The sequence below is a fragment of the Amycolatopsis sp. NPDC052450 genome (genome assembly GCF_044547565.1).
In the GTDB taxonomy this organism is placed as follows: domain Bacteria; phylum Actinomycetota; class Actinomycetes; order Mycobacteriales; family Pseudonocardiaceae; genus Amycolatopsis.
The window spans coordinates 103,929-161,599 of sequence record NZ_JBIUAQ010000015.1 but is presented as its reverse complement, the minus strand read 5'-3'; the positions used below and the strand labels follow the sequence as shown (position 1 = coordinate 161,599).

The following is a 57,671-nucleotide window of genomic DNA, read 5'->3' as shown; positions in this document are numbered from 1 at the left end:
CTACCAGGGTTTCGCGAAGTCGATCATCAACGGCACCCCGCGCAAACGCGAAGGCACGGTGATCCGGCGGGTGCTGCGCCTGGTTCCCGCGTACTACGCGATGTACCTCGTGGTGCTGGTCGCACTGAACCTCCAGCAGGTCGAGAACCTGTGGGACGTCCTCCGTCCGATGCTGCTGCTGCACATCTACGACTGGGACGGCTGGAGCAACGGCATGGAGATCACGTGGACCGTGCCGGACATGGCGCAGTTCTACCTCCTGCTGCCGCTGCTCGCCTGGGCCACCTTCAAGTTCGCCTCCCGCGGCAAGACCGCGCGGGCGCGGGCGTACCGGATGATGCTCCCGGTGCCGCTCCTGTTCGCGGCCGGTATCGCCTGGCTGCTGTACTCGCAGATGAACGGTCTCGGCACCCGCGCGCTGTTCTGGTACCCGATGGGCCTGATGCCCGAGGTCGCGATCGGTATGGTCATCGCGATCTGGCTGGAGCTGCAGAAGGCGTCGCCCCGGGATACGCCCAAGCTGCTCGCTTTCGCCGGCCGCCACCGCGTCCTGTTCCTGGGCATCGCGCTGACCTGCCTGCTCATCAACTGTGCCCGCCCCGGCAGTGAAATCGGCATGGACGACTATTACAGTCTCACCGCGCTCGGGATCTTCTACGGCCTGTTGGCCATTCTCTCGGCGACCTTGTTGCTTTCGATGGTCGCGCCGGGCCCCGAATCGCGCCTCATCCGCGCGGTGTTCACCAACCGCGTGATCCTGTTCATCGGCAAGATCTCCTACGGCGTTTACCTGTGGCAGTTCGCGGTGATGCATTTCTATCTGCAGAAGCCGGACGCCTATTTCAACGGGGAGCCGATGCCGTTGATGATGATCCGCGCCGGCACCGGGTTCTGGGAGCTGCAACTGGTGACCCTGGTCGGCACGATCATCCTGTCGACGATCTCGTACTACCTGTTGGAACGCCCCCTGATGAACTGGGGCGAGCGGGTCATCAAGCGCCGGGCCGCCCGCAAGGCCGCCGCGGTGCCGCCACCGCGCGGGGAATCTGTTCCGGTGTAGTCCTTTCGCCATCGGACCCTTCCGGCCTGGCGTCCGCCGCAGCGGACGCCAGGCCGTTCCCGCATTCGCTTCCCGGAGGTTCTTCGTGTCCTTTTCCGCGCCCTTGAAAGGTTTCCGGGTCCACTGTGGTGGATCCGGCCCCGCCGTCGAGACCGCGCTCGACCGGCTGCGGATGCTGGAGGCCGAAGTCGATCGAGAGCGGCCCGGCCCCCTCGGCCTGAGCGGGCCGGGCGTTTCGGTCGAGGCCGGCTTGCGCGGGCCGTTCCCGGAGAACCTCGTGCAGGCCGACTGCGGGATCATGGCACTGCACGGACGGTCCGAGGCGCAGCCGCGCCCGCTGGGTGTCGACTATGTTTCGGTGCTCACGGGAATCGCCGCCGTTCAGGGCATGCTGGCCACGACTTTGGCTCAGCTGCGCGGAAATCCCGTGTCCCGGGTCGAGCTGGGCGCGGACGGCGTCGCCCTGCTCGCGGTCGGGCAGTACATCGCCGCCGCCACCGCGGACGAGGATCCCGAGGGGCCGGAAGGAACGCCGTCGGCGGCGCGGCCGCCGTTCGTCTCCGCCGACGGCGTCGCGTTCGAGGTCGAAGCGTTCAGCGGTGAGGCCTGGCAACGGTTCTGGGCCTCGCTGGGAACGCCGGAGCGAGCGATCGGGCGGGGCTGGCGGCCATTCCTTCTCCGCTACGAACGTGCGTCGGTGTCGCTCCCGCGTGAGCTGCACGAGGCGGTCGAGTCCGTCTCGTACGAGGAGATCCGTTCGATCGCCGCGTCGACCGGGATGCACGTCTGCCCGGTGCGGACGGTGGCCGACCGGCGCGCCGATCCTGACGCGGGCTTACCGCCGTGGTCCTTCCGTGCCGGACGTGCGGCGCCGCCCGGATCCGATGCCACCGCAGGTCTGCCGCTCGCCGGGATCCACGTCGTCGAGTCGACGCGCCGGGTGCAGGGCCCGCTGGCGACGCGGCTGCTGTCGCTGCTCGGCGCGACCGTCACCCGGATCGAACCGCCGGGCGGCGACCCCTTGCGGGGTATGCCGCCGATGGCGGGTGACCGCTCGGCGAAGTTCCGCGTCCTCAACGACGGCAAGCGGGTCGCCGAGATCGACTTCAAGCAGGCGGAGGGCCGCGCCGAAGTCCTGGACCTGATCCGCGACGCCGACGTCTTCCTGCACAATTGGGCACCCGGCAAGGACCTCGAGCTCGGCCTGGACGCGACCACCCTGCACGCGGTGAACCCCGGGCTGGTCTATGCGGCGGCTTGCGGCTGGGGTGACGCGCTGGGGAAGAATCCGCCCGCCGGTACGGACTACATGGTCCAGGCCTACTCCGGGGTGGCCGACGCGCTGACGCCCGCCGGGGAACCGCCGCGGCCGACGTTGATGATCATGGTGGACGTCGCGGGCGGATTCGTTTCGGCGGAAGGGATCCTGGCCGCGCTGGTGGCGCGTCAGCGTACCGGCCGTGGTGGCGAGGTCACGACGTCGCTGCTGGCCGCGGCCGACGCCCTGCTGCGCGAGCCGTCACCCGCTGCCGTCGATGGTGTCTTCCCCGCGGCCGACGGGCTGCTCGCGATCGTGACCGACGACGTCGATGCGCTGTGTTCGCTCCTCGATATTTCCTTGCCCTTGAGCGAAGAACTGCCGGAAGCGATCACCAAGGCGCTGGGCACGAGGCCGGTGGCGGACTGGGAACGGAGGCTGGGGCCGATCGCGGTGCCCGTCCGGCGCGACCTCGGCACGCTCGTGGCACGCCATCCCGGGCGGTTCGAGCGGAACGGATGCGCGATCGCCACTTCACCGTGGGCCTTTTCTTGATCCGTGGCAGCGCAGGAGATGTCCACCTGGTGAGAACGCTGCGACCATCAGGTGCGAACAGTGGTCCGGTCGGCGGAGGAGCTTCGGGATGAGTGGGAACACACTGGGCGTGCTGGGTTCTGACGTCAAAGTGGGGTTGGCCGACGGGACGAAGATCGCCTACGCCAACCTGGACTACGCGGCGAGCGCGCCGTGCCTGCGCGAAGTGGCCGACGTGGTGGGGGAGCTGCTTCCGCTCTACGCGAGCGTGCACCGCGGTGCCGGTGCGCTTTCCCAGCTGTGCACGGAAAAGTACGAGGCCGCCCGCGAGTCCGTCACCAAGTTCCTCGGCTGCCGCCCCGACGACGCGGTGGTGTTCACCCGCAACACCACCGACGCACTGAACCTGCTCGCGCACGTCGTTCCGGCGGACACCGTCGTCCTCACGTTCGAAGGCGAACACCACGCGAACCTCTTACCCTGGTACGAAGTCGTCCGGCTCCCGGCGCCTTCGTCGCCAGGTGAAGCGGTTTCCGCCGCAACGAACGCGCTTGCGACGCAGCACGAGGGACCGGCGCTGCTGGCCGTCACCGGAGCGTCCAATGTGACCGGTGAGGTCTGGCCGCTGGCCGAACTCGCCGCCACCGCCCACCGCTTCGGCGCCCGCATCGCGGTGGACGCCGCGCAACTCGCGCCACACCGGCGCATCGACATCGCCGCGCTCGACCTCGACTATGTGGCTTTCTCCGGCCACAAGCTGTACGCCCCGTTCGGCACCGGCGTACTCGCCGGCCGCGCCGACTGGCTCGACCGCGCACGGCCGTACCTCGCGGGCGGCGGTGCCACCGCGCACGTCGGTGACGCGCCCGGCGACGTCCGCTGGGCGTCCGGTGCCGCGCGCCACGAGGCGGGCTCCCCGAACGTCATCGGCGCGGTGGCCCTCGCCGCCGCGTGCGATGCCCTCGCGGCGGCCGACCTGGACACGGTCCGAGCCGAGGAGGACGCCCTCATGACCCGGCTGCACGACGGCCTGGCGGCGATCCCCGGCGTGCGGATACTGGGCGCAGGCGGCAGCTGGCCGGACAGGCTGGGCATCGTCTCCTTCACCGTCGACGGCGTCGAGACGCGCACGGTGTCCACCCGCCTGGCCGCGGAATTCGGCATCGGCGTGCGCGACGGCCTCTTCTGCGCCCACCTCTTCACCCGGCGGCTGCTGGACGAAGCGGGCGCGACCACGCCGACCGCTGTGCGCGCGAGTATCGGCATCGGCACGACGCCCGAACACGTCGACCGGTTGATCGCCGGAATCCGGGCCATCTCCGGGACTTGAGTCGCGAGCCTATCGCCGGAACCAGCGCCGCCGCTTCTCCGTGGGCCCGGCCGGCTGTAGTCCCAGCCTTCCGGTAAGGAAGAAGGTTCCGGTCAGGATGTTGCCGCGCGCGGGTAGTTCCTTGAGGGCGGTGGTCGCGATGGCGACGTCGAGTTCGATCGCGGCGATGGTGCGGACCCGGATCCGATGGAATGCCGCACCGGTAACGGTGTTGACGGGAGTCTCGGCCTCGATGACCTCACCGGCGAACAGCGCGTGGGCGGAGGGCGTCCAGTCGGACGCGGGCTCTCCGAACGCGAAGGTGCCGGAAGGGATGAAGTGGTCGGCGGCGAATTTCGGTCCATCGTCGCCCTGCGAGGCATCGTAGGCCTCGGCGTCGGCGTGCACGGTGACGTCTTCGGCCAGCGCGGCCAGCACCAGTGACCCAGTCTCGAGCTCCCCGCCGGAGTGGGCGAGTACCGCTCGGTCTTCCAGCTCCACCGCGATGGGACAGACCAACTCGCCGTCGACACCGTCGAGGAGTTCGAGCGTCGCGGTCTCGTCGTCGACGAGGCGAACGCCGCGTACCGGCACCGCGGGCGTCGTGCCGGCCAGACACGGCAAGAGGTACTCGATCCCGCGGCCGCGGACCTGTGCGACCAGCCGGGCACCCGAAGCATCAGTCCAAACATGTTCACTGAGCTTCGCGGTGATCTGCCGGGCTTCGCCCATACCGACAAGGGAAATGACCTTCTCCCCGAACTCGTTCTGGTCGGTGAAGCCGATCCCGATCGCCTCGAAGTGGCTCGACACGCGCATTCCCCCTGGTTCGGTCGTCCGCTGGAGACTACTGGCCAGGCCGGACAAGGTCATCCAGGTTTATTTGAGGGGTTAGGCAAACGTGGCGTGTCTCGGGTGAGGCGGTGGCTGGGTGACGCGGCACCGTACTCGCGTGCTCAGACCCGGATCTCGCGTGTCACGACCAGCCGCCGAGGCCACAGCCGCCCCACCGTCACCAGGGACCACATCCGACGGTAGCGAAAGCCTCCTTCCCTACCGTCAGAGTAGGCAAAGAGGCCCTCACTACCAGGAGAACGCGTACGCAGAAGCGACACCGGCCCCACGCCATGACACGTTTGCCTTACCCCTCAATACCCGAGGTACTGGCTGAACCGCCGCCACGGGTCGTACGCGGCCCAGCCCGGGTCCCCGGTGACGGCGAACGCGACCCAGGCGCCGTGCATCCGGGCCGCGAGGCCGTCCGGGGCGGGGCCGGGACCGAGCAGGCCTGTGTCGCCGTGCAACCAAGGCTTGTCGGCGATGTCGAAGACGAAAGGCAGCTCGACGGTGTGGGCGGCACCGAGCCGTCCGTTCAGGGCCGTCGAGCGATATCCGAACGAGTAAACGTGTGTGCGACCATCCGAAATTTGCGCGTGGGCTTGCGCCATGCGGGCCGTACCGGCGCCGAACAGAGCCTCCCCGAGCACATCGGCCTCCGTGGAAGACTCCCCATTTCCTTGCGGCGCAAGGTAAAGGTTCCCCTCTTCGGTGTTGGTGCCGATCAGCAGGTCCACGTCGCGGGCCGGGCCATCCGCGAGACCGTCGACGGGCTGGACCGCGAGGACCAGGCTGAACGGGCTGAGGCCTGCCAACGGATCTGTGGCGGTGCTGGTGCGCAGGTCGAGTCCGGCCAGCGCGGGCAAGACCTTGACGAAGCGCTCGTCCGGGATCGCGGAGAAGGCGTCGGCGGTCGGTTCGACGCCCAGCGTGGCGGCCGCCGTGGTGGTGACCCGTCGCGCCTGTTCCGGGGTGAAGGCGCCGGTGCCGCTGCCGCTCTGGATGATCGCCCGCCGGAACAGCCCTTTGGCCTCCGGCGTCGCGAGTAGCCCTCCGACGAGGGTGGCGCCCGCGGACTGGCCGAAGACCGTGACGTTGTCCGGGTCGCCGCCGAACGCCGCGATCGTGGCGCGTACCCAGCCGAGCGCGGCGAGCACGTCGAGCAGTCCGCGGTTGGGCGGCGCGCCATCCAGGTCGAGGAAACCGGGGATGCCGAGGCGGTAGTTCACCGTCACGAGGACGATGCCGTCGCGGGCGAACGCGCTGCCGTCGTAGAGCGCGGCGCGGTTCGAGCCGGTGACGAATCCGCCGCCGTGCACGAAGACCAGGACGGGCCGCCTGCCACTGTCTGCGGCGGGCGTGCGGACGTCGACGGTCAGGTACTCCTCGCCCCGGACCCAGCCCGGTCCGAAGTAGGGGGTCATGTCGAGCTCGCCGAAGTCGCGGATCGGTTGGGGAGCCGTCGGCGAAGGCCGGGTGCCGTCGCGGACGCCGGACCAGCCCGGATGCGGTGCGGGCGAGGCGAAACGGCGGGCACCGATCGGTGCCGCCGCGTAGGGGATGGCACGGTAGAACTCGCCGGAGTCGTCGCGGACGCCGCGCACGGCGCCCGCCGGGGTTTCGACGACCGGGTCTGCGTACTGGGTCACGGGAAACGCTTCCTTTCCTGGAATGTCAGGAGATGCGGGAGAAGCCCGCCCACTCCTTGATCGCGAACTTCGACCCGTCGCGTTCGACCTCCGCGGCACCCTGGCCGGCGAAGTGCGCGGGGAAGACGAGCGCGTTGGTCTCGGCGGCGTGGCCGAGCAGCTTGTGCCGGGTGGCCCGGGACTCGGCCGGGTCCTCGCAGAAGCAGGAATTGGTCTCCGGCTCCACGATCTGCAGCGCGGTGTGCACCAGATCCCCGACGAACAGGGCCCGGTCGCCGCCGGACTCCAGTGCGAGCACGGACGAGCCGGGGGTGTGCCCGGGAGCGAGATCGAGGCGCAGGTTCTTGTCGATCCGGTACGACCCGTCCCACAGGTGCGTCAGCCCCGCCTCGTGGACCGGCGTGACGCTGTCCTCGAAGACGTTCTGGTTGCCGCGGCCGAGCACCGTCTCGTGCTCGTTGGCCGGGTCCCAGAACTCGAAGTCCCGCCGCGTCATCAGGTACGTCGCGTTCGGGAAGGTCGGCACCCAGGCACGGCCGTCGAGCCGGGTGTTCCAGCCGACGTGGTCGATGTGCAAGTGTGTGTTGACCACGATGTCGACGTCCTCGGGGCGCACTCCGGCGGCGGCGAGGTTGTCGAGATAGCCGGTGTCCCTGCGGCTCCACACCTGCGCGTAGGGCCGGTCCTTGTGGTTGCCGACGCCGGTGTCGACGAGGATCGTGCGCCCTTCGCTGCGCAACAGCCACGACTGGATCGCCGAGTGGCACTCGCCGGTCTCCGGGTTCCAGAAATCGGGTGCCAGCCAGCCGCGGTGCTCGTCCCATGAGCCGTCGGGGCTGTCCGGGAAGAACTGGCCCGGACTCAGCTCGACCGAGCCGTAGAACTCCTTGACGCGGGTGACGGTGACGTCGCCCAGGGTGATCTGATCCATGTGGTCCGTCCCTCGGTTCGGTGACTGAGACCGAGCCTGGACACGGGGGCGCGCACGAACCAGTCCCGCGTTGTCCTACCCCTCACAGGGGGTGGCCGGGATCGGGCCGTGCGCCGGATACTGGGGGTATGGACGGACCCGGCCCACTCGGCGACTTCTTGCAGGCCAGACGTGCGCTGCTACGACCGGACGACGTCGGCCTGCGCGACCTCGGGCCGCGACGGCGGGTGGCCGGGCTCCGACGCGAGGAACTGGCCCAGCTGGCGGGCGTCAGCGTCTCGTACTACACGAGGTTGGAGCAGGGGCTGTCCCGCGGAGCCTCGGCCGAAGTCCTCGAGGCGATCGCCCGCGCCCTGCTGCTCGACGACCACGAACGCGAGCATCTCAACCGCCTCGCCGATGCCGCCCGCCGCACTCCCCGCCCGCGCCGCCCCCGGCCCGAGAAGCTCGCCGACGAGACGCGGGACCTCCTGCGCGCCGTGGACGGCGTCCCGGCGCTGGTGCTCGGCCGGCGGACGGACGTACTGGCGTGGAACACCCTCGGACACGCCCTGCTGGCAGGCCACCTGGACTTCCACAGCCCGGACAACCCGGCGGAGCGGCCGAACATGAGCCGGATCCTGTTCCTGGACCCGCACTGCCGGGAGCTGTACACGGACTGGAAGCGCAAGGCCCGCGCGGTGGTCGGCAACCTGCGGAGCACCGTCGGCAGGCACCCGCAGGACCCACTGCTCGCGGAACTGATCGGCGAACTGACGATGAAGAGCCCGGAGTTCGTCGCACTCTGGGGCGACCACCGCGTGGCACCCTGCGACGCCGCGTCCTACGACCTGCACCATCCCGTCGTCGGCACGGTGACCATCACGCAGCAGACATTGTCGATCGCCCGCTCGCCGGACCAGATGCTGATCGTCTGCACGACCCCCGCCGGATCCCCCTCCGAAGAGGCTCTCGCGCTGCTACGACAGGCGAGCGAACGTCGGGAGTCCTATGTGGACACCTCGCTGAGCGCGAAGGCGGGCTTATCTTGATGTCGATCGAATTCGGTGAAGTTCTCGACGGCGGCGCTGACATCAATGAAGAGCATGATGGGCTTACTTTGCTGCACCATGCCATTGACGTCGAGATCGACAGTCACACGCAGACAGGCGAGCCGCTGCACGTGGACGTCACGGCTTATTTGCTGGCGCGAGGAGCGGACCCGAAGCGTCCTTCTGAAGGCGGATGTGGCGTTACTGCCGAGCAGATGGCCTTCGCAAGCCGTCATTGGCTGGCGTCGGCTCTCTTTGAGGGATGGGCCAAGGCTGCCGCGCCGCGGTGCTCGTAGACTTCGGGGCCGTTCTGCGGCAACTGACCTATCCGTGCCGCGCGCCCGGCGACCGCATTGGTGAAATACGCGGTCAGACTGTGTGCCCTCGGCAGGATTCGAACCTGCGACACCTGCCTCCGGAGGGCCGTTAAGTTCCTTAACTATGGCCTCTACCAGCGACTATAGCATCACTCGGATTCACTGAAACCTCAGAAATCCCCCTAGATGACGCGTGTTCATGTCACGAACCATGTCATGGAATCTGGGCTGAGCAGGGTATGAGAACCGCTCAAGTGGGGGAGGCGTTATGGGCTCTGCTGGGCAGCCGGAGGCCCCGGTTTTCGCGGTTGGGGCCTCGATGTCGCGTCGGGAGGTTGGAGCCTTGTGATTGGACAGGGGGATGCGTGTCCGCGACCATTAGGGCGGGCCCCTCGTCTGGTGGCGCCCATCGATCACGCACTCTCATGGCTCCCCTCTGTGTCAAGCGGACGAGGAAGTCACTGTCCTATCCTTGTGCTTGGCGGGTTCGGGAAGTGACTGTTCCGAAGTGCTGGCCACGGGGTTCAGGGCAGCCGCGCTGGAGTCAGGAGTCGCCCCCGAATGTCCTCCTGGGCCTGCCGCTGCGCGCTCTGTGTCGGCGACCATTCTGCGGTAGACGGTGTCTGACAGGCGGCGTTTCAGGCACCGTACCGCTTCCATGCTCGTCTTGCCGTCGGCCAGTCTGCGCTGGTAGTAGGCGCGGCCGGAGGTGTCGTGACGGAGCTGGACGATGGCCATTACGTGCAGCACCCGGTTGATCCTGCGGTTTCCCGCCCGTGACAGCCGGTGTCGACGGCGATCACCGGACGATGCTTCCAACGGCGCTGTGCCGTTCCAGGACGCGAACCGCCCCTTGTCTGCAAACCGGCTGATATCACCAATGTCACCGAGCAGGCGGGCAGCGCTGGATGGGCCGATCCCGAACAGTTCCAGCAGTGTGCTGCCGGTGGACGTGACCAGCTCACCCAGTTCGGCGTCTGCCATCTTGATCCGCTTGTCGATCCGACCGAGCTCGGTGACCAGGTCCGCGGCCAGCCGTCGGCGGGTCCTGCCCACTACATCACGCGGCCGCATCGAGGACAGCAGGGCGCGGGCCTGGGTGAGGGACAGGAACTTCTTCGCCCCGCCGGGAAGCAGTTCCAGCAGCAGACGGTGCAACCGGTTGACGACCTGAGTGCGAGCGTGGCCCAGTTCGTCACGATGATCGACCAGCAAGCGCAGCGCTACCGTCGCGTCATCAACCTGAACGTGCCGTAAATCCTTGGTGTGTAAGGCGACCACGGCCACCGAGTGCGCGTCGACCGGGTCGGTCTTACGGCCCTGGCCGGTGGCGAACACCCGCACCCGCGCCGAAAGTTTCGCTGGCACATCGATCACGGCCTCGCCGTCGGCGACCAGGCGCTGGGCGAGATGGCGGCCGATGCCCTGACAGCCTTCGACCGCCCACATCCGTTGCGGATGCCGGCGACCGGTGGCCAGCATGCGGTGATAGCCGTCCTGATCGGTGCCGAACCGGCCGGTGTGCAGCACGGTCTCGCGTTCGTCGATGATCTCGATGGTGGCGGACCGCTTGTGAGGGTCCACTCCGATGATCATTGGTGCCACGCTGTTCTCCTCGCCGTTCCTGGACTGGTATCAGGCGAGGTGGGCAGCGCTACTTCGAGCTGAGCAGACCCCTCTTGAGCCACACCCCGCCACGGTGCTCGACGGGGGCACGCCATGAGTGAGCCACACCCGACAACATGGTGGGCAGCCGATGAGAGAGCCACCCCTCGAACACCTCGACCAAGCCTGGCCCGGCATCAGTCGTACCGCCATTCAACAAGTAGCCGATGAGAGGACGTTGGCGGAGCTTGTACTCCGGTTCCGGGGGCGATCGAAGCACCGGTGGTTTGGCCTGAGTCGGGACTTGGTTCGCGCGGGCCTGATGTATCTCGGCTCTCGCCGTCACTCTCGTTGGTTCTTGATATGGTTGACCAGCGAGGAGGGTTTAGCGTCGGTCAGCAGTTTTTTCGCGCGTTGCTCCAAGGAGCGGGCCTCTTCGGTGAAGCCTGCATCGGACAAGGCGGCCCTGTGGCGTATCAAGACGTTCAGTTCCCCGTCGGGAACCGCGCTTACTTCGTATGCCCTTGCCGCAACCGCGAAGGCATGGGCACCAAGCTCCGTCCTGCCTAGTTTGTAGGCGAGTTCTCCCACAGATGCCACCGCCGAGCCGATGGTTCTGCCGCTAGTGCGGCTATCGACTCGCTGTAGTGCGTGGATGAGGCAGTGTGCCGCATACGAGGCGTTCTCGATGCCGAGGCTCAAGAGATTGTTCGCGATGCCGACGAGAGCGAGCGCGGCTCCTTCCGCATCTCCCAACGACTCGCACAGCTTGAAATCGGTGTGGTGATGTCGGCATGCTTCGCCTTGACGACCTTGCATGTACAGGACGAGCGCGAGGTCGTTTAGCGCGGCACCTTCGGCGATGGGAATGCCGCATGATGCAAATGCCTCTGCCGAAGCAGCCAGCGAGGCTTCAGCGTCGTCGAGTTGATTGTTTGCTTTCTGAGCGAGGCCTAGAGAGTGCAGGGACTGGGCGATTTCCGCGGTGTCACCGTGACTGCGGGCGAGTTTGAGATCTTGCACTAGGTAGGGAATCGCTTCAGATGGGCGGCCCATCTCCGTGAGAGTGAGGCCGATGTCGTGTGCGGCGGCCCTGGCGTTGTATTGGTTGTGGTGTCCTTGGGAGTGCCAGCTGCGGTGAACTTCGAGGAAGAGCTCGAGGGCTTCGTCGTATCGGCCTTGCAGGCGCAAGCTGGATGCGCTTGCTTGCTGTATCAACGTTTTCTGGAACAGTGGCGCGTTGTCGGGCACGGTAGGCATCATGCTCTTCGCGGCGTAGAGGCTGGCTGCGCGGCGGTCGTGCCGCGCGGTCGCGCTCTCGGCGACAAATGTGGTGAACATTGACTCGGCCATAGCTGCTTCTGCGGCGTCGAGGACCTCCTTCTTCCGTGCCCTCTCGGTGATGTCGAGTCCGAGTCGCGCGAACTCGTCGAGCCGCCTCCAATCGGACTGGGCAGTTGCGTAGAAGCAGAGATCGCGGCAGAGGCCGACGGCTGTGCCGTGTGCCCCGAGCTGATCCACTTCGTGCAACACAGCCACGACATTGAGAATGTTCGCGGCGAACCAGCGGCGGACCTCGCTGGGGTCCACATCGGTTGACAGGACGTCTCTACCAGCACGCAGCAGTGCGAGCGATCGTTGGGCGTGGCTGACGAGGTGCCGGCGGAGGCGGAGACTCGCGGCCGGTGACTGGTAGGCATCCAGGCCCCGGTACATGATCTCTTTGCCGAAAAGACGGACCAAGTCGTGCAGCCGGAACCGGCCCTGGGCGTCCGTCGGCTCGGCAAGGCAGCGTTCGACGAGCCTGATCATGAACAGCTCGGCATCATCATCCTCGTCGGCAGCAACGGCCACACCGGCAAGTTCGCACCCGAGTGAGGGTCCTGGAATAAGGCAAACCTCACTGAATGCTGTCTGTTCCTCGGGCGTTAGCAGGTCGTAGGAGAGTTGGAGGCTGGCTCGTACCTCGACGTCGCCAGCGCGCAGCCGGTCGAGCCTCCGTCGCTCGTCCTTGAGCTTGGCGGCGAGGCGCATGAGAGACCACGAGCTGGGCTCTGCCATCGCGCCGCTAGAGACGACGGCCAGCGCGAGTGGCAGACAGCCACAAAGGGCGGCGAGCTCATCGAGCGCGTCAGGTTCTGCGGTTGGACGTTCGTCTGTGATGCGGCTGCGCAGCATCTGGACGGCTTCATCGCTGGTCAGCACGCCTAGCTGGATCCGATGGACGGTGTTCAGGCCCTTTAGTTGATTGCGACTGGTGATGATCACTTTTGACTGTGACTCACCCAGCAGGAGCGGCCGCACTTGCTCCTCGTCTCTCGCGTTGTCGAGCACCAGCACGAACTTCGACCGTGAGGCCTCAGTTCGGTAGAGAGCTGCCAGTTCGCTAGTGGACCGCGCTCTGCTAAGTTCGGGTACACCCAGGCTGCCCAGTACCTGGGAGAGCGCGTCAGCCGGTGCGACCGCATCCGGATGAGTCCCACGCAGGTCGAGATAGAGTCGGCCATCCGGATAGTCGCTGGTTGTGTCCCCGGCGGCGTGCACAGCGAGCGTGGACTTGCCAATGCCCGGCTGCCCACAGATCACGACCAATGATGCTGGCCCGCTGGCGATGGCGAGTTCTTCCTCGCGACCTACGAACGAGGGGACTCCCGTCGGCAGTTCCGCCGGAACGGCGCGGTCCGCGGGTAGGTACCGCGCGATCTCGGTGGACAACCATTGGTGCACCTCTGGCTGAGAAGAGAGCCAGAGGTGCAGGTCGGCGCAGTCGAGTACACGAACGTCAGCCCAGACTCCTTCGGCCCGCTTCTCGGCCGCCCATTCGTGTTTCTTCTCCCAATGCCGCATCGTGACGAAGACGAGCGTCGTAGTACGTGTGTCCTCGAGTGCCTCAGTCCGCTTGCGGTATTCCCCGTTGGCCTTGATCCAGGGCTTGGCCGAGTTGCTCATCTCCCAGCGTGAACGCCCGTACGGCACCATCGGATGCGTACCGTGGAAAGTGATGGTGGCGTCTGTCCCATGTCGCGCGACCCCTGACCTCACCGGAAGGTCCAGTTCCGTCATCTGGTCCAGCAGCGGGAGCACTAGTTTCTGGACGGTTTCAGGCAAGGCTCGCCACGATGCGGACATCATCGCAAATTTCTTGAGATCGTCGACATCGGCCAGAGCAGCTTTCGGCACCACGGAAATCACAATGCCAGATGGGGCTGACAGCCTCAGTGGCCGGGGCTTACTCCAAGGCGGGATAGTTAGGGATGCCCGTCGCCGTCAAGTCTTCCGCGCCAGGACGACGTTCTCGACTCATCCGAGCACGGATGCCAAGGACATGCGAAGTGCTGCGAGAGGGTTGCCCGGCTGGCGTCACCTGCGTCCATCGCTCGTCGAGTAGCGATGGTGGGGTTGCTCTGCCAGAGGCCGAAGCGGTATCCGGCGACGATTGGGTGTGGGCGGCGGGTGCCTATGTCGGTGACCGAGGAGCTCCCTGATTGTCGATGTCTACCGCGAACAAGCGACCCTTCTTACGGTCGACGACCGTAAGCCCGGCGCGGTCGTCATCGACGAGTACTACACAGAAGGCTGCCGCGGCCGGACAGTCGTGCGGACTCAACCAACTTTCGCCCTGATCGCGGCCCTGTCCTCCCAAGGGCCGATTGGCGAACATTCTGTGGGAGGGCGGGCTGCGCGGTTCGGTCCCCTCGGCGCCGCGAACCGGATCGTGTGCTTTTCCGAAAGTCCGGTAGATCACCTGATCTGGCTACTCGGCGACCGAGCGTCCCCCCTGCGAGCGCTGTGGCCACTTACTCCACAGACTCATGCGCGCCCATTGGAATGGTGATGTCTTCTCAACGATCGGCCGAGCGAAGCCAGTCAGTTGTGGTCGTGCGTTTGACGTATCGGGTTTGAGCGAATTAGCTTCGTCAGGCGGTGCTCGGGCCCAAGTACTCGTTCGGCATCGGCGAGAGCTGATTGGTACATCGGGACCGCACGCCCTAGGTCGCCTGCCGCGCGGTAGGCGCAGGCGAGGTTCATCCGCGAGTTCAGTGAGTCCGGATGTTCGGGTCCCAGGATCCGTTCTCGATCAGCCAGTGTGGCCTCGTGCAGGAGGATCGAGGTTTCTAGATCACCTATCGAGTGGTATGCGCTAGCCAGGTTGTGTCGCGCGACCAGCGTATACCGATGGTCGGCTCCCAGCACCCGCTCGGCGGCCTCGAGCGTGGCCGTGAAAAGCGGTATCGCGCGTTCCAGATCGCCAATCGACCGGTAAGCGTAGGCCAGGTTGTTGCATGCGGTCACCGTGTGGGGGTGGTCGGCTCCAAGCGCTCGTAGACAGGCGGTCAGTGTTTGCTCGTACAGCGGGATCGCACGCCCCAGATCGCCGGCCGACTCGTAGGCTCCGGCGAGGTTGCTTCTAAAAGCCAGCGTGTTCTGATGGTCGGTTCCGAGCACGCGTACAGAGTCGGCCAATGTCGCCTCGTGCAGCGGGATCGCACTGCTCAGATCACCGACTGATTCGTAGACGTATGCCAGGTTGTTGCGCGAGGCCAGGGTGTTTGGGTGGTCGCGGCCGTAGAGCCGTTCAGAGCTGTTCATGGCGCGGGTGGCCAGTGCCATCGCTGCAGCAGTATCGCCCTGGCATAGAGCGTGGAGGCTGAAACGGTTGGCAAGGGCGCAATGTGATGTCGTATCGGCGTCGAGCTCGTCGGAGTGGTCGAGTAGTGCCATCGCGTGAGGCAGATTCGCCTGGAAGATGGGCCAGTCCGCAGGCGCGTCATGGTGCGCATCGGCGACGGCCTTGGCGAGGCGGTCGGCGGCTGTGGCGCGCGCGTGGGCAACATCCTCAGGCTGACGATGAGGATCGGCCCTGTCGGGAGTGCGGGTCACGGCTTGCACGAGGCGGTGCACGCGGATCGTGTCAGTATTGAGGGTGATCATGCTGTAGGCAGCTAGTCTGCCGAGCGCCTTGCGGAGCAGGGGCTCTTCGGCGAGCCCGGATAGAAGGTCGGCGGGAATGTCGTCGGGGGCATACCAGGCCAGCGTCCGCAGCAACCGGCCAGCCAGCGGTGTATCGGCGAGGTTGTCCAGTGTGAGACGCCAGATCCGGGCCACCGTGCGTTGTGTATCGCCGTTCTCGGCGATCTCGTCGTACATGGTGGCCGGATACCGGTCCAGCAAGTTCATGTATTCGAGCGGACTGGTGGATGTCTCGGCCATGTAGGCGCCAGCTTGCTCGATCGCTAGCGGCAGGCCGCCTAGCAGGCGGCACAACTCTGCTGCCTGCTCCAGGTGCGCCTGAGAATTGTGTGCTCGCAGGATCTTGGTCACCAGTTCGACCGCGTGCTCTTCGGCCAGGACGTCGAGGTTGACGGTGGTGGCGATAGCGTGCCACCCGGTGGCCTGGCGGCTGGTCATGAGCACGGTGCCGGTCCGCACGCGCTCCAGCAGTGCAGCGGTGTGTTTGGCGGAGGCTATGTTGTCCAGTATCAGCAACCAACCATCGTGAGTGGCCAGCCACCGTGTCGCCAGCTCGCTGCGCTGCTCGGCGGGCAGGCCCGCGGTGTCGGGAACGAGTGAGATGGCCAGCTCGGCCAGGCCGGCGCTGATGGCGACAGGCGAGTCCGCAGTGATCCACCAACGGACCCCGAACTTGTGGGCGTTGAGGTGAGCGAAGTGGGCCGCCAGTGTGCTCTTGCCGACGCCACCCAGCCCATGCACAGTGACGACCGCCGCCCGCCCAGAGCCGTGCAGCACGCGCTCGAGCTGCGCCAGCTCGTCAGAACGGCCAACGAACATGGCCGTATCGCCTGGTATTCGCGATAGCTCTGGCAACGCCGCGACCGCCTCCATCGCTGGCAGCGGGGCGGCCGAATCTGCCGCATTCGATTCAAGCCAACGGATCACCGACGCACTGGCGTGGATGACCATGATCAACCTGTGGACGGCCGCTCGGTGGCGGTGGACGATCCGCGCCATTCCGATCGGACCAACACGTCAAGATTCGGGAGCGCTCCGCCCCAACGCCCAAGGCTCTGCGTCGGTCGGTGTAGTTGTCGAGCAGCTCCAGCTGACGGTGCAAATCACAGGTGTGCCCGGCAGCGCCACACCAGGTGGTGTTGCGGCCGGTTATCGGCCACCGCCACTCCAGGAATATTGCGTCGACCTCGGGCGGGCCGATGTCTCAGGTGTAATGCGCGGAGAGGCCCAGGCCGACCTTGGCGTGGTCGCGGTCAGGTTGCAGGAAAACCAGCTGGTGCTCGCGGGAGCGCAGGCCGTCGACCAGCGTGCGGCGATGGCTGCGTCCGCCGTCGGGGTGTCGAGGATTCCGGAGACAAGGAAGCCCCAGAAGCTGTATCCGATCTTCACTTCGTGATCCACCAGCCCTCCATCATCAGGCCGTCGCCGCACACTGGCCCTGGACCGGCTTGATCACCACCGCACTGGCCCGCCTGCACCCCAGCTGACCACCGATCACGCGCTCCAGGATATTGTGGAAAACAAGCTCCTTAACTGCCTGAATTTCGAAAATGGGAGGCATCATGGCTAGGTTGAAGCTCGGCATCTTGTTCGGCGGTTCGGGCGAGGAGCACCCCGTCTCCGTCAAGTCGGCGCGTGAGGTAGCCAAGAGCCTCGATACGGCCAAGTACGAACCGTTCTGGATCGGCATCACCCGCGACGGCGCGTGGAAGCTCTGCGACGGCCCGGATGGGGACTGGGAAAGCGGCGACTGCCGCCCGGTCGTGGTGTCGCCGGACCGGAGCACCCGCGGCTTGCTGGTGCTGGACGAGGGTAAGTACGACTCGATCGGCCTGGATGTCGTGCTGCCCGTGCTGCATGGCAAGTTCGGTGAAGACGGCGCGATGCAAGGCCTGCTGGAACTTTCTGGCATCCCCTATGTCGGCTGCGATATCCCGAGTTCCGCAGTGTGTATGGACAAATCGCTGACCTACACCGTGGTCAGCAACGCCGGAATCGCCACCCCGAAATTCTGGATCGTCAACTCCGACGCGGATGTCGACCCCGACCAGCTCAACTACCCCGTTTTTGTGAAGCCGGCCCGGTCCGGTTCCGCCTTCGGGGTCAGCAAGGTGTCCAGCAAGGAAGAACTGTCCGCAGCGCTGACCGCTGCCCGGGAATACGACGCGAAGGTGCTGATCGAGGAAGCCGTGGTCGGCAGCGAGGTCGGTAGCTCTATCCTGGGTAATGGTTCGGAGTTGCTGATCGGCGAGCTGGACCGGGTGGTGCTCACGCACGGATTCTTCAAGATTCACCAGGAAGCCTCGCCGGAAACCGGGTCCGAGAACTCCTCGTTCATTTGCCCCGCCGATATCTCCGACGAGTCGCGCGATCTGGTGAAGGAAACCGCGAAGGCCATTTACCGCGCGTTGGGCTGCCGCGGTCTGGCTCGGGTGGACCTGTTCGTTAAGGAAGACGGCAGTGTAGTGCTCAACGAGGTGAACACCCTGCCGGGGTTGACCTCCTACAGCCGTTACCCGCGGATGATGAAGGCCGCTGGCTTCTCGCTGACCGAGGTGATCGATCGGCTGGTGTCGTTGGCGCTGGCCGACAAGTGACCATGCACGAGAATTTCACCTTCGTTGACGAGCTGGTCACGGGAATTCGCTGGGACGCTCAGTACGCCACATAGCCGTCCACCAGCAAGCTGGTGGACGGCTATGTGGTCGGCCAACCGGATTGTCGGCACGAAAGCGCTGTGCGCGGCCCTGAACAAGGCGCAGGAACACGCTGTCGAGCTCGGTTCTGGTCGCCGGATTTCGACTCGGACTTGGCCAACCGATGTTTCGCCGCGGAGGAATACCTGGATTGCGGCTGTGCAGAGGTCGATCTTGAGTTCGAGGTGGAGCTGCGATCGGCACCGACGCTGGGGCTACCCACGCCCGTTGTGCAGGCAATCGCGCGATCACTGCGTTCGACGCTCCCCACGGCTCAACCCCCTCACGGGCATCGCGATCACTGAACGCGCAAGCTCCGCTTCGTCGCAGTCGCCAGCAAGCGTCGGTGGCCCGAGCAGTGCGGCCCTTCGGCGTAACCGCTGACGTCGGGAGCACCGAGCATCGGCAACGCGGCGGTCATGGCTGTTGTGCTTCTTGGTGGACTACGCGGTATCGCAGGTGCGTGACGTCGCGGCCTTCGAGCCGCCGGACGGGCTCCAGTTCGATGCGGCCGAGTCCGGTCGCCTCGAACAACCGCCTTCCGTCGCCGAGCAACACGGGGACGAGGTGCAGTTCGAGTTCGTCGAGCTGGCCTGCCGCCAGCAGAGCCCGCGCCGCACCCGCACCGTGGACCAGCACGGCTCGATCTCCCGCCGCTTCCCTGGCCTCGTTGGCACACGCGTTGACGTCGGTGTAGAACTTCGCGCTGCCCGGTGGCTCGTCGGCCGGATCGATGGTGTGGGTGAGCACATGGATGGGCACGCCGTCGTGGTGGTCGCCGTTCCAGCGGCCAGCCAGCTCGAACGTGCGGCGTCCGGATATCACGGCGCCGGTCGAACTGGCCTCGGCATACACCTGCCCGTTGATCCCCGCGGACATCCGGTCGTCGAGCCAGTTGAACAGCCGCCCTCCGCCGCGGCCGAGTTCCTGACCCGGCCGGTCGTCCGGCCCGGTGATGTACCCGTCGACCGACATGGACATGTACAGCCGCAGTGGTGTCCTACGCATCCTGAATACCCTTCCTCTGGCCAGTCGGCGGGGCCGTCGGTGTGACATGCGGGCCACTGGACACGTTCGATCCGTCGACCGTCCGCCGCTCTCACCCGTACGTCGATCGCGCGGCACCGGATTCGACCACAGGTCCGAGATTCCCTCCCCACAGATGGCCGGCTCTCCGGCCGCATGAAGCACGGCGACCTGCCCAGGGCTATGGCCCGATCACCGGGTGGGCTCCCCACGTCCACGTCCGCTCATGCCGCTGAGCGAACACTTGGCGGAGTCGACGATTCACGAGTGTGTCGAGACGGATGCTCGTAGTTAGAGCCACGTTGCGCGGGAGCGCGCTGTAATGTTCCTGCCGCTCACCGGCGGCACGTACGGTGTCGTCCGGGTCGACCGCGGCGAGCTGGTCAACGCGGGAGGGCGGGGCGAACGTCACCGAAGTAGGCGACCGATTCCAGCTGGAGCGGCGTTGTCCACAGACCACCGATCTGAAAGTGTCTGAGCCGGACACGATTTGGTGTAGCGAAATGACCGCCCTTCGCGATCTGTTAGCCAGGACGCGGACGTTCGTTGTCGGGTGGGGGTCGATTTGGCTAGGCGAAGTGGTCGCGCGGTGTGGCTGGTTGCCGGCGGAGTCGTGACGTGGGCGGTGATCCACTTCGGGTTGTTGAACTGGCTCGGAGACGCGCACCACCCGTGGCGCCCCATCGTGGAGGGGATGAGCTGGGTCGCTGGCATCGGTGCGCTGACCGTCGCCGTACTGGTGCTGCCGGTGTCGTCGCTGCTGGCGCAAGGTGAGTCCGATATTGCACAACGCGGTTCTCGGGCCCCGTTCAAGGGAGCGAAGATGTCGAAGGACGGTCCTTTTCTTTTGGTCAACAGAGCGTGCGGGTTCGCTCTCGACACCCCCATCGGCACTGAGCCCGGAGGTGACGTAACTGTGTGGTCACCGCACGGCCAGTCGCATCAGCTCTGGCGGCTGGAGGCGCGTGGCGAAAAAGACGAGGTGCTGATCGTGTCCGTGGCCAACGGGCTGGTTCTCGATGCCACCTTCGAGGTTTCGGGTGACATTCATCCGGTGATGTCGGAGAACACAGGGGAACCACGGCAGCGTTGGCGCTTCGAAGACAGCCCGGACGGCAACGGGTACCTCGTCCAATCCGTGCACAGCCGCCGCTACCTCACGATCGGCCACGAGGCCGTGCGGGGGTGGGGTCCGTGGTTCGAGGATCGCCATTCGCGTAGTTCACAGCAATGGATGCTGTTGCTGCCCCAAGGCCGGATGGCGGAGGCTCGGTGAGTCCTGGCATGCCTTCCTGCGCACCGGAGGGTGCGGCAAGCCTCGCCGAAGCGATGTGCCACTAGTTAATCCTAGGCCGTAGATGTCGTCGGGTGACGACTTGACGCGAACGCCCATGGCAACGCCACGGCCAACGTCCGCTCATGCCGCGAGTCGCGCCTTCGGAGAGACACGCGCAGATGCCGATGGTCGCGCGTCGGTGCACGTGGTGCATAGGGCCTGTGGTCCCTCGTTCCTCCTCGTTGGGGCGGTCTCGGACGGGTTTCGGCGCGTACCGGTCGCTCCAATATCGCCAGTTGATCTTAGATTGCTGGTAACGAGGAGTTACTTCGTGTCTTGCGCGAGGACGCGGCGTGCCTCGTCGCGGTGAGCTGGACTCCATTGCGCCAGGGCTCGGGCAGCGCGTTGCTTGATATGGGTCGGGGTGTGGGTGATTCGGATGATCTGGTGCACGGCGAACGCGCTTTCGGTCGCTGTGTCGCGGCGGAGGCAGGTCATGGTGTAGGCGGCGCGCCAGCGCGCTGTCGGCGGTTTAGTGCGGTCCAGTACGACCTGTCGCAGCGCCGCGATGGCTTCGTCGCAGTGTGGTCTGGTGAGTGAGCCGAGCACGGTTAGGGCGCGCAGGTGCTTGGCGGCGGTGGTGATTGGTGTTTTCGCGATGGCGCGGAGTGTGTCGGCGACCGCCGTCAGGTGCATGGGGTGGATTGCTACGAGCGAGTTGGCGGCCTCGATGCGCGCCGACACAGGCAGGCCGGTATCGGTCATGATCTTCTGGAGGTACGTGGTTCCCCGCTGTTCCCCGAGTCCGGCGAGTGCGGCGGCGATCTGCCATTTTGCCGCCGCCGGAGTTGTAGCGGCACCGGCGAGGTCGTCGAGGATGGCGGCCATGGTGACGCGCTCGGCTGATCGCGTCTTGGCCACGGTGACCGCCGCCAGGTGACGGGTGTACGGGGACACTAAGGGATTGCTGGCCAGTTCGCGGAGTTGGGTCGTCGCTTCGTAGGAACCCTGCCACGCCAGAGTCGTCGCAGCCCGGATTCGGTTCCAAGGGCTCACCGCTGGGTCCCGCATCATCGCCAGCAGGAGGACGTTCCCAGAGCCACCTGCACCGCCGATCGTGGTGGCGGTCATCGCCGCTTCGATGCCGCGTCCCGGGTGTTCCGTCGGATCCGAGAGGATGCGTTCCGCCAGGGTCAGCGCTCGTGTCCGGTGCCGGCCGCCTAGGCGGCCAAGCGCACGGAGTGCTCCGCCCAGTGTGGTGGCCGAAGAGCCAACGCTCTCGGCAACGTTCCCGAGAGCGTTGGCTGCTTCCTGTTTGAAGTCCGGGCCGAACCCGGACAGTAGGACATGCGCCTCGAACCGGCTGTCCAGGTCGAACTCGGGTTCGTTGATGACATCGCGCAGCGCAGCGATCTTCTCGTTGCGGAGGGCAGCGTCGGTGTAGTGGATCTGGAAGTCATACCGCCCGGTGACTCGCTCCCACACGGGCACGAGATGGTCGTTCAGGAGGTCTCGCTCGATCTCGAGCGAGGTTGTCCGCTGGGCGTAGTCGCCGCCTCTCAGCCGCCACGCGGCCTGGCTGCGGGCAGATCCGTCCGCCGTCCGGTCCTGGGCCACCGCCAGCACCAGTTCCGTCCGCGCCGCACGGTTGAGGACACCGAAATCAGCCAATCGGTCAATGACGGAAAGCCGGTCGGAGGGCTTGGTCAGTGGAGAAGTCAGCATCGCTTGCAGAACCGGAATCACCAGCTGGGCGTGGTTCTGGTCGAGCTGGATCAGATATGTCGCGGCGGTACAGCGGTCATTCGTCGGTACAGCGGGATCGGCGAGGACCTCTGAGAGAACAGCGAAGCCATCTTCGCGGTACGCGGCGTCGATCTTCATCAGTTGCCATACCGCACCCACACGACCGCGCGCGGTCACACTCGACTCTGACGCCAAGGCCCGCAGACTCCTTTCGGCGGTTCTCGGGGATCTCTACCCATTTCCGCGAGCGTGCCGGCGAGTTCGGCGCGCGTCTCGACAGGAGTCAGCTGGTCGGCCAGCGCGGCTCTCAACCCGTCGATGGCGTCGTTCAGATATTGCTCACCCTGGCGTGCCAACGTCTTCGCCGCGGCTTCCCGAATCCAGGCGGTCGCTGTCGGATCAGCGAGCACAGCCCGCAATGCGGCCAAGGCATGAGGCAAATGTCGCGAACGGCGCCGAATGAAGACGCCTGCCGCTTCCTGGCGAAAGTGAGCATCCGCATCTGGATCTGACAACATTTCACAAAGAGCACGCTCCGCGTTCTCCCAGTGTTCCCGACCGAGCACAGTCAGCGCGAGTGCTGCCGCCTGCTTCCGCTCAGGCGTGGCATCCGGTGTTATCAGAATCGCGCGCAGATCATAGGCGGCCCGGGTTCGGATTTCGATACCGAAACTCGTAAGGGATGTCGCGACCTGTTGATACAACAACCGGCTGGGTGGCGGACGATCCAGCATTGCACGTAGGCCGGCGGCAGCCTCGCCAATGTATTCTCCGCCGAGATCCGCGAGATGCCGGGCAGCGAGAGTGCGCAGCCCCCACTCACGAGTGGTGTCACGCAGAATCGAGGCCAGTGCGACCGCGCTCTCGGTCCGAGAGGCGGGCTGTAGCTGGACGAGTTTCTGGGCGGCGTTTCTTCGCGCAGCTGTGGAGGCGCCCGGATCGTGGAGGACCGTCCGCATGATCGCGATGGCCTGACCGCAAAAAGTGGTTTTGAGGCCTGCGAGTTTCGCGGCAGAAGATACCCGGTCGCCTGCATCCCCGGCCGGATCAATCGCGATCTCGTGCAGCACGGTGGACACCTCATTGTGGAACTCGGTGCCGAGCGCTACGAGTTCGTCTGCCGCCTCCAGGCGTTCGTCCGCATCGACCGTCTGGTCGGCCAGCTTTTGACGCAGCGTGGCGACAGCTTCGCCACGATAATGGGGACCGAGACTCGCCAGTTTGCCGGCCGCGCCAATGCGCTCCCACGCCATCGCCGTCGGATCCGTGGACAGGAGGGCAAGCTCTCGGGAAGCCTCCTCATGGTATTCAGCTCCCAGCCCGGCTAATGCATTCGCCGCCCACAGCTTCGTGTTGGAGTACATTCCCAGACTCGAGACGATCTGACGTAAACGCACTGCGGATTTTTCCCGATAAGCGGGGTGTGCTGTCGCCAAATCCTCGGCCACACGCCACAGCTCGTGCGCTGGGAGAAAAGGTTCGTCCAGGATCGCGTGAAGGTGACCAGCCGCTTGCCCTGCGTATTCGGGTCCGAGTTCGACCAACGCACGGGCAACCTGGCAACGTTCGAAAGCGGAGTGACTGCGGTCGGTGATCATGCCGGTCAGGAGGTCGGCGGCCTGGTCGAGGTAGATCGACCGCAGGTCACCGAGCGCTAGCGCTGCTTCGACCCGCGGGGACGTATCGAGACTGGTGTCATCGGCGATTGCGCGGAAGGTGGTAACGGCATGGGGGTGGAACTCTGCACCGATCTCGGCCAGTCCGATCGCGGCCTGTAGCTGATGCCGGGCAGAGGCTGCGGGGGCCGCGAGTGTTTCTCGCAGCATCTGAACGGCGTCGTCGTGGCAGGCGGGGTCGAGGTCCGCGAGCGCGACGGCGGCGCCGCGCAGCATGTACGGCGTCCTGCCGGGATCACCGAGCACGGCTCGCAGGCCGCGTACGGCCGCCTCACGCTGTTGCCGGCCGGCTTTGGCGAGACCTTCGGCGGCTGCCAGCCGGTCACCCAGTTCCAGCGCGACGTCGTCCATAGCTGTTCGCAGCAGCTCAGTGGCCTCGTGGACGTGGGCGCTCAGCCGGGTGCAGAGTGCGACGGCGGCCTCGATGCGGCAGTTCCATCTAGTCTCGGGATCGTGTATGAGGTCTCGGAGCCAGGCGGCGAGCCGCGGATGGTGGGTGGCGTGGGTGGCCTGGCGAAAGATCTCCGTGCCGCTGGAGATTCTCGCCCATGCCCTCGCAGTGTCGAGGAACGCGTCCAGCACCGCCGGTGTCACGGGCACGTGCTGGGACAGCAGTTCGGCCGCGATCTGCTGGAAGCCCGAGGAGTTGTCGTGCAGCCAGGAGACCAGGGCGTCGGCCTGGTCGACCCGCAGATGGGTGTAGTGCACGAGAACCATACGGACGTGCTGGGTAGACCGTCCGTGCTGTGCGGTGTGGATGGCCTGCGCCCAGTCGGGGTGCTCCGCGTCGAAGGGCACCGGTAGTTGCCGGGCTCTGGCGGTGGAGGCGAGGTGCTCGGCGAAACTGTGGTGCAGGAACTGGAGGTCGTCACCCCGAACGACCAGTGGGCCGACGTTTCGAAGCAGTGCGACCAGGTCGTTCTGCCAGGCCGCCGGACGCTGTGCGGGGGTGGTGTTGGCGAGCAGCCACGTCTGCGCTGCTGCGGTCAGGGATACGTCCGCGCGGAAGCGGGTGGTGCCCAGGTGTTCCAGTAGGGGAGACCTCAGGTCGCGAACCAACCGGGAGAACTCGCCAGTCTCGGCTGGAAGCCGACGTGCCGAGGCCAGATAGGTCAGGTACTCCTCGTAGAGGTCGTAGCGGTTGTCCGGCAGAGGCCGGTCGCCGTGCTGCTTGAAAATGATCGCGGCGATCGTCGCCAGCAGTGGCACGCGGACCAGCTCGTCCAGGTGTGCCTGCCGGATTTGGGCGAGAAACCGGCGGCTGAGGTCCTCGTTGCCGTCGAACCAGTGGTTCGCGAACCGCTTCAGGGTCTCGGCGTCGAACGGCTGCAGCTCGTAGCGGGCCGCATCACGGTGCAGCGGTGCGAGCCCGCCGCTCTCCAGCGGCCGGCTGGTCACTAGCAGGCGGTAGGGCTGCCCGGGTGATTCGGACGCCCACCCGGAGAGGCTGCGGACGAAGCGGGCGCGTACTTCCGGGTCGGCGATTTCGTCCACGGCGTCGATGAGCAGCAGCCACCGGCAGCCTGCGACGCGCTCGGCGAACACCGCAGAGCCGATGGCGACGGTCAGCATCGAGCCGTACTCCGCGGAGAGGGCGGCCGCCAGCGCCTCGGGCAGCGGCAGGTCGGTGCGACCGGCGAGTACGCGGGCCGGGATCCGTACCGGCACGACTACCTCGGTCAGCGGAGGATCACCTTCGGTCACCGTCTCGGCGGTCGTGTCCTGGCCGACCCATGTCTGAGCGATGTCCGCGGCCAGACGTTGTATCAACGTGGATTTGCCGTAGCCAGGCCCGGCGGTGACCAGCACGTGGTCGTTGGCGTCCAGAGCCTCCCGGACCGGTCGGGAGGGCGCACGCACTGCCAGCCGCGGTGCGGCCGGTCTGCCTGTCGTTCCCGGACCGGCGTCAGCCCGGCCGAACCGGTTGTCGGCGTACGGGTCGTCGGGCATCGGCGGCGCGACCTGAGTCTGCCTGGCGGGTTTGAAGTCCTCCGGCTCACTGCCCAGCTCCTGCCGCACGAACACCGTCGACAGGGACGGCGGCCGCGCGCCTGGCAACTGGTACGGCAGCTCCTCGGCCATACGCACCTGTGCCCTCAGCAACGACACCACCTCGGCCGGCAGGACCGGGAGCCGGTCCCAACCCGTGGGGGCCGAGGCCCGTAGGTTCAGCCGATCGCGTTGCCGACGCTGGACGTTCGCCTCCCACGCGTCCTGCCAGAGCCGCAGCGTCCGTTCCCGGTCCATCCCTAACGCCTCGCTGAGCAGCACGACCGTCTCCCGCTGCGGCAGGTACCTGCCGCAGCACACCTCGGAGACCTTGCTCCTGGACAACCCGATCTGGTCGCCGACCCATTGCTGGCTGACCCGCGCGGCCGCGCGTGCCCGAGCTACCTCCGTGGCGAACAGGCGTTCCTGGGGCGACAGGTCGGCCTTCGGTCTGCCGTTCGAACCAGCCACGGGCACTCCTCGACGGACGTGTTCTGCCGATGTTCCCAACAGTGTCCCTTCTCTTACCGGACGCCGCGCATCCGCCGCACGCTGAACCGCATGAATATCGAGAACATGTGCTACCGCGTCATCATGGCGGTCGACATGGAGAAATCCACGACCCGCACCAATCCGGCCAAGGCGCACCTACGCCGCGCCATGTACGACTCGGTCAACCACGCGCTCCGCGCGGGCGGAATCGCCGAGCACAACCGAGACCCATTCATCGACCGCGGTGACGGTGTCCTCGTTCTCCTGCACCCGACCGAACACGTACCCAAGACCCGGCTGCTGGACACGGTCATGCCACATCTGGCAACACGCCTGGCCGACTGCCGCGACCAATCCCCACGACTACGTGCCGTCGTGCACGCCGGGGAGATTCACTACGACCGCCAAGGATGTTTCGGCGAAGCCCTCGACACCGCCTTTCGACTACTCGACGCCCCCAGGGTCAAGGTCGAGCTCCGTCATTCCCCGTCACCCCTGACACTCGTCGTATCCGAAGACATCTATCGAGCCGTTGTCCGCCACGATTATCCGAATATTCCCGAAGCCGCGTATCGAGGGACCGTGCGCGTGCGCGTCGGAGGGCGAACACACCGAGGCTGGACACATCAACCAGACGGGCGAACCAGCTAGCTCAACGCTCGGGTCGTGTGGTCTTCCGGTCTGGTCGTCATATACCCAGGCGGAAACCTGGATCCGGTCTGCATATATCGAACAGCACACAGACCGCCTTCAGACGCGTCCATGACGCCATCGCTAGGCTCGGCCGAAGAAATGGCCGTGGGTGCTGAAGCGCTCAAAGCGCCGCGGGGTCACAGAAGAGGCCATTGTGCGTGGCGCAGCCGCTTCTGCGGGCGGCTGGGCGTTGTTGCTGCGGGACGTCGGCGCACCACAACGCCGGGTCTACGCCAACGATGTGGCTCCGGTGTACCGGCAGCTCCGCAAGGCCCGCGAAGACGCGAAAGATGAGTCCAACGCTGGTGACTTCTACTACGGTGAGATCGAGATGCGTCGCCCGGCGACATCTTGGTTTAGCACTGAAGGCCTCGTCCTGCGGCTGTATTGGCAGACGTCCGGTTTTGGCCTGCGCTGGTCACGATCCGTGGTCTGCCTTGTTGCGCTCGTCCTGGCTTGCACGACGCTGATGAACCGGCTCGGCTTCGCCGACCCGCACACCTGGTCAGCGTCTCTAGTCTATGTCGTCGACGCCGCCACCAAACTGATCGGCGCGAGCGCCTCTGATCGGCCTACCGGGTGGGGCGTCGCTCTTCAAATCCTCGTGCGCCTGGGCGGCCCCATCCTGCTGGGGCTGGCGATCTTTTCCGTACATGGACGAACCAAGAGATGCCCAACCCCGCCGACATCGCCGGCGATCGACGCTACCGATTCACGTCGAAACCCTGATGACCCGACAACCTCACCCTGTTCTCCGTACGGGCGCGCGAGAGCGATGATGGAACGGCCCGCAGCCGCTGTTCCGCTGGCGGCCGATCGCCGCTAGAAAGGGGAGATGGAGCACCTGTGGTCTGAGATCGGGTCTTGTGCGGGTGGCGCGCGTTTCGAGCTGACGTTGCGCGGTACTACCGCGAGGGTCTGCTTGATGAACGCCGAGAACTATCAGGCGTATCTCGATGGGGATGAGTACAACGTGTGGTATGGCGGCTTCTGGGAAACCAGTCCGATCGAACTGGTGCTGCCGCACGACGACTTTTGGTACCTCGTCATCGACAGCTACCCAGGTCACGTTCGTTTCTGGCTCGAGGGGCCGTTCGACTGATCGCCTTCGACGACAGCCCGTCCGAGAGCGCGCGCGATCGGCTGCGAGCACGGGAGCGCTGGAGGGCTCGTACTGCGGCGTCTTCGCGTCCGGTCGCGAGCAATCGGCGTACCATCGCTGCGGTTCAGCAGTACTCCCCGCGAACGCAGGGATGATCCGGCGATCCTGACGTTCTACCGCGACGACAGCACGTGCTCCTCGCAGCCGCGGGGATGATCAAGTGCGTCGAACGGCGACGTGGGCGGGGCGGGTTCTGTTGTCCAGAGCTCGAATGCCGCCACGACCTCCGTCATCTCTCCCAAGGTGTAGAACTCGTCTCCGCTGTGGCCGCTGACAGCGATGGTCCCGTCTGCTTGCGAAGGCGGGTGTGAGGCGCGGGCTTCGGTGGACTCGACGTCGGACTGCATGAACTGGTGGTAATGGATCCAGGACTTCCAGTCTCCTTGAGAAGGAGCGTGAGTTCGCCAACGCTCCAGCCTTATTGTTTGAGTCGACGCTTCGAGCAGCAGCGGGAGCATGCATGGTGAGGGTCTTTACTTACGGGAGAACTGTCCGGGGTCGATGCTTGGGAACGCCACGTCCCCTCCTGTGAGCGCGGTCCAGATCGCGAATAGTGCTGCGACCAGGGTGATCATCTCGGCGAGATGCCTGCGTGTGTTGGACAGGCCGAAGGTTGCGAGCATCCGTCCGATACGTCCTTGATCGGCCGACCGTGTTTGGACGCCTGCCAGGCAGGTGAAGTCGAGGCGCAGTGCCACGAACAGCATGACGAGTGTGAACAGCGCGGCATCGGCGAGTGGTACCCAGTCCTGCACGCCGTTGGACGCACGGTTGAGGAGAAACTGTCCTAGCGGGGCGGTGGCGTAGGTCAGCACTATCGGCAGCACCTTGACTGGACCTCGTTTTCCGGGCAGATGCTGCCAGGCGAGGCCCAGGGCTGCTGCGGCGAGCAACCATTTGGCAACTTCCCACCCGACCGTGTCAATCACGGTAAGTACCAGCGAATCTTGCTGGTTGATCGACATTTGCGGGTACACCACCCACCCGGTGGTTAGCAGACCCGCTCCGGCGATAAGCGACGGCAACGCGGCGAACCTGACCGCCAACCGCATGTTGTCCATCGGCGACCCGCCCGGGCCAATCGCGATAAGGACGTGCACTGGAACGGGGGTAGGCTCACGCGGTTTTCCGTCGGCGTACCACTGTGCGGTTCTGCGCCGGAGTGAACCTGCTTCCAGATTCGCACTGCGCACGGAAGCGTGCTCGAGCACTGGCTTCCACAGCTTCGGCAACAGCACCCATAGCAACGCGAGCGGGACAGCGCCGATAAGCCAAGCCCACCACCAGACGCCCCACATGTGTACGTCCCACCACATCGGGCCGATAGCGAACAACGCGATCGCGACTGGCATCGGCGACTGTCGGCCTCTTTCGAACCAGTAGGACGCATAGCGATGACACACTGCGGCAGCTCCGACCAGCAGCGCCAGCCACGTCACCTCGTCGAGGAGGTCCAGCGGGTAGTAGCGGAATAGTTCAGCGACGTCCCTTTCCAAGTTTGGAAAGTCGAGCCACTGCCGGCGCTGGTTATTGACGTACCGAACTAGCAATTCTTCGAGTACAAGCGCGGTCGAGAGAGCTGAGCTCACATACCATAGCCATCGTGGTGTATTCACCTTTCCCCGCGACAGGACAAGGAGCGCCTTGCCCAAGCCGACGACAAGCACCAAGGTGATGAGAAATGCCAGCACAACGGCTCCGGTAGCCTGCCACGACGTTTCCGTGGTCGTCGAAGGGCCGGGCCAAGTAGTGAGCCAGATCGTGGAGCCGACCGCTAATAGTAATATTATGGGAGCGCGAGGCATCCACCACGACAGCGCCATCACCGAGGCGCCAAGAAGCAGCACCGGTCCTGCTGGCCAGGTGATCTTCGACCAAAACGACGCATTTGTGGTGACGGCTTGAAATACGGCCACGACGACCAGCGAGGGCAAGATGAGCGCCGCCCTGCGGGCACGGCGGCTGGCTGCGGACTCGAACCTGGTGTGCTCTCGCGGCGCCCGCAGAACCCGGCGGACGAGGAGGGCGAAGATCAAAGCTGAAAGCCAGTACGCGCCCCAGATGAACGGTTTGCGGTCGCGGTCGGTTGCCGCTGCGGAGAACTTGCTTCGGATGTCAGGGCGGAGCTCGGCCGACACGACTGTGTCGTCCAGCGATAGCAATGTGTTCAGGTTCCCGTTGCGTGAAGCCACGGGAGTGGCAAGTGGCCAATGCAGTTGTGTGTCACTCAATTCGGCCGAGTGCACGGGGTGCGGAGTTGACAGCCAGCCGGCGGGTGCGGTCACAGTGACGTCCCACGTGGCGAATCGGAGGCCCCATGGCGAACGCATTGTCAGTGTCCACGGAAGGTCGCTGGCTGTGCCGACTTCGACCTGTGTGCGGTCAGCCCACACGTTGTCAGTGTTGACCAGGTCGGTGTAGGTGTGCTGTGTGACGATGACGGCTCCGTCACGCGTTGAGACTGTCGGCGGTTCTTTACGTATCTCCATCTCATGGCGATTCTCGCCGAGCAGGCATGAGAAGGCTGCCCTGCCGGACGCACTATCGGAGCGGGACAACAAAAGTTCCGCTCCGGGCGTGTTGCGAGGGACACTGATCACGAGATGGCTGCTTAGGCGTGGGTAGTCCAGCCCTTCCACCTCGAGCTTGATCCGTGCTGCGACCGTAGCCTGATGGAAGGTGTTTTCTTTGCAACGTGGCGGTTCTGTCTGTGTCGGGCCGTGCGGGAGCGAGAACCAGAACGCACCGCCTACTGCGGCGGCCCCCATCGCCAACACGAAAAGAGCGGTGAGAATCCAATGCCGCCACCATGCGCGAAAGTGCTGCCACGCGCCCCGCAGTGTTCGAAGCAGGAGGGCAGGATCTCGTAGGCGGATGAGTAGCTCTGCCGCAAGCATGCGCGTCGCTCGCAGGAGACCGCGCTCTGCCTTACGGCGCAGCCGACGAGCACGGACACGGCGCGTGCGCATCGCCACCAGGTGGCCTTTCTTCGGTATGGGAGGGTGGACCTCCTCCTAGGCTGTGGCCTCGCGCATGTACTGATCGTGCCGATGCCGAGGAGGAGTGAGGGGGCCCGTTGTTTGTCCTCGCTCTTGCTTGCTGTCAGCAGGTTGAGGAGTTCAAGCGACCAAACACGTAACGAGAGATGTTGCTGGCGGAGTGGGCACATTGGTGTGGCTCATAGATTCGCAGAGCTCCGAGGTTGGATGCTGGGGGCTAGTATTTCCATTCCCAGCCGCCTCCGGCGTTGGTCAGTCCGCCGGGGATCAGTGCGAGTACGCCGTTCTTGGCTGTGATCTGGAGTTCCATCTGGCCGGTGTACTTCGAGTTGGACGCCCAGTTGTTAGGCAGGGCCTTCAGGCTGCTGCTCTTGCACATGCCGAGCTCGGCCGGGGTCGTGACGCCGTCCGGTGTGACGGCTTGGAAAGCGAAGGGGTTGATCGTCGCGCCCAGCTGGATCGCGTCCTCAGGAGAGAGTTGGTTTGTCGCGACCCGGATGTCCAGCAGTAGCGTGTGCTTTCCTGCCTCGGGCTTCATGTACGGGTCGCACTTCGGGTCGACGGTGATCTTGTCGATCGTGAATGTGACGACCTTTGTTTTGCCGTCCTGGCTCGTGAACCCCGCGGCCTCGCCCAACTGCTTGGGCACCCTGCCCTGTGCGTTGGCTCCGGCGGGGGCGTTGTCGGTCGGCGCCGCGGCCTGGGGCGACGCGCTGGGGAGGGCGGCGGCGTCCGGCGTTGTCGGCGCGGGCTGGGTTCCGCATGCGCCCGTTGTGGCGAGTACGGCGACGGTACCGGTGAGGGCGATGAGTCGAGAGATGCGCACTGTGGAGCTCCTTGATCAGGCATGAGGTGCCTGGAAAGGTCGCTCGACATGGCACGGGTGTTACGCGGGTAGATCGAGTCGGGATCAGGCTGTGTTCATGACGTATGTGACAGTGAGAGCGAGCCGTCCTCCGCTCACCTGCGGACCTCCGCATGACAGGGGTGCTTCCGCCCGGAGGCAAATGGGGGTTGCTCAGGTGTAGCCGAGCTCCTCGGCTTCGGCGACGACGGCCTCGAAGGCGTCTGGCTGATTGGTGGCGAGTGCGGGCAACGCTCCTGACCAGCGTCCGCTCTGCAGCGCCGTCACGATCAGTCTCCGTGCTCGCTTGGGACAGCCGCAGTGATCGGCGATCTCCAACGCGGCGTCCGCTCTGCGCCTGCCGGACCTGAACCAGGCAAGCAGCTCTATCGCTCGGTCCAGTGTTTCGTCGTCGAGAGTGGCGCGTTGCGCAGTCCGTCGTCGGCTGCGGAATGTTTGCAGGTTGAACGTTGTGATGGTTTCGCCGCCGGCGCCGTGGTCGTAGATGCGGTCGATTCGGCGGTTGAACAGGTTATGGATCAATGTGCGGACGGCCGAGTCCGAATCCCGGTCATTCGAGATCTGTGCCAATAGCTCGGCCGCGCGACCGGAGGAACCGGCCTGTGCGATGGCTACGGCGACTTTGGCCTTGATCGAATCGGAACTGGATTGGTCATGCGTCGAGGTGGCGATCAAGAGTGCGCGATCGATGTCGTTCCTACGGACCCTTTCGTGTGCGATGACGGTCATGGCACGGCCCTGGAATTCAGGAATCAACATAGCCGAAGCGTAGGATTCGGCTCGATCTGGCGCGTGGGGGTCCTTGTGCCGTGTGGCAACTGCCAGGATAAAAGTCAGCTTTGCTTCTGGGTCTGTCGCCGCTCGTGTGGCGGCTTCCGCTCTTGCTAGTAATTCGAGGTACTGATCAGGGTCTTCGGGTGGTTCTGCTATGCGAATTACGTAGCTGAGAAGCTGTGCTTGGTAAACTGGATCGGAATCGGCTTCGAGTGCCGTCGTGAGGTCTGCCAAATCGAACTTGACTCTTGAAATGCTGATCGAAGCCCTGATGAGCTTGCCCCAGGCCATTGTGCGGGTCGGCGAATTGTCGATCATGCGCACCGCGTCGGCCGCTTGGTGAATGAGCCGTTGTCGTCGCACTGTCTCTCCGGTGTCGGTGCACCACTCGACGAGTTCGGTGAGTGCGGCGGCATCACGAGAACCTTTGTCATTTGTCAATGTGGCTTCGGCGGAGTTCATCAGAACTTCGGCTTTCTCCTGCTGGCCCTGGTTCTGGAGGCGCCGAGCGAGAACCCGGGTGAGCCTGGCCGTGGTGGCAGGCGCCGTTTCGCGCAGGATCAATGCTTCCGCTCGTTCGACTAGCGAAGGTATTTGATTTTGTGGAATTGTCGGCAATGATATGATCACTCGGGTCAGAGCGATCTCGCGCCCCGGATCATCCGCCATCTGTTCGAGAGTGGTCAGGGCCAGCCTCGCGAACTTCACTTTGTCTGCCGGGGATGCGTAATTGTGAAGATGCATATAAGCCTCGATCGAGGAAATGGGATCGGTGATCTTCGAAATCAGCAGCTCGGCGCGGACCGGTTCAGCGCGGGCCAGCAGTCGCACCAGGGTGGTCAACGCCCGGCTACGCAGCCCGGGATGTTCGATTGCTGCTGCGGCGGTGCAGGCCCTTTCGGTCGCACCGTGACGAACCCAGTGTTCGAGGATCCGCTGGTGGATGTGCTCTGTTCGGTCTTCTTCCGTGATCAGAAGCGCTGTCTGCCAGGCGCCGGTGAGGTCGTTTGCATCGACTCGGTGGTGCGAGATTTTTTCAAGTGTAGCTTGGCGGTCGAAATCGGCCGTGATCGTGAGGGCAAGCTGTTCTGCGCGCGATCGGTGGTCGGCGATGCTCCATGCTTCGGCGAGTGAACTCCGGGATTCGTTTTGCGCGGTCGGCTCAGGGATCGTTCTGGCGAGGCGCTCGACCCGCATGAGCACCTGCCGCGCCTGCTCGGGTCGGCGATCGGACATCGCGAACGCCATTCGCGTCAGAGCGGTGAGCCGGTCATCGGCGGATTCGAGCTTGTCGATGACCGTTTCGGCCTGCGTCCACAGGCCCGCGAGCGTCAGCTCACGCGCAAGGACCACCATGGCCATCTGGTGCCTGAGGCCGTCCAACGACGCTACAAGGACTACGGCCCGGCGCACTGCGTTCGTCGCGCCCGAGTGGTCGTGGGGGTAGAGCGCGCCGGCGAGCACTGCCAGTGCGGCCGCTCGGTCACCGGGGTCGGCGACCGCGGTGGCTACTGCTTCGGCGTGGCCGAATTCGCCAGCTTGCGCGAGCGCCTGCACCACTGCTTTCACCGACCACGGAAGTATGAGGTGTTCGCGCAGGGCGGCGGCGAGCCGGCGAGCGCCGTCGAAATCGCCGTTGGCCACCGCGGCCCTGGCGACGGCCACGACGGCGAGGTCATGTTCGGTGTGGTCGGTGATCGACAAGGCGATCACCTCGGCTTCGGCCCACAGGTTGGCGGCCCAGCGGGCTTCGCAGACGGGAGCCGCCGCTCTCACCAGCGCCAGTAGCGCCTCGACCTGGTGGCGGTCTCGAGCGAAGCCACGGATCAGTTGATGGGCGAGCTCGGCCGCTTCGATCGCTTCAGCACGGCGTCCGGTCGTGGCCGCCGCTCGAAGGACTTCGACGAGTGCCTTCGCCCGTTCCGCCGGCGGGAGTTCCGCGCTGACCGCGATGGCACGGACCAGGTCACCGGAGACGGCGATGGCCTGGACGAGGGCCACCTTCGCCTGGTTCCTCGTGGTGATGTCGTCGGTCGACCCGATCAGTTGGTGGGCTGCCTCGATGTCTCCGGCAGCGAGCCTGGCTCGCACGAAGGCGAGCTGAACGCCCGCGCGCGTGGTTGAGCCGACGATGGCATCCGCCGCAGGCTCCGCCCAGCCGAAGTGTGCGGCAGGCACACGCCGTAAGACGGCGCCGAGTGCCTGATCCGCGAGGTCCGGAAGGGTGACTTGCCGAGCCCATCGGTAACCCTGGAGGAAGCGGCCGGCCGCTGCGGAGGCCCGAGCAGCGTCGCCCAGAACGTAGCCACGAGCGTAGTCGCCCGAGACCGACTCCAGGATTTGATCGACTACGTCGTCCATTCCTGCGGCCGCCGCGACGCGGGCGACCTCCCTGAGTGCGCGCCACTGTTGCAGAGGCGTCGAGGTCGAACGAGCGAGATTCTCGGCTCTCGTGGGGTTGCCGAGTGTCGCCCACAGGGCCGGCAGCAGTGGCGGGATGCGGGTGTTGCGGTCGACGAGCCGGTCGCGGTGCATCGCGAGCCTCGCGACGGCGTAGAGCTCAGGCTCGCGCCTGCTAGCGAGAACCGTCAGCGTCGAGGTGATTTCCGCTAGCGCTGAGGTGTCTCCTCCGGACAGGTCTAGCATGCGGTCGTGGCGCGTGGCATCCGTCGCGCACTTGATCATTTCGTCGGTGTCGCCACGGGCCTTCAGCAATTCGAAATAGCCCAGCAGCAAGTATTCCGGGGTGTCTGGCGGCCATCCATTTCCACGGAATTCAGCAGCCCAGTCATGGAGCCGCGCTCGATAGTGCCCGAGTTCGGCTTCGCCCAGGAACCTCTCCGCCGTGGCTTGCAGCTCTTCGTGGCCGAGGATGAACACCGGAGGGCGTTCACCGGGTGCCCAGACGCTTTCCCGGTCGGTGAAGCTGCGTCCGGTGACCGTCATGAGTTTATTGCCGACCTGCCGCGGGCCTGCCTTCGTCAGGTGTACGAGATCGGCGACGCTCAGGCCGCCGTTCGCTGCGGTGAGCAGGCCGAGCAGGTCGTGGCCCAGGCCTGCGCTCTCGAGCAGAACGTCGAGTTCACGCTCCATGTCCGCTCGCACGGCGGCGGCGTAGGCGGAAGCATGGAGCGGGCGAACGATCTCGGGGGAGCGAAGGGGGTGCTCGTCAGGTACGTCGCTCGGTATCGGCGGGTTCGGGCGACCTGCCACGACGACGCGCAGCCCGTGCCGAAGCGTGCTGGGCAACATGGCAGCAATGCTGTGCCCGTCGGTGGTCGCACCTCGATCTTCGTCGAGGCCGTCCACTACCAGGACCAGCCGCTCGCCACGTTCTCGGCACAATGCCGCCGCCTGATCGAGCAGTTCGCCGAACTGAGCCTCCGCCGTGGCCGCCTCCAGGGAGGGCATCGGCAGCCCGAGCAACGCAGCCAACTGCTCGACGACGACCGTGAGGAAGGCATGTCGATCCGACTGGCTCGCGAAGCGTGCTGTGATGAAGAACGACACGATACGCACGCCGGGTGGCGGACGAAGGACGAAGGTCGCCATCAATGCGGACTTCCCCGCCCAGGCTGGCGCCCGCCACCACACATATCCCGGAGCCTCGTCCGCGGTGCAGAACGCCGCCAGTTCGGCGCGTTCGCGATCGCGGCCCACGAGCCCGTCCTTCGGCGCGATGCGCTCCACTGTCAACCGGTACGAAGAGTGCGCCGCAGCCCAATGGGCGACCGTCACGTCGCCGATGACGATCCCGGAGTTTGCAAAACCGCCGCGCTCACTGGTCGCCGAGCCTGTGCGGTGTGCGTTCACTCGCTGCGGTCCCCACTCATCGGCCACAGTAACTCGCCGTTCGCCTCGCCCGGCACGGTCTCATCCGGGTACCGTGCCACATCGAGTCCCGCCGAGAAAGGGACCATTGGCCCAGGATTCAGCAAGGTAGCCGCAGGGGTCAGCCCGGCAGCGGGCACAGGCACTTTCGCGCGGCTCCAGCGACTGCGACGGGGAAGGCGGTTCAGCCTCGGTGACGGCTCAGGGCATCGCCGAGACGAAGCGCGGCACTCACAGGCGGTCCATCGCGTTGGCGTGCTCGTCCAGCGCCGCGGCGCTGGACACCATAAGGTTGTTGCTGCGGCAGAGCTCACCCGACGGTTTCCGGGGCCCGGAAGGACGGCGCAAGCCGTCAGCGCCGTCCTTCCTTGTACGGCGTGGGAGGGACTAGCAGATCCGGACGTTGCCGGTGGACGGGTCTCCGCTGCCGATGCGCTGGACCCAGTAGGTGATGCAGGTACTGCCGGGGGCGTAGACCTGTGGCGTCCAGTGGGATCCGCCGCTGCCGGTTTGGTAGCCGCCGACGGCGTTGCCGCCCCAGTCGGATTTGATGAGCATGTAGACGGTGCCGTTGAGGGCGGGGACGCGAACCCAATTGGTGCCGCACGCCGCGGAGTAGCGGATTTCGTAGTTGATCCCGCCGACCGACCCGGTGCGGATGGTGGACGCGTTCGTGGCGCAGCCGGTGTTCAGGGGGTCGGTCTGGTGGTGAGTGGGGCCGGCGGCGGCCACGCTGGCGAAGACCACGAACAGCGCAGCGATCGCGCTCAGCAGGGCAGCGCCTCGCGCAGCCGAGCGTCTCGGACGCGGTGTCACCTGCGTCGTGGACCTGAAGGGGTTGCCGTGCATGGGATTCTCCTCGTCTCGATGGAATGCCTTGTGGTTGAGGCCCATGCTCGATGGCCACGTGTGAAGCCGGTATCGCCCGCGTGATGAGGGTCGCCCGGTCGGGGACTACGCCGCAGGGTGAGGTCACTGCAGGTGGCGCCGGACGTCCGCCGCGACCTGATCGCGGTCCGGGGCGTCGTATTTGCGCAGGATGTTCCGTACGTGGGTCTTGATGGTGTTCACGCTCAGCCCGAGTTCTGTGGCCATGTCCTGGTTGCCCATCCCGCGCGCGATCAGCAGCGCCACCGTGGACTCGGACGGGGTGAGCGCGGCGAACCGGGTGGCGGGCCCGAGGTCGGCGCGAGAGGTCATGTCGATCAGTTCGTACTGAATACGTTCACAGCGCTGCATGACCTCGCGCAAGGCGCGCAGCGTGTCCTCGAGCGCCGGGCCAGGTGTTTCGATCACTTCGCGCGCGGTGGTGCGGATCCCGCTGATGTGGCCGGACAGGTACTCGAGAACACGGTGGGAGGTCAGTGCGTCGTGGCCTTCCTCGTCGCTGGTGAGGTGGTGCAGGGTAAGCCGGTCCTCTTCCTGCCTGACGATGATCCGAGCCAGTGCCGCGGTGAGCCATTCGACCGCGCGTACCGCGTGATCGTCGTAGACGTCCGGGGTGTAGCTGTGCAGGGACACCATGCCGATGACGGAGTCTGGAGCGTTCTTCTCTGGCCGGAACATCGGCACGGTCACCACGTCGGCCGACTCGCGGGTGACGTCGCCGAACGAGGTGCCCGCGCTCAGGACCGCGCCCTGGTCGTAGAAGAACCGGTAGGTCTGGCGGTGCCGTAACAGCCACGCGACAGGTCCGTTCGGTCCGTAGGCGTTCAGGACCGGGTCGTCGAACTTCTGATCCTCGGTGCCGTAGACGTAGCGGACCTTGTTCTGCCCGTGCAGCAGGCCGATGTAGAACGAGTCGATGTGCGCGATCTTGGCCAGTGTCCGGCGGACCTGGTCATACACCGCGAACCTGTCCCCGCCGAGCGCCACGATCTTGTGGTAAGCCTCGCGCAGCAGCGTCGTGGTCAACGGGTCCAAGCGCGGAGGCAGGTCCGACATCGTCATCCTTCCCCCTGTCCGGCCCCAGCGACACCACTCAGGGGAAGGATGTCCGCTTCGGCACGGCGGCGACAGACCCCATCAGGTGGTTCGAACCGCCGAACACCCCTCCGGGCTAGCCCCGATCCAGCCGAGCCCCGCGCAAGCAAGATGACTGACAGATCCCGGGGGCACCTACTTCCAGAACGCCCACCACTGACCAGCCCAGCCAACTCGTCTTACGGTCATGGCCTGCGTTTTCGGCGAGTGCCATTCATGGCCGAAGTCACATGACCTGACGGCATTTTTCACGAAATTGCGCCGCCGCACCCGGCGAACTCCCCACCGTCGCTGCGGATAGACAAACCAGCGACGTCCGGAGATGTCCTGAACGTGGATCTCGTCGATGGTCAGCAGCGGGGCGATGACCACGGGGGCTTGAACCTCCGATTTTGACCCCGACCCCGCCTCCGGCACATATACACGCAAGCTGGGACGATGAAAGGGCGAATCGGGAATTTCCTCGACTGCGTTCGGGTTCAGAGTGAACGACTTCCAGGACGAGCTGTCATGACTGTGAACAAGTGAAGCCAGGTCATGGATATGGCTGCCGTGCGTAAGCAGGCCACTCCACAGTGCACCATCTACATCGTTTAGCTGCCGCAGCGCCCGCCGAAATCGAGGAAGAAGTCTGCCGGCGACCGCGCTAAGATCAGCGGACTCAGAGGTTGCCGAGTAGCAGCTTATGGTATATCGCAGGCAGGCTATGTGGACCGGTTGATCACCGTTGTTCTGAACATGAAGCTCCGATGAGGAGAGGCTGAACAGTCGATCAAAGCGGACACGACCGCTTTCTTCATCCCTTACCTCAAATAATCCGCCACGCCGAAACTCTGTCGATAGCGACCCCCAGGCGGCAATACTTGTTGCGTGTGATCGCAGTTTGCTGCGCCTGTCGCGCACGTAGACCGCAGTCGCGACCATGAAGGAGCCCGTTGAGAGCCACGAGGGCACGTTTCCCCAGTCGAGCCAGCTCACAGATACCGTCCCCAGAAATCGCTGGGCCTGCGGCCATGTACGGGTGTCCAAGTCACCAGTTCCGCTCCCGTCGAGCGCGGTTAAGCCGATGGACTGTTCCGGCGTGCGAAGTCGCGGAGGCCGTCCAATAGTTCGCGATGGGTGGGTGCAACAGGGGCGAGGCGGGCCGTTTTGCGGTAGCGGGCCTCGTCAGGGGACGCGTGTTCGGCGGCGAGCAGCCCACGGTTGCACTGTTCGGGCCGGCCCCCTTGGTGGAAGGTACTGGCGACGCCGACCCAGTAGCGTGCCCGGCGTTCGGTACTGGGAGTACCGGCAGGGTCGATGCGCCAGACGTGATCGATAGGCGGTGCCGGAGTCAACCATGACGAGGGCGATGCAGAGTTGGTACGGCCCGACGTCGATGGGACCGAAGACGGCGTAGCGGTGGTTGCCGTCGGCGCCGATACGGTGTGGCCGCGTCGACGTCTTCGACGGTGAGAGACGAAGTCGCTGCGCGAGCAGCGTAAGCACATGGCCTGGGTGCTTCATGGACTTCCCGACCGGTGCCGCGGCTTCAAGAGGGTTTGCAGATGCTCGAACACGTCTGCTCATTGGCCGCTTCGACCACCACGCCATGCCATGGTCGCCGGCCCCTGCGGTTGCGCTGTTCACCGATCGTCCTTCGCTGCAGCGGCGATCGCCATAGCCGCGATTCCACCCACGATCGCGTAGATGATCGAGCGCTTGAATTTGGACAGGTCCGGTTCCGGCTTCAGTCGTGCAAGGTTGCTGATGACGCCAAGTGCCGAGAGGCTCACGATCACAAGCGCGACAGAGATGTCCAAGTTCGGCATGCCATTGCTCTGCAGGTGGTCGTGCAGCCACGCCGCCATCGCATCTGGGTACCAGGAATACGCGTCGAGGATGTTGCCGATGAGCATTAACATCGCGAGGGCCGACCCCACGGCGAGCGCTCCCATGACTACTCCTCTGCGTCCGCTGCCGGCGATTATGGTGCCGTGGAGCTGGTCGATGAGAAGCTGTCCGACCGTCGCGACGGCCAGCCCCGCCAGCAGCAGAACCACCACCTTGCCCACGGTGACCCAGAAGCTCTCCGGGATCATCCCCAGGAGCAGGCTGAGCCCGCCGAATACTACGACCGCTCCTGCCACGAGCCCTAGGGCGATCAGCGTCGGTTTAACCCAGTGTTTCGTGGCCGGACGCCACAGCGCGAGCAGACCGACGGCGATGGTCGCAGGGACCAACCACCACCAGCTCGTGAAGACGAAGACCAGGAAATCCAGGACGTCATGGGCGATGTTGCCGAAGAAACCGGCTACAGCGACGAACACCTCGGCCACAAACGCGCCGACGTGGACGACTATGAATCCGACCCAGCCGAGCAAGTGCGGCAGGGTCGCGGTTCCGGCTGCAACCAGCGCGCCGATCAGGAACAGGCCGGGCCTCCAATGCCGGAGGGCGATAAGGAGCAACGCACTCAGGTACGCCAGGAGCGCGTAGCCCAGCCAGGTCAGCAGGTCGGGCAGCTCCGATAGCGTCGTGTCGAGCCATTTGCTTGCGATCGCCGGCTCGACCAGCCATTCCCAGCTTTCGCTCCGGGACAGCGTGTCCATTCGCCGCGGCAGGCTCGCGACAAGGAAAACGGCCCCGACGATCAGCGTGAAAACCAGCCGTCCGAGGTGCTTTCCCAGGCGCCGGCCGAGAGTGGGCGACGGTGCGGTGGCGTAAACCATGCTCTCCGAGTCGCGCCAGCTAAGCGGCCCGTTACGGCTGCGGCAGACTCGTGGCCGTCGGGTAACTGCCTTACGGCGACCGGCTGGCCGAACTCTTCACTCGTCGAGGGCCCGACGACCCGGCCCTACGCGCGCTGGACGTCAACGAAGCCGAACGAGCTACCGCCGTGCTCCGCACCGAACAAATTCTCTAGTGAACCGAAACCAAGGCACCCAATCCGGAATGAGCCTGTCGGCAAGGTACGTCGCCGCGCTGTGTCATAGCCCTCTCGCCCAGTCGCGTATCGCGGCGTGAACATCGTCGCCCGGAATGGTGGCGGTCTCGACGGTGGATCCGACGTCGTTGCGGGCAGTGGTGGAGGGCCAGAACTGTAGGAGGAAGTTCTCTGTGCGGTGGATGGTGTCGTGGGGGTTGGCGTAGAAGGTCGTGTCGACTTGATCGCCGCCCCAGCGGTAGACGCGGAGTTGGTAGTGCCCTGGGTTACCGAGGTGGAGGAAGTCGGTTTCGCTGCCGGGGGCGGAGAATCCTCTGGCGCCGATTTCAGGGTGGTCGAAGGATGCGTCGATCGTGGAGGTGTCGCTGTCCGGTGGGCCGCCGCGGGCAGGTTCTGCGGGCCAGGCCTCCAGCCGCACCGCGGCTCTGATCGTCCATTCACTGGCCGACTGGAGAATGATGGTGTTCGAGGTCGCGGCGGCCCAGCCGGAGCCTGCCGGTGGGAGGTGCGGGGATGGTTCCGTTCCCCGCACCTCGATCACGAGTCGGCCGTGGTCGACGCCGGTGTGTCCTTCCACGAACGCGGTCGGCGCCGGTGGGCCTTCAGGTGGCCAGTCAGCGCGCCCAGACGTAGAACTCATCCAGGGCACCGTACAGGACACGATCGCGGTCGTACCACCATCGCAGGACGCCGCCCGCTGAGCCGTTCTGCCCGCCGTTGACGTACTTGACCGAGAAGTTCCCGTCTCCCTTGCCCGCGCCCTGAAGCGTGGTCGCGAACGGGTACTCGTCGCACTGGTCCGTCGGGTTCGGTTTCGGGATCGTCGCGCAGGCGATGTTCTTCGCGGCCTCGTTCTTCTTCCAGACATCGCCCTGGTAGGCCACCCGGTTCAGACCGGGTTTAGTCAGGTCCGCCCATTTCCCGGGGATCACCTTCGGCGTGCCCCTGTTCGGGTCGGTCTGTTCCGGATGGTCCTGGGCGAGCATGATGTGGTCGACCACCTGGTCGTATCCCTGGCCCTTGATGTAGTTCAGCCGGGAGGTGACGTCGGTGAAGATGCACGACCGGGGCGTGGTGAAGTACGTGGCAGAGTCACAGCGCAGCCCCAGCCGGGTCCCGGGGCCCCAGTCGATCCGGCGCCCGAAGTCGTCGACCCCGAACCCGCTGCCCGCGACGAAGTTCCGGATCACTTTCTCCGGTTGCTGGGTGGCCACGTTCTCGTCGGAGTTCATGTTCCACTGCACCCACTCGCCGTCGTCCCAGTCGCCGACATCCATGACGACCGTTTCGTTGTCGATCGAGCAACCGGAGGTCAGGACCGTGCACTGGAACGTGACGCCCATCGTGGACCAGGCAGAGAAAGTCCCGCGGGTGTTGTAGTCGTCACCGTGGATGAAGATGTGGGTTTTCCGCTCCAGCGGGTTCGCCACGGCAGCGGCGCGGTACAGGACCTCGAAGTAGCCCTCCTCCTTGCCGTTGACGTAGATCGCGGCCCAGATCTTCCCTTGCTGGCACCAGAAGTTCCGATTGAGGATGTGACCTTCGTTCGACCCAGCACCGGGGCGTTTCAGGCATTCGTCCAGGATCGGGATCGGCGGCTCCGCCCGTGTGGCGGCGGCGCCCAGGGCGGTTCGGGCGGAGTCGACCTTCTCCCGGTCGTTGCCGTAGCTTTCCGAGACCTGTCCCCGTTCGGCGGCGATCCGGCGGGCTTCCTCCAACGACCCGGTCCGGGCAGGAACCGGTTGCTGCTGCAGTCGCGGTGTCGGCTCGTTGATGCCGGCAAACCCGCCGACAGTGACAACCTCGGGCCCCGTGGCAACACGTCCGGCGGCCGAGGCCGCGCCCGGCACCACCAGAGAAGTGACCACAAATCCCGCTGTCGTCAGCGCGAGAACACTACGAAATACGCGTCTTTTCACAACATGTACTCCCCATAACTCATGTTCCGGTCAGAACGCACGAACATAAAGGGATATCAAAGTTCCCAGTAATTTCCCCGACCAGTTTCTCTTAGGAAACTTCCCCTCAGCTCGCCGCTGATGCTAGTGAGAACAAAACAACTTGGTCGAGTGCCGTCACCCAGAAAGACGCCGCAGATTCCGGGCGGCACCTTGCCGGCGGACCTATCCAATGCGGCGTAGACGCGGACGGATTCTCTCGGAAAACTCACCATGTGCCATCGGATGCTCGCAATGTCGTAGTGGCACGCCGTCTGGGATGGCCGTGCTGGCGCCGGTCCTGAAGTGGGGGCTGCCGCTGATCGGAGGCAGGCTCGACGCGGCCAGCGTAGGCAAACGTCACTCGTCCCGCGCGGCCCGCCGCCGAGTCCATGCTTTCCTCGAACCGTGCTACCTGTTAGCCCTGGCCGACCGGGATCGACCTGTCAGAGCGGTCGCGTAGGCCCGGGCAATACGGACCTGGCGTGCGGCGCCGAGTCGGGGGTCGTGGTCAGGCAGAGTCCTGGAGGCGGCGCAGAGGGCTGATTGTGTGTGCCACGATGGCCCGGTCCGGAGATTGTGGCGGATAAAAGTACCGTCTCCATGATCCAACGCGACGTGGAGCGAGGCCGCACCTGAGGTGGAACCAGCTGGCCCGCGCTAGGCGTCTGTGCCTGACGAGGCGTGCAAGCCTCACAACAGGTCGAGGACTGGATCAGGGTGTGCCGCGAGGTGCGGCGGGAATCCCGACGAGGCTGTGTGGCGGTGCGGAGTTCGTTGTTCCGACGCTGGGCCACCCGCAATCTTGTAACGTGATTTTGGTGGAGGCGACACAGCCGCAGACCGAAGCAGTGCCCGGCCTGACCCTCGCTGGTGGGCGTTACCGGCTGCTCAGCCAGTTGGGGCGCGGCGGCTACGGCCGCGTCTGGCTGGCCGACGACGCCATCCTGGGGGTGCAGGTGGCCGTTCAAGGAGGTCGCGGTCCCGCCAAATGCCGCCGGGGTGACCGCCGAGATGATCGAACGGGCGTCGTGGGAGGCCCGCAACGCCGCTCGGCTGCGCGATCATCCCAACATCGTGACCGTGCACGACGTGCTCGTCGAGCGAGGTGTGCCGTGGACGGTCATGCAGTACGTCCCCGGCCGGTCGCTGGCCGACGAGGTCGACCTCGCAGGTCCGGTTCCTGTCGCGACAGCCCAGCGCGTAGCGGTGGCGATGTTGTCGGCCCTGTCGGCGTGTCATGAAGCGGGCGTGATCCACCGCGACGTCAAGCCGCATGACATCATGCTCGCCGCGGACGGCACGCCGATGCTCACCGACTTCGGCATCGCCAAGGCCGCCGGGCAGACGACCTTGACCGAGGACGGCATGGTGATCGGCTCGATCCCCTATCTCGCGCCCGAGCGAGCCAAGGGGCACGCTGCGACGTCCGCCTCTTGTTCTCGCTGGGGGTGACCCTGTTCCACGTCGTGGAGGGGGTGTCGCCGTTCGACCGGGGGTCGGGGATGGCGACCCTGTCGGCGGTCCTGGTGGACGACCTGCCTGCCCCGGTCCGGTCCGGGCCGCTCGCCCCGGTCATCCAGGGGCTCACGGTCAAGGATCCCGGCCCGCGGTTGACCGTCGCGCAGGCCACCGCAATGCTGGCCGGACAGCGGTCAAGGCCAATGCCCGAGCAGGATGAGTTCGACGTCGTCCTGGAGCACGCCGGCCGCAAGAAGATCCAGGTCATCAAGGTCGTTTACGAGGCCCTCGGCCTCGGGCTTGACCTGCGAGCAGCTAGGGACCTCGTCGACGCGGTCCCCACGACACTGCTGAAGCAGGTCTCCCGGCGAACCGCCGACGAGGCCAAGCGGGAACTCGAGGCGGCCGGGGGCATCGTCAGCTTGACGTCCGAGGCCGGAGAACATGTGACGCCGGAGCCGATCCGGGAATACACGCGGCGACCGCGTGCCTGACGATCCCATCGCAGAGCAGGCTCGCCAGCGATTCCCGGTAAAGGTCGGCGACCTCTAGACTTCCCGGCGCCGTTCGCCGCGTGCTGCACCACGCCGCGCTCGTACGTCACGGCAGCGAGTCACCTGCACCACAGCCGGACGACACGCTCCGATGACAGTGACGACCGTCCCGATATGAGGTCCACCCACCGCAGGAGATAAGGGAAGTCCGAGTCTGCTGCAGGTGTCGCCGGTGCTGATCTTGTTGCTGCCGGGGAGGCAGGTGAGAAGGTCGACAACGGTGTCGGCGACGCCACCAATCCGCTTCGTCTTCGGTGATTGCGCGGCCGAGATGCTTCCGTGCGTAGCCGAAGAGCGCGTCCCGGCCGAGGACGCTCAGTTCCATTTTCGTCGTGGCGGCCATGATCTCGGCGCGGGGCCCGGCGGCCGAGGTCGAGCGGGTCGCGCACGCCCGCGCGGAAGCCCAGCGGGAGACCTACGACCGGTTGGCACACGAGTTCGCCGACAAGCGGTGTGCCGCGCTGGACGGTTTGCTGGCGACCGATCCGGAGATCGGGATGACCCGGTTGCGGTGGCTGGCCACCGGGCGGAGTTCTGCTAGCTGGTCGGCAAACCCGCCTTCCCGGACCGGGCGCTCGCGGCGGTGGAGGACGAGCTGGGTGAGGCGCTGGGCGAGCTGAGGAGGTCCTGGTCGCCGGGGACGGGCGCAGGTGGTGTCCACCAGGTCAGTCAGGCTCTGCGTTGCCGCTTTCACAAGAGGTCATCCTCGACATCGCGGACCCAACGCAAGGTGACACTAACTTTGTCGGTGGCGGTGTCGATCTCGACGACCGCGTTGAGGTCTCCTGAGGCCAGGTGCAGCCTGTTCTCTTGGCTGAAGGACGAGCATGCCAGGCTCTTGCGATTCGGCACCTCCATGCCGAGTTCGGCGCAGCGGGCTTGGACGGCCAACTGCGCCAGCAGTACCCGGTGGTCACGCGTCAACGTCTGCAGTTGGGGCTGACGCCGGGTGATCTTGAGAAAGTGCGATTTCACGAAGTCGTATGCGGCGTTGCCAAGGATTCCAGACGCGGCCGCGGTTCCGACCCAGACTGCTCCCTCAAGAACGGCCTGAGCACTCGCCGTGGCGCCGCGCTCGGTCAGGGGGTTGTAGGTGTCATCGGGCACAGGCTTGCCGTAGGCGGCTAGTTCCGCAGCGGTGACGAGGTAACGCCCTATCTCGATCATTTTTCGGCGGTAGGCTGGCTCTTTCGTTATCCACACGTCCGGAGCGATCGAGAACGCGGCGCACGCGACCTCGGCAGCACGCTCATCACCTGTCGAGTTACTGGTGTCGAAGGCGGGGAGTACTCGTTCGGCAAGACGTTGGTAGCGCTGCCGTGCCGACGTGTCTGCGGTCGACCACGGCCGTGAACCCTCCCGCAACCGCCGAAAGGCATCAGCAACCCATTCCCACCGGTCCACCACATCGGCCTCCATCAGAACAATCTATCGAGGCAGAGACCTGGGCGGACACCTGCAACGCGTGCACTGTTCGGCGAGCGGCGCTCCCGCCCTGCTCGATCGTTGTCTAGCGCCGGCAACTTGCCCATATTCCAGCGACTACGCCGGGGTACGGGCCGATGTGGTTGAAGGTGTACCAGACCGCGACCCAGCGCAAAGCCGCCACTCATCGGCGGCATCGAGGCGCACTTCGCGGCACAGGTCTTCCCGCACCTGGACCAGGACGTCGTCCTGTAGGAGTTCACCTCGAACAGCAGGTCCGGCAGATTTATATGCGGCAGTAAGTTGGCGGTGTCGCATAAAGTTGAATACTGTTCGATAGCGGCGCCTTTGTGGTAGTGCGCGCAGGTGTCGGCACCTGGGTGGTGGTCTCGCGACCCTGCATTCGCGCGGGGTTTCGTTTCAGATCATGGCGTGGACACGAATTGGCGTTGTGTCCGGCCTTCGGGTGCGGCGACCCAGGTTGTCATCGTGCCGTGGCTGCTGGCCCAAGTTGGGGCGTCGGGTGAGTCGATACGCAAGAGGGTTGGTCCTATGATGCGACGGCGAAGTTGGCGATAACGCCAAAAGTGAGGGGTTCTCGTGAGGAGCTCTCATGCTTGAGCGGCGGTTTTCGTGGCGCGTGGCGGGGCACCCTCGGTTCTCGCGGAGACAGCGAAGAGTGTCCATGTCTTGGCGAAACGTTTGCTCGGGGATGGCGCGAACGTTGGTCTGATTGTTCGATCGATCGGGTGAACGTGGCAGCGGGGTGCTTGTTGGTCGATATGCGTGTTGGTACGTTAATTGGTGATGATCTGTTGAGGGTCATCAAAGCCGGAGGGGGCTAACGGGGGGCTATTTCTTTTTGGCGGCGGCGCGCGCTGAATCTGACGTGTGCCCGCTCAGCTATCGATTGCAGTTCCCCAGTGGTTTCGCCGGTTGTGGTTTCTGGTGGGCTGGGAATTCGTGACAGTTGCGGCCTGCTGTGAATGTTGATGTGTCGTGAGCGATCGGCTCGGCCATCACAAAAGTGGTCGATTAGGGGAGGATTGAGATAGTAATGTCAACTATTAAGGTCAAGGCTGCGAAAATGGCTTCGGTCGCTTCGCTGGCGCTTTTCATGACCGCGGGGGTCACGTCGGTCGCGCAGGCGGCTCCGAGCAGCGGGGCAGAGACTGCCGGGACCGTGTCGATCCAGGGCTGTGACAACGTCGGTGGTGGGTCGTGGTGCCACGGAACTCAGCCGGACGGCGCGCTCAAGCAGTGCTACTCGAACTACATCCACAATCGCAATTACCACAGCGCGACCGCGGCGATGGCGGGTGGGACCAGCAAGCGTTACGCCAACCCGGGTTACTGGGCCAAGGCCGCCGTCACGGCGGGCTGGGCGTACACGTGCAACACCTACTACAACCCCAACGCCTGATCCGGTCGTGAGGTGACCCCGAGCAGATGGTGAACCGGTACCGGGCCGGCGAATGTCCGGCCCGGTACCGGTTTCGGGGAGGGAACCGTCCAGATCGGACGGGCATGTCCAATCGGCGGGGAGCCTGACGAGTCGTCCGCGGGGTTTGCGATGTGTATGTGTGTGACGAGGAGAGCGAGCATCGGTGCGGCTGACCCTCATTGTCCTGTTCGTGGGAGTTCTCCTCGCTATTCCAGCGGTGGTCCTGGCGGATGCGGTCGCCGAGCGGGAGTCGCGAGGGGAGACCGCCGCGTATCGCGTCGGTACTCAGTTCGTCTGGCCGGAGCACCCGCGGGCGGCTGACCCCGAGGTGGCGGTGCGCGTGCTGGCAGAGGCGGCCGTGGCGACCGATTCGAACGTGTTGCGCACCACCGTGAGCACTCCCCGGTCCGGGCAGAAGCGCATCAGGCACTACGTCTTACTGGGGCGTGATGGCACTGCTGTGTTCGACGGGTTCGTCCTTGCGGAGGGGCGCTGGCTGAGCCCGGTCGAGTCGCGCGACGGCACGGCGACCGTTTCTTCGGTGCGGACTGGTGAGCGGGACAACGTGGGGGTGCCTGCGGTCTTCGGTGACCGGTACGAACTTACGTTCGCCCCGCTGCGGCTCGCGTTCGATTCCCTGCCCAGCCCAGGAAGGTATGTGGTCGAATCCCCGGACAGCGCCGCTACCGGCCGCTTCCTTGCCATCGTGCACCAGCGGCTGATCGAGGCGGGGGTCGATGGGCTGACCATCGCGGATCTCACGCCCGTGAACGCCTGGGTTCCCGTTGATGGCAGTGGGTACCTGGAGGTCCTGGCGTACATCCTCGCCGGTGTGGCCACGCTGGTCATCGCCTTCATCCTTCTGCGCGAGGGAAAGCGAATCGGTGTGCTGCGGTTGGTCGGTTTCCCCGCGCTGCGAATCTGGTACCAGGTCGTGGGGCGGTTGCAATTCGCCTCGTTCTTCACCGGACTGGTTGGTTGCGTGGCTGTCTCACTCGCCGTCCCCGGGGGCGACACCTTGTTCCTGTGCGCGCTCGCCATCACGCTCGGCCAAGTCGCGACGGCCGGGCTCGTGGCCACACTGGGCGTCGGGCTGATCATCATCAATCGCGTACGAGTCTCCGACCTCATCAAAGGAAGCCTGCAGTGAACGATCAGATGCGGAGTGCAGGCCCCCGGCGAAGCCGTTCGTCACTCGGCGCTGCGATCGCGGTGCCGGCCGCGGTGAAAGCCGTGTGCGGTGTGGTGCTGGCCGTCTTGGTCGTGGTGGTGTGGCAGCAGTTCGCCGACCTGGCCGAGCGGCAGGAGTCAATGGCTCCTTGGGAGAACGTCCAGAACTATGCGATCTTCCACCCGCGTCTCATCGGGGACGATCAGCAAGAGCTGGAAATCGGCGGCAACGCGTCGACGATCGCGGAGGCGCGCGGCCTGTATCCCGTCCTCGACCAGGCGGGCGCGCTGTACATCGATTCCGTCAACTATCAAGCCGGCGCACCGAGCGACCCGTCGTCGCCGTGGCCGGTGCCGCCCATCCGGGTGAACAGCAACTACCTGAAGCAATACCCGATTCTGGATGAATCGCGGAAGCGGATCGATGTGGCGGATGACGAACAGGCATGGGTGGTCGCCGTGCCCGAGCAGTTCAAGGCGCGAGAAACCGAGCTCAAGGAGCTGTTCCGGGAAATGCGAACCGGAGGACCCGGGATCACCGGCGTCATGGAGGCGGAGAAGCGGATAGCCGGCGAAAACGCGCCGGAGCGGTTCGCCGACCAGCAGGTCCGCATCATCTGGACGGCTTCGGGGCAAGACGTGTTCAGCTTCGACCCCAAGGTCAACCCCCGTCAGGGGAACATGATCACTGACCCCATCGTCGAGGTCATGACGCCGGCGAACAGCCTGACGGTGGATCGGCTGAACGCGGTCACCGGCGAACTGGACACCGGGCTGAAAGTCCGCGTCGACGGTGACCCCGCGGCCATGCTCTCCACATTCGCTCCGCTGCTGCGGGAGCTCAAGCTCGACGACAACCTGCCGCACTTGGTGAGCGTTCACGACGCCATGGGCACGCAGCTCAACGAGTTGCGCAGCGCTGCGACGCAGGCCATCGCGTTCGCGGGAGGCGCACTGCTCGTCATGGTCGTCCTGAACGCGACCACGGTGGTCATCGGCTCCGATCGGTTACGGCGACGACTCACCGTGCGCAGGCTCCACGGCATCGGTCTCCTCCGGTCCTACCGGGAGTTGCTCGTCGTGCTGGGTGGGACGTGGCTGGTGCAGAGCCTCGTTGCCGCCGTCGTGGTCGTGTGGCTGGCAACGCAGACGACGTCGATGCCGGGCGTCGAGGCGAATCCGTACGCCCAGTTGCCGACACTGCTGGTCGTGGCGCTCGCGTCGTTGGTGGTCGAGGCTCTGCTCGTGGTCGTGACCGCACGTCTCGTGGAACGCCGGAACGCGGTCAAGCGATTGAAGGAGCTGTAGTGGTGGGATTCTGTTGCGAACTCCTGGGATTGCGCAAACAGTATGGCGCGCGCCGGGTTCTGGACGGCTTCGACCTTCGCGTCGAGGCGGGCGAGTTCATCGCGCTCACCGGTCCGAGCGGCATGGGGAAGTCCACGGTCCTCAACATGATCGGGTTGCTGGACGCCCCCGACTCCGGTGAGGTCCGGCTGCTCGGTACCAAGGCACCGGGCCCGCACAGTCGCGCCGCGAACCGCCTGCGCCGTACACACCTCGGGTACCTGTTCCAGAACTTCGCCCTCATCGACAGTGAGTCGGTCGCACACAACCTCGACATCGCCCTCACCTACGCAGGCCGCGGGATCCCGAAGCGTGAACGTATCGCCGCGGCACTTACGCAAGTCGGGCTGCCGGGAGCAGAGAACCGCAAGATCTTTTCCCTGTCCGGGGGTGAACAGCAGCGAGTCGCCGTGGCGCGGCTACTGCTCAAACCGTGCGACATCGTCCTGGCGGACGAACCGACCGGCTCACTCGACAGTGAGAACCGCGATATCGTCCTCGGTCTACTCCGCGACCTCAACCAGTCCGGCAAAACCATCATCGTCGCGACGCATGACGATGCCGTAGCCGGTCAATGTTCGCGGGTAGTGGACGTCGCCGACTCGAAGGTGGCCTAGCGCCCGGATAGCTACGACCATGGGACGCAATGACAATGACGGCTGGACCGTAGAGACGTCACCCGATGGCAGTCTCAGTCGTTGGAGGGTCGATTCGAGCAAGGTCACCTGGTTCGAAAGCTGCCAAGGCGACTTCCTCTCCGGCCAGCAACTGGCCGCCCTCTTGATCGCGATCTACCGACCATGGCTGGCCCCGGCAGCGAGGGGGAGGGACTGCCGGGGCCAGGTTCTTCGAAGTCGCCGTCGAAGGGGCGGCCGTTACATCGTCCCTACTTGCCGCCGAGCCCGCTACAACCTCTGAGAAGCGGTTGTCCAAGGTAGCCGTGCTGCAATGTGCCAAGGCCGGGAGCACATTCGCCATTGGGGCTAGCTGAGCTCACACGGGCCAACTTGGACAAGCTGGCCCGTGTGAGGCTCGGGCATCGAGGGCTAATGCTTCCGGGAAAAATGGGACAATAGGGCGACGGGAAGGCGAGTGATGACGATTGCCCGGCCGAGCAGCACCGGCACCCGGGTTCGGACCCCGCCTGGCCTTGGCGTTTATCCGCGGGACCTGATCGGGCACGGCGTGTGGGCGCGGTGGCGAGACGCGCGAGTATCGGCCTAGTTGACGGATCACCAGATCGCCCCCAGCGTGATCACGGCCTACAAAAACACCCGCAACAAACACCAGACATCACGCCCTCTCGCACCGGCCTACAAAGCAGTCAACACCGCCCACGCCGCCACCCGCGGCCGCGGCGAACGCGGCTTCGCCACCCTCAAAAACTGGCGCATCCTCACCCGCACCCGCTGCAGCACCCACCACGTCACCACCCACGCCAAAGCCATCCTCACCCTCGAACACCAAGGATGAAAAAGGCTCAATGTATCGGCCTCGCACAAACGTCCGCTCATGCTGCATGTTGCTCGTTCGGTCACGCAACGCCGTGAGTGACACTCAGCGCCGCCGTCAGGCGCTAAGCGTGAAACAGGGGATCGTGGGGTCGGTGCTTCCGCGGCCTGCCGTCGCTCCGGTTATCAGCCTTCTCGGTAGCCGCCGAGGTCTGCCTAGCCAGCGACAACTCTGTCGGCAGCCCCCAGCCGCAGAGAAGGAAGATTAACGTCAATCTTCCGGATTAGTTCAGGCCGAGAACGGCGCGGACGAGGTGGCTGGGGTCGGATGCAAGGGACGTAAGAATGTCTGGGTAATCGTTCTGTCCTGAGCTGGAGTGCTCGACGAGGGAAACGGCGAGAGCGTGTCGAACTCGTCGGTCAGGGTCAGCAGCCAGTGCCCGGGCGGTGCTCGGAGATCGTTCCGAGCGGTTGGCCCACAACCTGGTCGCCGTGGCGCGGATCTGGGCAGAGGGGTGTCGGAGCGCGTTGGTGAGGTCGGTGGGGTGAAGGCGTTCGAGTTCGTTAAGGGTGCGTCCGCGCCGGTCGACGTCCCAGTCGTCGGTGTTGCCGATGGTGAGCGCAGGGGTAAGTCGCCGGGCGACTGCGGCGGCCTCGGCTTCCGTGCTGGCGAAGTGGGTGGCAGTCAGGAGCGCGTCGGCGGCAAAGTGTTCACTGCCGGTGTTGAACTTCGCACGACTAAACAGGTGGGTGGATGCCTGGTCGAACAGGTCCGCCGGGTGTAGGTCGGGTTGGTCGGCGAGGGTGAGTAGCCGCTGGTGCAGTTCGCCGCGTTGTGGCTGGTGGATGTGCTCGCTTAGGATTCGCAATGCGCCGAGCGCAGTGGAGCGACTGCCCGCGATGTCGTGCCGATCCTCCGCCCAGGAGATGAGATGTTCTATCACGTCAGCAAGTTGGTCTGTCAATGACATTGCTTTGGTTGCCGCAGTAGCATTGTCGGCTAGTACAGCAGCCACTGCGCAAGCATCGACGGGTGCAGAGCTGCCCATCGAGTAATTGGTGCGGGGCCCGAGTTGATGTTCGAGTATCCGCCGAACTCCCTCCTCCGCAGCTCGAGTCACGGCAGGGCTGGGCTGACGCCAGAATGCGAGCACAGTGGCGGCCAGGTCGTTGCCCGCCGCGGCGAGGTCCTTGAGCTGCGCCACTCGCGTGGGTGGCATTGCGATGAGGTAGTCGACTGCGGGGCGCAGGAGGAGCCGCACCGCCTCGACCAGGAGTCCGGTTGCGGCATCCTGCACGGCATCGTCCGGGTGCCGGGCAAGTGCGGCCATGGCGGCGAAAGCTTCCTTGTCACCCATTGCGGGGCTCTTTGGGGCTCGGTCGAGGAAGCGGCGCAGCCAGTCGAGCACCTGTTGCGCGATGTCGACGGGGACGCGCTGGCCCAGGCCAGCCAAGCCGAGCAATGCCTCCTTTGCGGTGTTCAGCGGTGTGCTTCGCACGACCTCGGAGAGCGTGGCAGCGGCGTCCGCCACTTCGTCGTCGGGTACCAGGTCCGCTTGAGCGGCAGTGGCGGCGCAGGCGGCACGCACAGTCCAGGAGGGACCGGTGCGGAGGAAGCGCCGGACGTCCTGCCACTGCCTGGCCTGTTCGGCTGCCTCTCGGGCGAGGTTTCGGTGTCCTGCGCGCACCAGCGGTACGACGGCCGCGTCGAATTCGTTGGCGCGTAGGAGAACCTGGCCGTGTCGACGGTGGGCTATCACCATCTCCATAGCCCCGCCCGAGACACGCTCGATCCTCAGTCCTGTCCGTGCCTTGAACAGTGCATTGGCCACTGCCATATGTTCTTGATCGTCGACAAGGCTCTCCAGTGTGCTCATGCCGACCCGGTCTCCCGCCGGGAATAGTCGCGCGCGGTTATCGACTGCGCTGGCCGCATATCCTAGGGCGAACTCGTGGGACATGTCTGTGGTGAGGAACCGGACACCGCGCAGCGCGTCCCGCGCGTCACCGCCCAGCCGCGCATCACTGGCTGACCGGACGGACTCCTCGTAGAGGCCGATCGCGTCGTCATGGTGACCGGCGAGGGCGTGTGCATAGGCGGCTCGTCGCAGAATCAGGGCATGCACGCCTTCGTTCGGGAACTTCCCGCCCCGAGCCTGCCTCAGCGGTGCCCGGAACGCTTCGCGGGGATCAGCGCCAGCACGAACATCGAGGTCAGCAAGACAGCAACTCAGCCGGGCCTGCATCATCGTCGGCGGCGATGGGCGCGCCACGTGCAAACAAACGGCATGTAACACTCCGATCTCGTCGACCGGATCGTTGTCGGTGACCACCTGCTCCGCCACGGCCATGGTCAGGTTGGCGGCATGGGGATGATCCGCGTCGGCCAGCACGCGCAGATCCGCGGCGATCGACGCCACTTCGTAGCCCGCTTCGGCCCAGCTGGATATAGCCGTCGCCACTCGTGCTGCTGCTGCGTTGACAAGAGTGAGAGCCCCCTGCGGCGCGGGCCCCGTCGGAGCGAACGGCGAAGTACCAGCCAGCTTGGCCATCGTGCTGGCTAGGCCGACGTCAGAGGCGGCGTTATCCCCGGCCTCGTACGCGTCGAGCGCCAGCTGGATCGCGACCAGCATGGCCTCGTTAACGCGGCCTGCCTCTGCAAGCTGCTCTCGCGCCTGTCGGCGATACTTGGCCGCAGCAGGGGCGAACCCTTCGGCGTTGAGCCGATCGGCCAGATCGAGGTGCAGAGCTGCAGCATCGCCCGGCATAGTGGATGCTGCCGTGGCAGCCTGGTCTCGCAGACTCGAGAGACCGAGGTAGACCACCGGGTCCGCCAGCAGCGCATTCCCGGTCGGGACCGGCGCGCCCGACGGCGGGTGATAGCCGCAGTAGACCCGGGCGACGTCCTCGCCGAAAATGCCTGCCACGATCGGGCCACGCATAGTGAGCTCGCGAGAAAGATCGCGGTTGTCCCACAACTCGATCGTCAGGTCGCCGGCGTACTCCTGCCGCAGCTTCTGCAGCTCGAGGTCAACCTTGTCGTCGGCGACGATGCACCCGGTCGCGAGTACGAACCGGCGGGCGTCGAATCGGCGTTCCGTCCAGGACGGCTGTCGTTTCCCTACGTGCGGTGGTCCGGCGTAGTCCTCGACAGCTCTCCGCAAGGCCGCGGCCGAAAGGCTGGAGACGCGGCGCACCTGGTACACCGTTGCCTCGGCCAAAGAGCCACCCCAGATATCCAGGCCGCGCTGCGCCTGACCAGACCGTGCGTGGACGCGCACCCGATGGCCGTCAACCCGCATCGCGACCTCAGCGACCAGCCTTTCGAACATCGGTGGATCCAGTTGCTCCATCGGCAACACGTCAGGTCTCGCAACCAATGGCCCGATCGGACTCGACTGCCGGGCCCTCAGCACCTCTACGAGCGGGATCTCCTCATCCACAACGCACCTCCAGATGACGGCCAGCCGATCCTGACCCGTTAGATCTCTGGCGCCAGTCAACTAGTTACAGTCGGCACCAACCGGGGCCCGGCTCAACCCGCACTTGCTGATTAGCGGCCAAGTCGCGACCCGAAGGCGCTCTCGTGCCGCTTATCGGTCGTTGCCGTGAACGCACGGACATGCCGATGAGCGGTGGCACTGGCCACTGCGGGCGCGCCGGTGTCGGGGTTGTGCCGAGGTCGCGAGCAGCTTGCGGATCGGTAGGTTCTTCGCATGGCTGCTAGATCGCTCTCCTCGCCGCCGCGGCCCGTCGTGGTCGGTGACGTTGTCGCGGCGTACTCCGATCCGCTTGGGGCGTGGACTGCCGGTCAGATCACCGGCATCGACGGGGACTGGAAGAAGGTGGATGTGCTGGATCTGGACTGGTCGGGCCCAGAGCCGACATCGCTGCTGGACCTGGGCGATCTCAGACCCTTGCGGCTGACCCATCACAGCTGGGAAGGCAAGCTGTCTCATTGCCATTTCAACTGGGTTCTTCCGCGTAGCCACAAGGTGATCGGCAACCGGCCGCTGCTGCGAACCGAAGGCTCCAACAGCTACGGCTCGGAGTGGCGGCTCGGATTGCAACTGGCGTTGCAGCGCTCCTGGGATGGCGGCAATCACGACTCCTGGGTAGACCCGGGCGCCCGAACATTCAGCGACGAGTATTTCCTCCATGAGGTCGACGGTCGCCCAGCCCTCGATGGGGAGGTCTACGACGTGACGATCACCGTCGCGGACACCTTCGACTGCTCCGGTCTGGTCGCTGCCTATCCCGGCCTGAAACGGCTGACCCTGCGCGGAAAACTCGGCACGCTGACCAATGCCGAGAGCCTCAACCGGCTCACCGAGCTTCAGCGGCTCTCCATTTCGGACCTCTTCGGCATGACCAGCATGGACCGGCTCACACCGGAGCATGTTCCGCACCTTGAGACGCTGTCCCTGTCCAGCGTGCCGGCCGAATACGCCACCGCCATGCGAGCGACCTGGCGCACGGAGATCCCCAACGGAACTGACGTGGACATCCACTCGCCACGAAAGCCGGACTGGGTCGCGGAGAACCGGGACAACCCGCTGCGTGACTGGGATGGGCGCGAGCACATCAGTACCGCTCGCTTCAAGAAAGCCGTCGCCCAGTACAAGGCCACGCGACGTGCCGTGCTGGCCGAGCTCCGCGCCCCGGAGACGGCCGATCAGCTGTCGAGGCTGTTCTCGCTCGGGCGCGAGTACGGCGAGGCCTTCAACCACATGGATCGTCGGAATTCCTTCATCGAAACAGGGGAACGTGAAGAACTCTTCGACGCGCTAGCCGGCATCGTGAAGACCGCCGAGGAGGGACTCGGTCGCGATCTCGCCTGGGCAGGCGAACACCTCATCAATGGTCTCGAATCCATCCGTGACTGGTAGACCGACCTGCGACATCCGCTCATGCCGCTTATCGGTCGCACCCGTGAACGCACGGGCATGCCGAGGAGTGAGCGTTGAGTTGTCGGAGGTTGATTTGCTCAGATTTGGCTGTTTGGTCGCGTTTCGATGACCACGAGATCCCACCCGATTCCTACGACGATTTCTTGTCCAGGTCCGATGCAAAGCGGACCTGCCTTTCTCCCGTCGTAGTCGAGTACGGCGAGTTCGGAGCTGGTGGTCAAGTTCCACACTCGCACCGTGTGGTCGTCACCACCGGCCGTGACGACGGCGGGCTGACCGTCGAAGGTCGCGCACGCCACCGCCGCCACCGGCCCGTCGTGGCCGGTCAGGGTTGCG

42 protein-coding genes and 1 pseudogene (1 of these 43 only partly in view) are annotated in these 57,671 nt (G+C 65.4%); 21 read left to right on the top strand and 22 right to left on the bottom strand.

Features of this window, described 5'->3' with window-relative positions; genetic code table 11:
• The 3 genes from ACIHAO_RS24725 to ACIHAO_RS24715 form a co-directional block, all read left to right on the top strand.
• A protein-coding gene (locus ACIHAO_RS24725) for an acyltransferase family protein (protein ID WP_396561520.1) crosses the window boundary here: on the top strand, positions 1-1,060 show its 3' portion. It extends 260 nt beyond the left edge of the window; only the last 1,060 of its 1,320 coding nucleotides appear in the window; its start codon lies beyond the left edge, outside the window; its stop codon occupies positions 1,058-1,060.
• Positions 1,061-1,145: 85 nt separating this feature from the next.
• Complete coding sequence (locus ACIHAO_RS24720; RefSeq protein WP_396561518.1) at positions 1,146-2,873, top strand: CoA transferase; 1,728 nt, start codon at positions 1,146-1,148, stop codon at positions 2,871-2,873.
• A gap of 88 nt (positions 2,874-2,961) precedes the next feature.
• On the top strand, positions 2,962-4,182 hold the full coding sequence (locus tag ACIHAO_RS24715; RefSeq protein ID WP_396561516.1) for an aminotransferase class V-fold PLP-dependent enzyme: 1,221 nt from the start codon (positions 2,962-2,964) through the stop codon (positions 4,180-4,182).
• A gap of 9 nt (positions 4,183-4,191) precedes the next feature.
• Here ACIHAO_RS24715 and ACIHAO_RS24710 read toward each other — a convergent pair whose 3' ends face one another.
• The 3 genes from ACIHAO_RS24710 to ACIHAO_RS24700 all read right to left on the bottom strand — a co-directional run bounded on the left by ACIHAO_RS24710 (position 4,192) and on the right by ACIHAO_RS24700 (position 7,578).
• Complete coding sequence (locus tag ACIHAO_RS24710; RefSeq protein WP_396561514.1) at positions 4,192-5,034, bottom strand: hypothetical protein; 843 nt, start codon at positions 5,032-5,034, stop codon at positions 4,192-4,194.
• 275 nt (positions 5,035-5,309) lie between these two features.
• Positions 5,310-6,647: a carboxylesterase/lipase family protein gene (locus tag ACIHAO_RS24705; RefSeq protein WP_396561512.1), complete on the bottom strand. Its 1,338-nt coding sequence runs from the start codon at positions 6,645-6,647 to the stop codon at positions 5,310-5,312.
• A 25-nt stretch (positions 6,648-6,672) separates the two neighbouring features.
• On the bottom strand, positions 6,673-7,578 hold the full coding sequence (locus tag ACIHAO_RS24700; RefSeq protein WP_396561510.1) for an MBL fold metallo-hydrolase: 906 nt from the start codon (positions 7,576-7,578) through the stop codon (positions 6,673-6,675).
• 128 nt (positions 7,579-7,706) lie between these two features.
• On the opposite strand from ACIHAO_RS24700, the gene ACIHAO_RS24695 reads away from it, so the two are divergent.
• Together ACIHAO_RS24695 and ACIHAO_RS24690 are read left to right on the top strand one after the other, a co-directional pair.
• Positions 7,707-8,609, top strand: a complete 903-nt coding sequence (locus ACIHAO_RS24695) for a helix-turn-helix transcriptional regulator (protein WP_396561508.1) — start codon at positions 7,707-7,709, stop codon at positions 8,607-8,609.
• On the top strand, positions 8,609-8,905 hold the full coding sequence (locus ACIHAO_RS24690; protein ID WP_396561506.1) for an ankyrin repeat domain-containing protein: 297 nt from the start codon (positions 8,609-8,611) through the stop codon (positions 8,903-8,905). Before ACIHAO_RS24695 ends, ACIHAO_RS24690 begins: the two co-directional genes overlap by 1 nt.
• A 462-nt stretch (positions 8,906-9,367) precedes the next feature.
• Here ACIHAO_RS24690 and ACIHAO_RS24685 read toward each other — a convergent pair whose 3' ends face one another.
• The 3 genes from ACIHAO_RS24685 to ACIHAO_RS24675 all read right to left on the bottom strand — a co-directional run bounded on the left by ACIHAO_RS24685 (position 9,368) and on the right by ACIHAO_RS24675 (position 16,453).
• Positions 9,368-10,522: an IS110 family transposase gene (locus tag ACIHAO_RS24685; protein WP_396561504.1), complete on the bottom strand. Its 1,155-nt coding sequence runs from the start codon at positions 10,520-10,522 to the stop codon at positions 9,368-9,370.
• 351 nt (positions 10,523-10,873) lie between these two features.
• The gene (locus tag ACIHAO_RS24680; RefSeq protein ID WP_396561502.1) at positions 10,874-13,714 is read right to left on the bottom strand and encodes an ATP-binding protein; all 2,841 of its coding nucleotides are present in this window, start codon (positions 13,712-13,714) and stop codon (positions 10,874-10,876) included.
• A gap of 684 nt (positions 13,715-14,398) precedes the next feature.
• The gene (locus ACIHAO_RS24675) at positions 14,399-16,453 is read right to left on the bottom strand and encodes a tetratricopeptide repeat protein (protein WP_396561500.1); all 2,055 of its coding nucleotides are present in this window, start codon (positions 16,451-16,453) and stop codon (positions 14,399-14,401) included.
• Here ACIHAO_RS24675 and ACIHAO_RS24670 point away from each other — a divergent pair.
• The 3 genes and pseudogenes from ACIHAO_RS24670 to ACIHAO_RS24660 all read left to right on the top strand — a co-directional run.
• The gene (locus ACIHAO_RS24670; protein ID WP_396561498.1) at positions 16,446-16,898 is read left to right on the top strand and encodes a hypothetical protein; all 453 of its coding nucleotides are present in this window, start codon (positions 16,446-16,448) and stop codon (positions 16,896-16,898) included. The genes ACIHAO_RS24675 and ACIHAO_RS24670 overlap by 8 nt on opposite strands.
• Positions 16,899-17,064: 166 nt before the next feature.
• On the top strand, positions 17,065-18,099 hold the full coding sequence (gene vanA, locus ACIHAO_RS24665; RefSeq protein ID WP_396561496.1) for a D-alanine--(R)-lactate ligase: 1,035 nt from the start codon (positions 17,065-17,067) through the stop codon (positions 18,097-18,099).
• Between the two features lie 2 nt (positions 18,100-18,101).
• A pseudogene (locus tag ACIHAO_RS24660) lies at positions 18,102-18,291 on the top strand (D-Ala-D-Ala dipeptidase VanX); the annotation flags it as partial.
• A gap of 324 nt (positions 18,292-18,615) precedes the next feature.
• Here the strand turns inward: ACIHAO_RS24660 and ACIHAO_RS24655 are convergent.
• Positions 18,616-19,206 carry a dihydrofolate reductase family protein gene (locus tag ACIHAO_RS24655; RefSeq protein WP_396561494.1) on the bottom strand — a complete coding sequence of 197 codons (591 nt, stop codon included), beginning with the start codon at positions 19,204-19,206 and terminating at the stop codon, positions 18,616-18,618.
• A gap of 631 nt (positions 19,207-19,837) precedes the next feature.
• On the opposite strand from ACIHAO_RS24655, the gene ACIHAO_RS24650 reads away from it, so the two are divergent.
• Positions 19,838-20,500, top strand: coding sequence for an RICIN domain-containing protein (locus ACIHAO_RS24650; RefSeq protein WP_396561492.1), 663 nt, complete (start codon positions 19,838-19,840; stop codon positions 20,498-20,500).
• A 324-nt stretch (positions 20,501-20,824) separates the two neighbouring features.
• Here ACIHAO_RS24650 and ACIHAO_RS24645 read toward each other — a convergent pair whose 3' ends face one another.
• A complete protein-coding gene (locus ACIHAO_RS24645; RefSeq protein WP_396561490.1) occupies positions 20,825-22,384 on the bottom strand; it encodes a hypothetical protein in 1,560 nt (519 codons plus the stop codon).
• 35 nt (positions 22,385-22,419) lie between these two features.
• Positions 22,420-26,382 carry an NACHT domain-containing protein gene (locus ACIHAO_RS24640; RefSeq protein WP_396561488.1) on the bottom strand — a complete coding sequence of 1,321 codons (3,963 nt, stop codon included), beginning with the start codon at positions 26,380-26,382 and terminating at the stop codon, positions 22,420-22,422.
• Between the two features lie 90 nt (positions 26,383-26,472).
• Here ACIHAO_RS24640 and ACIHAO_RS24635 point away from each other — a divergent pair, with 90 nt between their 5' ends.
• From ACIHAO_RS24635 to ACIHAO_RS24625, 3 genes are all read left to right on the top strand, one after another.
• On the top strand, positions 26,473-27,054 hold the full coding sequence (locus tag ACIHAO_RS24635) for a hypothetical protein (protein WP_396561486.1): 582 nt from the start codon (positions 26,473-26,475) through the stop codon (positions 27,052-27,054).
• 151 nt (positions 27,055-27,205) lie between these two features.
• Positions 27,206-27,922, top strand: a complete 717-nt coding sequence (locus ACIHAO_RS24630) for a hypothetical protein (RefSeq protein ID WP_396561484.1) — start codon at positions 27,206-27,208, stop codon at positions 27,920-27,922.
• A gap of 9 nt (positions 27,923-27,931) precedes the next feature.
• Positions 27,932-28,198 (top strand): DUF1883 domain-containing protein, encoded by a 267-nt coding sequence (locus ACIHAO_RS24625; protein WP_396561482.1) that lies wholly within the window; start codon positions 27,932-27,934, stop codon positions 28,196-28,198.
• A 173-nt stretch (positions 28,199-28,371) separates the two neighbouring features.
• Here ACIHAO_RS24625 and ACIHAO_RS24620 read toward each other — a convergent pair whose 3' ends face one another.
• The 10 genes from ACIHAO_RS24620 to ACIHAO_RS24575 form a co-directional block, all read right to left on the bottom strand.
• Positions 28,372-28,716, bottom strand: a complete 345-nt coding sequence (locus tag ACIHAO_RS24620; RefSeq protein ID WP_396561480.1) for a hypothetical protein — start codon at positions 28,714-28,716, stop codon at positions 28,372-28,374.
• A 15-nt stretch (positions 28,717-28,731) separates the two neighbouring features.
• Positions 28,732-31,227, bottom strand: a complete 2,496-nt coding sequence (locus ACIHAO_RS24615) for a DUF6185 family protein (protein ID WP_396561573.1) — start codon at positions 31,225-31,227, stop codon at positions 28,732-28,734.
• Between the two features lie 247 nt (positions 31,228-31,474).
• Complete coding sequence (locus ACIHAO_RS24610) at positions 31,475-32,083, bottom strand: hypothetical protein (RefSeq protein ID WP_396561478.1); 609 nt, start codon at positions 32,081-32,083, stop codon at positions 31,475-31,477.
• A gap of 192 nt (positions 32,084-32,275) precedes the next feature.
• A complete protein-coding gene (locus ACIHAO_RS24605; RefSeq protein WP_396561476.1) occupies positions 32,276-36,709 on the bottom strand; it encodes a hypothetical protein in 4,434 nt (1,477 codons plus the stop codon).
• Positions 36,710-37,114: 405 nt separating this feature from the next.
• Complete coding sequence (locus ACIHAO_RS24600; protein ID WP_378345396.1) at positions 37,115-37,576, bottom strand: DUF2690 domain-containing protein; 462 nt, start codon at positions 37,574-37,576, stop codon at positions 37,115-37,117.
• Positions 37,577-37,699: 123 nt separating this feature from the next.
• The gene (locus ACIHAO_RS24595) at positions 37,700-38,677 is read right to left on the bottom strand and encodes a LuxR C-terminal-related transcriptional regulator (RefSeq protein ID WP_396561474.1); all 978 of its coding nucleotides are present in this window, start codon (positions 38,675-38,677) and stop codon (positions 37,700-37,702) included.
• A 168-nt stretch (positions 38,678-38,845) separates the two neighbouring features.
• On the bottom strand, positions 38,846-39,688 hold the full coding sequence (locus ACIHAO_RS24590; RefSeq protein ID WP_396561472.1) for a hypothetical protein: 843 nt from the start codon (positions 39,686-39,688) through the stop codon (positions 38,846-38,848).
• Positions 39,689-40,335: 647 nt separating this feature from the next.
• A complete protein-coding gene (locus ACIHAO_RS24585) occupies positions 40,336-41,421 on the bottom strand; it encodes a hypothetical protein (RefSeq protein WP_396561470.1) in 1,086 nt (361 codons plus the stop codon).
• Between the two features lie 258 nt (positions 41,422-41,679).
• Positions 41,680-42,177 (bottom strand): hypothetical protein, encoded by a 498-nt coding sequence (locus ACIHAO_RS24580; RefSeq protein WP_396561468.1) that lies wholly within the window; start codon positions 42,175-42,177, stop codon positions 41,680-41,682.
• A 73-nt stretch (positions 42,178-42,250) separates the two neighbouring features.
• Positions 42,251-43,354, bottom strand: coding sequence for a hypothetical protein (locus tag ACIHAO_RS24575; RefSeq protein WP_396561466.1), 1,104 nt, complete (start codon positions 43,352-43,354; stop codon positions 42,251-42,253).
• Between the two features lie 1,092 nt (positions 43,355-44,446).
• Here ACIHAO_RS24575 and ACIHAO_RS24570 point away from each other — a divergent pair.
• From ACIHAO_RS24570 to ACIHAO_RS24560, 3 genes are all read left to right on the top strand, one after another.
• Positions 44,447-45,028: a serine/threonine-protein kinase gene (locus ACIHAO_RS24570; protein ID WP_396561464.1), complete on the top strand. Its 582-nt coding sequence runs from the start codon at positions 44,447-44,449 to the stop codon at positions 45,026-45,028.
• Positions 45,029-45,078: 50 nt separating this feature from the next.
• Complete coding sequence (locus ACIHAO_RS24565; protein WP_396561462.1) at positions 45,079-45,528, top strand: ribosomal protein bL12; 450 nt, start codon at positions 45,079-45,081, stop codon at positions 45,526-45,528.
• A 392-nt stretch (positions 45,529-45,920) separates the two neighbouring features.
• Positions 45,921-46,208 (top strand): hypothetical protein, encoded by a 288-nt coding sequence (locus ACIHAO_RS24560; RefSeq protein ID WP_396561460.1) that lies wholly within the window; start codon positions 45,921-45,923, stop codon positions 46,206-46,208.
• Between the two features lie 70 nt (positions 46,209-46,278).
• Here ACIHAO_RS24560 and ACIHAO_RS24555 read toward each other — a convergent pair whose 3' ends face one another.
• The gene (locus tag ACIHAO_RS24555) at positions 46,279-47,007 is read right to left on the bottom strand and encodes a hypothetical protein (protein ID WP_396561458.1); all 729 of its coding nucleotides are present in this window, start codon (positions 47,005-47,007) and stop codon (positions 46,279-46,281) included.
• A 1,093-nt stretch (positions 47,008-48,100) separates the two neighbouring features.
• Between ACIHAO_RS24555 and ACIHAO_RS24550 the strand changes: the two genes are divergently transcribed.
• The 5 genes from ACIHAO_RS24550 (at position 48,101) to ACIHAO_RS24530 (ending at position 52,447) form a co-directional block, all read left to right on the top strand.
• Positions 48,101-48,436, top strand: a complete 336-nt coding sequence (locus ACIHAO_RS24550; RefSeq protein WP_396561456.1) for a lactococcin 972 family bacteriocin — start codon at positions 48,101-48,103, stop codon at positions 48,434-48,436.
• A gap of 184 nt (positions 48,437-48,620) precedes the next feature.
• Positions 48,621-49,607, top strand: coding sequence for a hypothetical protein (locus ACIHAO_RS24545; RefSeq protein WP_396561454.1), 987 nt, complete (start codon positions 48,621-48,623; stop codon positions 49,605-49,607).
• Entirely contained in the window at positions 49,604-50,935 is a 1,332-nt protein-coding gene (locus tag ACIHAO_RS24540) for a hypothetical protein (protein ID WP_396561452.1), read from the top strand. Before ACIHAO_RS24545 ends, ACIHAO_RS24540 begins: the two co-directional genes overlap by 4 nt.
• Positions 50,935-51,591, top strand: a complete 657-nt coding sequence (locus ACIHAO_RS24535; RefSeq protein ID WP_396561450.1) for an ABC transporter ATP-binding protein — start codon at positions 50,935-50,937, stop codon at positions 51,589-51,591. The genes ACIHAO_RS24540 and ACIHAO_RS24535 overlap by 1 nt, the downstream gene beginning before the upstream one ends.
• 607 nt (positions 51,592-52,198) lie before the next feature.
• Entirely contained in the window at positions 52,199-52,447 is a 249-nt protein-coding gene (locus ACIHAO_RS24530; protein ID WP_396561448.1) for a hypothetical protein, read from the top strand.
• 262 nt (positions 52,448-52,709) lie between these two features.
• Here ACIHAO_RS24530 and ACIHAO_RS24525 read toward each other — a convergent pair whose 3' ends face one another.
• Entirely contained in the window at positions 52,710-55,778 is a 3,069-nt protein-coding gene (locus tag ACIHAO_RS24525) for a hypothetical protein (RefSeq protein ID WP_396561446.1), read from the bottom strand.
• A gap of 363 nt (positions 55,779-56,141) precedes the next feature.
• On the opposite strand from ACIHAO_RS24525, the gene ACIHAO_RS24520 reads away from it, so the two are divergent.
• Complete coding sequence (locus ACIHAO_RS24520; RefSeq protein ID WP_396561444.1) at positions 56,142-57,314, top strand: hypothetical protein; 1,173 nt, start codon at positions 56,142-56,144, stop codon at positions 57,312-57,314.
• Between the two features lie 98 nt (positions 57,315-57,412).
• Here the strand turns inward: ACIHAO_RS24520 and ACIHAO_RS24515 are convergent, their stop codons facing one another.
• The gene (locus ACIHAO_RS24515; RefSeq protein ID WP_396561571.1) at positions 57,413-57,664 is read right to left on the bottom strand and encodes a hypothetical protein; all 252 of its coding nucleotides are present in this window, start codon (positions 57,662-57,664) and stop codon (positions 57,413-57,415) included.
• Between the last annotated feature and the right edge of the window lie 7 nt (positions 57,665-57,671).

Excerpts from the sequence above, each read along its gene's own strand:
- ACIHAO_RS24565 (WP_396561462.1), top strand. The coding sequence starts at position 45,079 with ATGGCGACCCTGTCGGCGGTCCTGGTGGACGACCTGCCTGCCCCGGTC.
- ACIHAO_RS24645 (WP_396561490.1), bottom strand. The coding sequence starts at position 22,384 with ATGAAGATCGACGCCGCGTACCGCGAAGATGGCTTCGCTGTTCTCTCA.
- ACIHAO_RS24520 (WP_396561444.1), top strand. The coding sequence starts at position 56,142 with ATGGCTGCTAGATCGCTCTCCTCGCCGCCGCGGCCCGTCGTGGTCGGT.
- ACIHAO_RS24655 (WP_396561494.1), bottom strand. The coding sequence starts at position 19,206 with ATGCGTAGGACACCACTGCGGCTGTACATGTCCATGTCGGTCGACGGG.
- ACIHAO_RS24685 (WP_396561504.1), bottom strand. The coding sequence starts at position 10,522 with ATGATCATCGGAGTGGACCCTCACAAGCGGTCCGCCACCATCGAGATC.
- ACIHAO_RS24525 (WP_396561446.1), bottom strand. The coding sequence starts at position 55,778 with ATGGAGCAACTGGATCCACCGATGTTCGAAAGGCTGGTCGCTGAGGTC.
- ACIHAO_RS24675 (WP_396561500.1), bottom strand. The coding sequence starts at position 16,453 with ATGGTCATCCACGCCAGTGCGTCGGTGATCCGTTGGCTTGAATCGAAT.
- ACIHAO_RS24715 (WP_396561516.1), top strand. The coding sequence starts at position 2,962 with ATGAGTGGGAACACACTGGGCGTGCTGGGTTCTGACGTCAAAGTGGGG.
- ACIHAO_RS24550 (WP_396561456.1), top strand. The coding sequence starts at position 48,101 with ATGGCTTCGGTCGCTTCGCTGGCGCTTTTCATGACCGCGGGGGTCACG.
- ACIHAO_RS24690 (WP_396561506.1), top strand. The coding sequence starts at position 8,609 with ATGTCGATCGAATTCGGTGAAGTTCTCGACGGCGGCGCTGACATCAAT.
- ACIHAO_RS24620 (WP_396561480.1), bottom strand. The coding sequence starts at position 28,716 with ATGCTCCCGCTGCTGCTCGAAGCGTCGACTCAAACAATAAGGCTGGAG.
- ACIHAO_RS24635 (WP_396561486.1), top strand. The coding sequence starts at position 26,473 with ATGAATATCGAGAACATGTGCTACCGCGTCATCATGGCGGTCGACATG.
- ACIHAO_RS24710 (WP_396561514.1), bottom strand. The coding sequence starts at position 5,034 with ATGACCTTGTCCGGCCTGGCCAGTAGTCTCCAGCGGACGACCGAACCA.
- ACIHAO_RS24555 (WP_396561458.1), bottom strand. The coding sequence starts at position 47,007 with ATGGAGGCCGATGTGGTGGACCGGTGGGAATGGGTTGCTGATGCCTTT.
- vanA (WP_396561496.1), top strand. The coding sequence starts at position 17,065 with ATGGCTAGGTTGAAGCTCGGCATCTTGTTCGGCGGTTCGGGCGAGGAG.
- ACIHAO_RS24625 (WP_396561482.1), top strand. The coding sequence starts at position 27,932 with ATGGAGCACCTGTGGTCTGAGATCGGGTCTTGTGCGGGTGGCGCGCGT.
- ACIHAO_RS24595 (WP_396561474.1), bottom strand. The coding sequence starts at position 38,677 with ATGACGATGTCGGACCTGCCTCCGCGCTTGGACCCGTTGACCACGACG.
- ACIHAO_RS24600 (WP_378345396.1), bottom strand. The coding sequence starts at position 37,576 with ATGCACGGCAACCCCTTCAGGTCCACGACGCAGGTGACACCGCGTCCG.
- ACIHAO_RS24695 (WP_396561508.1), top strand. The coding sequence starts at position 7,707 with ATGGACGGACCCGGCCCACTCGGCGACTTCTTGCAGGCCAGACGTGCG.
- ACIHAO_RS24670 (WP_396561498.1), top strand. The coding sequence starts at position 16,446 with ATGACCATGATCAACCTGTGGACGGCCGCTCGGTGGCGGTGGACGATC.
- ACIHAO_RS24700 (WP_396561510.1), bottom strand. The coding sequence starts at position 7,578 with ATGGATCAGATCACCCTGGGCGACGTCACCGTCACCCGCGTCAAGGAG.
- ACIHAO_RS24585 (WP_396561470.1), bottom strand. The coding sequence starts at position 41,421 with ATGGTTTACGCCACCGCACCGTCGCCCACTCTCGGCCGGCGCCTGGGA.
- ACIHAO_RS24615 (WP_396561573.1), bottom strand. The coding sequence starts at position 31,227 with ATGCGCACGCGCCGTGTCCGTGCTCGTCGGCTGCGCCGTAAGGCAGAG.